This is a genomic window from Aminobacter sp. MDW-2 (genome assembly GCF_014250155.1).
GTDB lineage: Bacteria > Pseudomonadota > Alphaproteobacteria > Rhizobiales > Rhizobiaceae > Aminobacter > Aminobacter ciceronei.
This window is the reverse complement of the sequence record NZ_CP060197.1, coordinates 3,028,593-3,083,711: the sequence shown is the minus strand read 5'-3', so window position 1 is coordinate 3,083,711 and position 55,119 is coordinate 3,028,593. Positions and strand designations below refer to the sequence as shown.

Below are 55,119 nucleotides of genomic sequence, written 5' to 3'. Positions count from 1 at the left end.
CCAGTGTCGTCTCGGAGGTGTGCTGGATCTCAAGGCGCGGCAGCATGTTGAGCTGGACCGCCTGGCGCGTCAGCGAATAGGCGCCTGTTATGACCGCCTGGCTGGCAATGACGGTCGCGGCCGTCGCCAGCACCACCATCGGGATCAGCATCCAGCCTTCGTTCATCTCGAAGAACGGATGGCCGACGGTACCGTTGTGGCTGAGCACGAAAGCACCCTGACCGACATAGTTCAGCAGCAGGCACGGAAAGACGATGCACAGCCAGGCCAGAACGATCGGCCTGCGGCCGAAATGTCCGAGGTCGGCATAAAGCGCCTCGGCACCCGTCACCGCCAGGAAGATGGCGCCGATGGTGACGAACGACACTTCCGGCTGGTTGGTGAGGAAGTTGACGATGTAGATCGGATTGACCGCCCAGAGGATTTCCGGGTCGTCGAGGATATGGACGACTCCCGAATAGCCGATGGCGATGAACCAGACGAGCGTGATCGGACCGAAGACGATCGCCACGCCGCTGGTGCCGAAGCGCTGCACCGAAAACAGCGCTGCCAGGATTACTAGGGTCAGCGGCACCACGTAAGGCTGGAACGCCGGTGTCACGACATTCATGCCCTCGACTGCCGACAGCACCGAGATCGCCGGGGTGATCACCGCGTCGCCATAAAACAGCGAAGCACCGACCATGCCGAGCGCCAGGATGATGCCGGAGCGCTTGGGCAGGCTGCGCCGTGCCAGCGCCATCAGCGACAGCGTACCGCCCTCGCCCCGGTTGTGCGCCCGAAGCACGAACATGACATATTTGACGGTGACGATGATCGTCAGCGCCCAGATGATCAGCGAGAGCACGCCGAGGATGTCCTCGCGCGATGCCACCTGGCCACCAGCCGACGCCACCAGCGCCTCGCGGAAGGCGTAGATCGGACTGGTGCCGATGTCGCCGAAAACGACACCCAGCGCGCCGATGACGAGCAGTCTGATGTCGTGGGAAGGGCCGTCCGCCTGGACCGCCTGCCCGCTATTTGCCGCCTTGTCAGCGCCGGCATCGGTCATGAACGACTCTCCGTGAAGCCGCGGGGCTCTACGCTCGCTGTGTTGCAAAAGCAACAGTTGTTTTGCGACAGCTAATGTTGAGCTCATGCGGGCGACGCATGGCTCGCCTGGATATTACCACCCGCAAGCCTTGAGATAGCGCCTGATCGTGCCGGCCATGCCATGCTCCAGTGCATCGGCTGTCAGCCCATGGCCGATCGAAACTTCAGCCAAAGTGGGAATGTGTTTCATCAACTGCGGCAGGTTGTCGACGACGAGGTCGTGTCCCGCATTGACGGCGAGGCCCGCCGCCAGAGCCGCCTCGGCGGTTTTTGCCAGCTTTTCCAGTTCCCTGGCGGCCTTTGCCTTGTCATCGAAGCAAGCGCCATAGGGCCCGGTGAACAGCTCGATCCGGTCGGCACCGGTGTCGCGGGCGGCCGTCATTCCGGCCGGGTCCGCATCCGAGAAAAGTGAAACCCGGAAACCGCCCTTCTTGAGCCGCGCCACCACCGGCTTGAGCAGGCTCGCCTGTCCAGCGAAATCCCAGCCATGGTCGGAGGTTGCTTGCGACGGATCGTCCGGCACCAGCGTCACCTGCTCCGGCTGGTGCTTCTCGACCAGTTCGAGGAAATCTTCCGTCGGATAGCCCTCGATGTTGAATTCGGCCTTGGGAAACTCGTCGTCGATCAGCGCCCGGATTTCAGGCACGTCGGAAAAGCGGATATGGCGTTGGTCGGGGCGCGGATGCACGGTCAGTCCGTGTGCGCCGGCGGCGAGTGCGATGCGCCCCAGGCCGGTTACGCTCGGCCACGGCAGATCGCGGCGGTTGCGCAGCATAGCGATGGCATTGACGTTCACGGACAGCTTGGCAGGCATCGGCAACTCTCAGCAAAGGCGACACCCACGCCACCTATCACGGCTTGGTCGGGAACAGAGAGCGCTTTTATGTGTTCCAGTGACGATACGGGATGCATGACCCCGACAATCGGAATCGATTGTCGGAAAGGATCATGCACAGCTTGAAGCCGCATCGACGAGGACAACCCGATGAGCTCCATGGATGCTCCACCGCCCTTCCGGCGCATCGACACCGACAATGCGGAGGTCTTTGCCTTTGAGATCGTCGGCCATTTCACCCAGGCCGACATCGAAAACGCCTATGGCCTGCTCGATGCCGCCTATGAAGGCCATGACAAGATCGACGTCCTGCTGCGCGCGAGCGGATATGACGGGTTCGACTGGTCGGCCTTGTTCGATCCCATGACCTTCAGGGGCAAGTGGAAGGCATTGCATCACATCAGGCGCTATGCGCTCGTCGGTGGCCCTGTCTGGATGGGCCCGGTCGTCGGCCTGTTTGCGCCACTCACCTCGATCGAAACAAAACACTTCACCGATGCCGACGAAATCAAGGCGTGGGAATGGCTCGGCGCAAAGCCGGCCGACGCCGGCTAGGCTCTCATCGAGCGTGGCCTCAGATAGCGGACATTCTTGCGCAGGCGCCGCATCTGCTCGGCCATGATGGCCGACAGCGGCCACCTGATCTGAAACGACGACAGATGCGCTTTCCAGACCTCGTGATCGCCGCTCCAGTGGTCGTCATGATCGCCCTCAGGCGCTGCAAGAAGCAGGAAACGTCGCCCGGGACGCGCCTTTTCGATGAGACCGGAAATCTCGGCCATATCGCCCCCCGACACCGGACGGGCCAGTACGAACAATGTCGAGAGATCGTTGTTCAGCGCCATCCTGCTGACAGCGCACCAGATGTCATGGCCTTCGCGCGCCTTGGCATAGAGCGCGTCGAGCGTATTCTCGGCGATGTCTTTGGGAAACTCGTGCATGTGGCTGGTGCCGAAGCGCTTGTTGAAGACGACGCCATCGACGACATGGAGATCGTCCCGCTCGAACAAGCCGTTGAAGTCGCGCCTGATGTATTCGGCAACGGCTGGAACAGGCGTCACCTGCCAGTCGAACACACCCCGCCTCGAGATGCGCTCGCCGAAAATCTTCCGGATATGGAACTTTGCGCGGCAATTCGGGCCGAGACTGACGATCTGTTGAAAGACTGCCATGGACCAACAAAGGTTCGGTTGCCTGACCTGACAATCTGCCACGGACTGTGCAAACTGCAACCTTCACACACCTTGCCGCGGTCACACTCCGGTCATCGGCGCGCGCCACACAGCGATCATCATGCCAAACATCCGCATTATCGATTCGATCACTGACCCGGGCTCTGCCTCGCGTCCCAACGAAGACAGCGCCGGTGGCAATGCCAGCTGCGCCTTTGTCATCGACGGCGCCACCGGCCTCGGCGGCACCAGCATCGTCGGCCTGCACGGTTCGGATGCCGCCTGGCTCGCGCGTTTTGCCCAGAGCACCTTCGAGGAACTCGTCCGTAATGGCCGCAAGGTCGCCGAGGTCGTGCGCGAGCTCAACCAGCGCGCCGCCAATGTCGTGCACGAGGCGGCCCACGCCTTGCCGATCGAGGCCTGGAATCTGCCGATCGCGAGCTTCCAGATGGTTCATGTCGAAGGCGACCGGCTGGTCACGCACGGCCTGGGCGATTGCCGCCTGTTCCTGGTCGACGCCGATGGCAAGGTCGTCGAAACCTCTGCCATCAAGGCCGCCTACGCCAATGAGCGCGACGGCGCCCGGCGGGCGATTGCACAGTCTGGTGGATTCGCGACGCATCAGGCGCTCGCCGACGAGCCCGTTGTGCGCGACGAGTTGCGCCGCCGCCGCGCCGCTTACAACCAGCCTGGCGGATCGGTCTGGACCCTCGGCATCGAGCCCGCCGCCGCCGATCATCTCGCCTCCGAGCAGCTCGACGTTGCCCTGCCGGCCAGGGGCTTGCTGTGCTCCGACGGCTTCGCCGCCCTTGCCGACCAGTATGGCCGCTATGGCGTCTCCGACCTGGTCCGCGCCGCTGCCAGCACAGGCCTTGCCCCGCTCCTGCAGGAGCTTCGGCATATCGAACGGGTCGACGACCCCGACGGCCAGCAATTCCCGCGCTTCAAGATCTCGGACGACGCCACGGCAGTGCTGTTCGAGATCGTCGCCTGACGGCAAGCAAGGCGGCTCGGCTCACGTAAAGCCAACTGCGGCAAATTATTGCAGAACCGTCTCGATGCGCATCCTCGCGCTCGAGAACGCGCGCATCGGCGGGTTGCCAGCCGGCCCAATGCTCTAGCTGTCGAAGCTATGAAGGTTGTTCATTCGAGGAGGGACTGAGAAGCTGGGGTTGCGAAGCCAACCAACCTTCAGTGGAGCTCCCCGAATGAACGTCCATAAGAATGCGCGTCTGACGCCGTCAGGTCGAGTGCTTTTGGTGCAACGAATTGAACAGGGCTGGAGCGTGCGGCGTGCTGCCGGTTCGGCCGGGGTTTCGGAACGAACGGCTTATCGCTGGCTCGACCGCTACCGGGCCGGCGACCGGGTTCTGCACGATCGCAGTTCGGCTCCGCACCGCTGCCGGCATCGGCTGGCAGCCATGCAGGTGTCGCGGATCGAGCAGTTGCGGCGCCAGCGCATGACCGGGCCGGCAATTGCCCGGTCCTTGGGCCTGGCGCGCTCGACGGTAGGCTTGGTGCTGCGCCGGCTGGGACTGAACCGGCTGGCCTGGCTCGATCCCCGGCCCCCGGTGTTGCGCTACGAACGGCAGCGGCCGGGCGAACTGATCCATATCGACATCAAGACCTTGGGCCGTATCGACGGCGTTGGCCATCGGATCACGGGTCAGCACCAAGGCCATCATCGCGCCCGAGGCATCGGCTACGAACACCTGCATGTCGCCATCGACGATGCCTCGCGCCTCGCCTATGTCGAACTGCTGCCCAGCCTGGGCCGGGATGATGCCACCGGGTTCCTCAACCGGGCACTGGCCTGGTACGCCAGGCTAGGCGCCAGGGTTGAGCGGGTGATGACCGACAACGGCTCGGCGTATCGCTCCAAACTGTTCGCCCAGGCACTCCAAGGTGCCGGTGCCCGACACATCCGCACAAGGCCCTACACCCCGCGCACCAACGGCAAGGCCGAGCGCTTCATCCAGACTTCGCTGCGCGAATGGGCCTATGCCAGGCCATACGCCTCATCGAACGAACGCGCCAAGGCCATTCACCAATGGGCAGCCAACTACAACCTGGCACGCCCACACTCGGCCCTTGGAGGCATCAGCCCGTTCCAAAGACTGAACAACCTTCTTGGAAACGACATCTAGCGGACGATCGTCAGCCGTTCGGCCGCACGCGTGATCGCCGTGTAGAGCCAGCGCTGGCGCGTGTCCTTGAATGCCCAACTCTCGTCGAACAGCACGACATTGTTCCACTGCGAGCCTTGCGCCTTGTGCACCGTCAGCGCGTAACCGTAGTCGAAATCGTCGTAGCGCTTCTTGGTGCCCCACGGGATCTCCTCGTCGGGGCTCTCAAAAGTCTGTTTCAATAGCTTGATCTTGGCGACGCCACGGTCGGGATCGTCCTCCTCGGGCGCGACCAGCAGGTTAATGCCGGGCTTCACCGTCTCGCGCGACGAGGTCATCACCTTCCACAACGAGCCGTTGAGCAGACCCTTGGCCGGGTCGTTGCGCAGGCAGACAAGCTTGTCACCCGCCTGTGGGTATCCTGCCGTAAAACCCTTGAGCTCGCGCAGCCGCTGGTTGTAGCGCCGCCGTGTCCGGTTGGTACCGACAAGCACCTGGTCGGCATCGAGCACCAGATCCTGGGTGACGTCCTCCTTGCCGATCACCTGCGCCGTGCCATAGTCGCCGCGCATGAATTCACGGCCCTCGCGCACGTCAAGCGCCAGCCTCAGAATCGGGTTGTCGCGCGCCTGGCGATGGATTTCGGTCAGCAGGAAATCCGGCTCGTGTTCGGTGAAGAAACCACCGCCCGAAATCGGCGGCAACTGTGCCGGGTCGCCCAGGACGAGAACCGGCGTGCCGAAGGTCAGAAGGTCACGCCCGAGCTGCTCGTCGACCATAGAGCATTCGTCGATGACGACGAGCTTGGCCTTGGCGATCGGGCTCTGCCGGTTGAGCGAGAATGTCGGCGACATCGAGGTCTTGCCGGTCGCCTCGTCGGCAATCGCCTCCTCGCCCTTCGGCCGGTAGATCAGCGAATGGATGGTGCGCGCATTGGTGGCACCCTTCGAGCGCAGCACCTGCGCTGCCTTGCCGGTGAAGGCAGCGAACTGCACCTGGCCGTCAACATGCTCGGCGAAATAGCGCGCAAGCGTCGTCTTGCCAGTGCCGGCATAACCGAACAACCGGAATATCTGCGGCCTTCCGGACTTGAGCCAGCGCGCCACTGCCTGCAGCGCTTCGTCTTGCTGAGGTGAAAAATCCATCGTTTCGACTGACAGGATTCGGCGGCCAAGGGCAAGAGTTTGCGTTCCGAAGCGCCACATAAGCTGACAAGTTGGCCCAATAAGGTGCAGTCTTCCTCGGAAAGGGAACCCTCGCTCATCAGCCAACCGCGAGAAACCTGGCAAATTGTGATATCGTGGCGCGTGCATCTCCATGAAGGCGACTGACGTGACCAGAAGCCTGCAAATCAATGAGGCCAGCGCTTGGCCTGCCCTGCTGGTGGCGGCAGAGCGTGGCGACGTGGACGCCGCCAACGCGGAGCTTGCCGCCGGCGCCGACGTCAATCAATCGGACGACGACGGCTGGACGGCGCTTCACCTCTCAGCTCTCAATGCCCATGCCTCGGTAGTCGAAGCTTTGGTCGGGCATCCGGAAGTCGACGCGAACTGCAGGAACAGATGGAAAAGTACGCCGCTTAGCCTGGCCTCAGCCAAGGGCCACTACGCCTGTATTCTCGCCATCGTCGGGCACCCGCAAACGGACATCGACGCGAAGGCGGAATATTACGGCAGGACGGCCCTGATCGAAGCCGCGAAGAACGGCCATCTTGATGTCGTCAGGCTGCTTGTGGAGCGCGGCGCCGACGTCAACTCCACCGACAAGAGCGGACGAAACAACGCCCTCATCGACGCCATCAAGGGACGTCACTACGCGATCGCGGAGTATCTGCTGGCCACAGGCAAACTGAACTTCCTCAACAAGGACGTCAGGCTGAACGCCCTGATCTGGGCGGGAAGCGGGCACGACCACCCGTTCATCGAAAGGCTGGAAGCGGCGATCCGCAGGTTCTTCGACGGCGATTGAGCCGCTGTCACGCTCGGCTCGGGCCGGCAAGCGCATCAACGACAGCTCCCCAAATGAGCTCTTCGCGCCTACGAGATGACTTGTCCCGAGCCTGATCGGCTGGCCTGTCAATTTGCCCGGCTCTGCCATTGAGTTTCCATAAGGCTGCCTTTACGCCGCTCAGGATCGAAGAAAGCGCCTGCCTTGAAGACAGATCCAGAGCCCCTTGGAATCCGACCGCTGATCCCAGCCGACGCTTCCGCCGTGCGCGACCTCTATAATCACGCCGCCGACTTCGTCTTGCTGGAATCCGGCACGGAACCCACCGATCAGATGGTGGCGGACTTCTTCACCGACCATCCGCCCGGCAGCGATCTCGCGGCGTCTTGCAAACTTGGCATGTTCTTGCCCGGCGGAACGCTTGTCGCCATAGCCGACATGGCCTTCGGCTATCCTGAAACCGACGACGCCTATATCGGGCTGCTGTTGATCGATCAGAACTGCCGTGGTGTGGGCCTCGGTCGCACTTTCCTCGACCACCTGACCGCCACAGCACAGGCGCGCAACGGGACACGGCTTCTGATTGCCGTGCTTGACGAAAACACCAGCGGCCGCGCCTTCTGGGAGCGCGAAGGCTTTCGGCTGGTCCAGAGCATCCCGAACTTCAAGATCGGCCTGAAAACACATGTCGTGCACCGCATGTGGCGGCCACTCTAAGGCGTAGCTGCACTCAGCGAATGTGCGCTTTCCGGATCGTTCTCCAGCACGATCGGCTGGCCGTGCGGCGTGGCGTGCGCGGCCCGCGCCCATGCGGCGGCGACAGCATCGACCTCGTCATGGCCGGCAAGCCCCTTTTCCGCCAACAGCCTCTCAAGCGCCGCCAGCCAGCGCTCGTAATAGTCGCTTCCATCGGCTGCGGCCTGCGGCCGCTTAACCTCCGCCGACAGCCGCTCGGCCCACTCCGCCCAGCTGAACAGGCCGCGCTCGTGCAGCGCCACCACCATGGCAAAGGCCTCGGCCTGCCAGGGCTCGGCGAAAACAGGCACATCGGGCGCCCCTGTTCCTGCCGGAATCCCCGCCTCATGCCGGCTCAAGGTAGCTCTCCCAGGCGTCAATGCTGACTTCAAGCGCCGAATCCGCGCCCTCGCCCCACAATTCGCCGCCGGAAAACACCACGGTGTAGACCCGTTGCGGGTTTTCGCCCTGGCCGGGCGCGTTGCTGTCGGGGAAGACAAATCCGTCGCGCACCGCGTCGATCACCCCCTCTTTGCCGCGGGCATAACGCGGCAGGCGGGTGTGACCGGTCGGATGAAAATTCTTCGTCCGCACGCGCTGACCAAGCGAAAACCGCGCCGGCCCCTCCACCGGCCGATCGCAGGGTCCGCCTTTGGCAAGGGTCGCCGGCACATTTTCTGCTCTCAGCATCCGCTTGGGCGTCGCGGCCGGGTCGACCGCATCACCAGCTTTGAAATCATTCTCAGTGACAAAGTTGTGTCGCTTGAGCAGCGTTTCCAGCGCCTTGATCCAGATCTCGTAGTAGCTCGACGCATAATAGTCGGCCGGGTGCAGGCTCTCCCGCGCGTGCCGGCTCTCATCGATATTCCAGGCGCCCATGGCGCCCGCCGTCAGCGTGACGCCCAGCGCACGCTTTTCCCATTCGGCGTGGAAATAGGGCTCGTCCTTTTCCGGCGCGACAGGCCCGAAACCCATCTGCCCGCCGACATCATGCGGTCCGTTCATGCTGCCTCCCGCGCGAGCGCCGTGCCGATCATCGAATCCCGCGTCACCAGCTCAGCGAGCTTGTCTTCGCTCCAGCCGTCGGTATCTGCGGGTCGCTGCGGTACGACGAGATAGCGCAGCTCGGCGGTCGAATCCCAGACGCGAATCTTCTTGTTCGCCGCCAAGGTGAGCCCGAATTCCTGAAGCACACCACGCGGATCGATCACCGCCCGGCTGCGATAGGGCGGCGCCTTGTACCAGACCGGCGGCAGGCCCAGCACCGACCACGGGTAACAGGAGCACAAAGTACAGACGACGAGGTTGTGCGTCTCGGCAGTGTTGAACACCGCCTGCATATGCTCCCCCTGCCGCCCGCTATAGCCGAGCGAGGCGATAGCGGCAGTCGCGTCGCGCTTCAGCCAGTCGGCGAATTCGGGATCGGACCACGCCCTGGCCACGACGCGCGCACCGTTGCGCGGGCCGACCTTGGTCTCGTAGGTATCGACGATGACGTCGATCGCCTCGGGGTCGATCAGGCCCTTCCTCGTCAGGATGGTCTCCAGCGCCCGCACGCGGGCGGCCATTGGATCAAGCTCGTTGTCGTGATGGTGGTCGTGGTCATGATCGTGTGACATGGCAGGAGGCTAAGCGCCTGCACGGCGCCACGCAAGCATCCTCGCCTTGGGCCAGCCGACGTTTGCCGTGTCGCCCCGAAGCTCGCTATCGTCGCGCCATGCGGGTTCTGATTCTCGGCGGCAACGGCTTCATCGGTGCAGCGGTGGCAAGGTCGCTTGCCGCGCGCGGGCATTCGGTCGTTGCGCTGGCACGAGACACCGAAACTGCCGCCCGCCGCTATCCCGACTTCGACTGGGTCAAGGCCGACATTGCGCAGCTGTCTCAGCCCGCGGACTGGCGCCCGCTGCTTCAAGGCATTGATGCCGTGGTCAATTGCGCCGGCGCGCTGCAGGATGGTCCGCGCGACGATGTCGCTGCTGTCCAGTTTCGCGCCATGAACGCGCTTTACCAGGTCGCGGCGCCGCGCCTCATCGTCCAGATTTCGGCGCGTACCGACGACGTCGCCGCCGACACCCCCTTCTTCGCCACCAAGCGGCGGGCCGATGCTGCCCTCCGCGCCTCCGGCCTGGCCTTCGTCATCCTGCGCCCTGCCATCGTCATCGGCCGTGCGGCCCATGGCGGCTCGGCATTGCTGCGGGCACTGGCAGCCTCTCCGCTGATCACGCCGCTGATCTTCGGCGACAGCCACATGCAGTTCGTTGCGCTTGACGACGTCGCTTGTGCCGTCGTCGATGCCTTGTCAGGCTCAATCCCCGCGGGCACCGACCTCGACCTGGCAGCGCCCGAGACGATGACGCTCGCTGAAGCCGTCGCCCGCCACCGCCAATGGCTCGGCCTGCCGCCGGCACGCGTGCTTGCCCTTCCCGGCAGCTTCGCCGGCATTGCCTCCGGTGCTGCCGACCTGCTTGGCCGGCTCGGCTGGCGCTCGCCCCTGCGCTCGACAGCACTTGAGGTCGCGGCCGGCGGCATAAGCGGCCATGCGACCGGCTCCGGCCGCAAGCTCCACTCCCTCGACCAGACGCTTGCAGCAAATCCCGCCGGCGTTCAGGAATTGTGGTTCGCCCGGCTCTATCTGCTGAAGCCGCTGGTGCTCGGCACGCTTTGCCTGTTCTGGCTGCTCTCCGGTCTCGTCGCCCTGCTGCGTTTCGAGACCTCGGCGGCGCATCTTGCCGCTGCCGGCGCGCCAGTGGGATTTGCATATGCCATCACCCTGGTCACCAGCCTCGCCGACATCGCGCTCGGCCTGGGCGTTGCTATCCGCCGTTACGCCAAACCGGCCCTGATCGGCATGGTCGGACTATCTGTCGCCTATCTCGCCTCAGCCACGGTGCTTGTTTCAGGCCTCTGGGCTGATCCACTCGGTCCGCTGGTCAAGGTGCTGCCATCGATCGTGCTGGCGCTTGTGGCGCTTGCCATACTGGACGAGCGTTGAACCATGGAAGAAATCCTCCGTCTCGCCCACGTCCTTGGTGCCGCGGTGCTGTTCGGCACGGGAGCCGGCATCGCCTTTTTCATGGCCGTGGCCCACCGCACCCGCGATCCCGCGACCATCGCCCATGTCGCCGGCACGGTGGTCGTCGCCGACACGGTGTTCACCGCCACTGCGGTCATCCTGCAGCCGATCACTGGCGCCTGGCTCGCACACGAGGTCGGCTGGCCGCTGACAGAGAGCTGGATAGCCCTGTCGCTTGCGCTCTACGCCCTCACCGGTCTGTTCTGGTTGCCTGTGGTGTTCATCCAGATCAAGCTGCGCAACCTCGCGCGCGATGCCGCCGCCAGGGGCAAGCGCCTGCCCGACAGCTACTTCAGGCTCTACCGCCTCTGGTTCGCCTGCGGTTTCCCGGCCTTCTTCAGTGTCATCGCCATCTTCTGGCTGATGCTGACCCGGCCGGCGATCGAGCTGTTCTGACTATTTCAGCATCGGCCACAGCGTGGCTGCCAACAGCACGCCCATGGCGATGTTGAACCATTTCAGCCGCACCGGGTCAGCAAGGAAACCGCGCAGCGCCATGCCGAATCCGGCCCAGCACGACACGCTCGGCACGTTGACCACGGCAAAGGCGCCCGAAATGATCAGCACCGACAGGAACGGCGCTTCGGTGCTGGTGTAAAGCGCCATCGCGGTGACGGCCATCACCCAGGCCTTCGGGTTGATCCACTGGAAGGCGGACGCTTCGAGAAAGGTCATCGGCTGGCCCTTGCTTTCGCCATCCTTGCCGAGCGAGCGCGACATGGCGATGCGCCAGGCGAGATAGAGCAGATAGGCCCCGCCGGCGATCTTGAGCACCAGGTGCAGCGCCGGAAATGCCGTCAGCACCGCGCCCAGCCCGAAGCCGACGCCAAGCAGCAGCGACAGGAAACCGAAGCCAATGCCCAGCATATGCGGGATCGTGCGCACGAAACCAAAATTAACGCCCGAGGCCAAAAGCATGAAATTGTTCGGTCCCGGCGTGATCGAGGTCACGAACGCATAGACCAGCAGTGCAAGGAATGCGTCGTAGGTCATCGATCCCTCCCGTCGGGCAATTTTATGTCAGTATTACTGACCTTATTTGAAAGATTCGACAACGAACCAGCGACGCTCAAGCGCTAAGCCAGATGCATAAACGCCTCAATGGCTGCTGGCTCAATCGCCGCCACCACAGCCGCCACCGTCGCCATCTCCGGCGCTGGCACCGCCGCCGCAGCCACTGTCACCGGCTTTGGAGCGTCTCCGGCGTCGCTTTTCCGGCAGGAGCGAAATCGAGCCGATCACGCCGACCACGCAGAGCCCCACGGCCAGCGCACCGCCGATCAGCCCGGTGCTCCAGAGCAGTGAAACCGTAATCACGATCAGTGCCAAGGCGATCCCGAAGGTAATCTCCGCCGCAGGCAGGACTGCGGATCCGAGGCCAAGCGCCCCGGCAACAAGCGGCCGCGCAGCATCCACTCCAGCCACAAAGCCGCATCAGGGGTCTCGCCAAACTCCTCGGTCAGCAATTCGAGGGTCCTGGCATAGGCTTCGCGCAGCGGCCCCTGGCTCTCGTCCGCTCCTCTGCTCGGAAAATGATGCACCTCCTGCCCTAGCGTCTCGTCGCAGAAGCGTTTCCAGTAGTCCTTGGTGTAGATCAGATGCAGGTGCCAGACCTTGTCGACGTCGGGCGACGGGCTGAGCATGTCATCGGAAATGCAGACCATATAGATGAAGCGGCGGTACTGATCGATGGCCGCCTTCGTCCGCTCGGGCGTCCAGCCATTCTCCCGTGCCAGCCGCACCGAAAACGGAGCTTCGGCTTGCGGATCGTCGAAGTCGAAGCCGGCTATCTTGTTCCAGAGGTCGTTGTCGGTCAGGTCGTTCATCTTGAGGCCGCGAAGTTGAGCTTGAACGTCCGGACCCCACACTGCCCGGACGTTGCTGCAATCACCCTCAGCAACCGGAGGCTGCCAACGACTGGCCCCGCCACAACGATCGCTTGGCCAGGGCAGGTAGGGCGTCGGCCGGAACCGCGCCCTGCCCTCACATCCCCTGCGGGCCGCGGTTCATTGCCGCCACGCCGGTACGGCAGACCTCGACCAGGCCGAGCGGCTTCATGATGGCGATGAACTGCTCGATCTTCGATACCTTGCCGGTCAGTTCGAAGATGAAATGCTCGGTGTTGGCGTCGATCACCTTGGCGCGGAAGGCGTCGGCCAGGCGCAGCGCCTCGACGCGGGCGTCACCGGTGCCCGACACCTTGACCAGCGCCAGCTCGCGTTCCAATGCGCCGCCGGTGCCCAGTTCCTGCGCCGTAACCGTCAGGTCGACGACGCGGTGCACCGGCACGATGCGCTCGAGCTGGTGCTTGATCTGCTCGAGCACATGCGGCGTGCCGCGCGTGACGATGGTGATGCGCGACAGGTGCTTCTCATGTTCGGTTTCGGAGACAGTGAGGCTTTCGATGTTGTAGCCGCGGCCGGAAAACAGGCCGATGACCCGGGCAAGCACGCCCGGTTCGTTGTCGACCAGCACCGATAGCGTGTGGGTTTCCGGCTTCTCGGTTTCCTTGGCGATGAAATAGGCCGAACCGGTGGGCTGTAGCTGTGCGTTCATAAGATGAATCTCGATCTCAGGCGTTTGCGCCAACTCGTTGATTGTGCGGCCCTCCCCGAAGGCCGCACGCGGTCCGTCACACCAGTTCGCGGCCCTTGGCGTCGATGGCGTTGGCCACAGCCTCGTCGGTCGCCTCGTCCGGCAGCAGCATCTCGTTATGCGCCTTGCCCGACGGGATCATCGGGAAGCAGTTGGCGAGCGTTGCCACGCGGCAATCGAAGATCACCGCCTTCTTCACCGAGATCATCTCCTTGATCGCGTCGTCGAGCTCGTCGGGCTTGTCGCAACGAATGCCGTGGCCGCCATAGGCTTCCGCCAGCTTGACGAAGTCGGGCATCGCCTCGGTGTAGGAGTGCGACAGACGATTGCCGTGCAGCAGCTGTTGCCACTGGCGCACCATGCCCATGTAGGAATTGTTGAGGATGAACACCTTGATCGGCGCATTGTACTGAAGGGCGGCGCTCATCTCCTGGATGCACATCTGCACCGACGCGTCGCCGGCGATGTCGATGACAAGCGATTCAGGATGCGCGATCTGCACGCCGAGCGCGGCCGGCAGGCCGTAGCCCATCGTGCCCAGGCCGCCCGACGTCATCCAGCGGTTCGGCTTTTCGAAGCCGTAATGCTGGGCCGCCCACATCTGGTGCTGGCCGACCTCTGTCGTGATGTAGGTGTCGAGGTGCTTGGTGTTCTCGTAGAGCCGCTGGATCGCGTATTGCGGCATGATCACGTCGCTGTTGTGCTTGTATGCGTAGCTGTCGCGGGCGCGCCATTTGGCGATCTGCTCCCACCACGGATACAGCGTCTTCTTGTCCGCCTTGGCGGTCGCCCGCCACAGCCGCACCATGTCTTCCAGCACGCGGCCGACATCGCCCAGGATCGGCACGTCGGCACGCACGTTCTTGTTGATCGACGACGGGTCGATATCGATGTGGATCTTCTTCGAGTTCGGCGAGAACGCATTGAGGCGACCGGTGATGCGGTCGTCGAAACGCGCACCGATGCAGACCATGACGTCGCAGTCATGCATCGCCATGTTTGCTTCGTAGCTGCCGTGCATGCCCAGCATGCCGAGCCAGTTCTTGCCCGATGCCGGATAGGCGCCCAGGCCCATCAGCGTCGAGGTGATCGGGAAGCCGGTGAGATCGACCAGCTCGCGCAGCAGATGGCTGGCTTCCGCGCCGGAATTCACCACGCCGCCGCCGGAATAGATGATCGGCCGCTTGGCGGTGGCCATCAGGGCAACGGCTTCCTTGACCTTCTCCAGGTCACCCTGGACCTTGGGCTGGTAGGAGGTGCGCGGCGCAGTCTGCGGCGGTGTGTAGGTGCCCCGGGCAAACTGCACGTCCTTGGGGATGTCGACGACGACCGGGCCGGGACGGCCGGTGGTGGCGACATGGAAGGCCTCGTGCAGGATGCGGGCCAGTTCGTTGACGTCCTTCACCAGCCAGTTGTGCTTGGTGCACGGCCGGGTAATGCCGACGGTGTCGCATTCCTGGAAGGCGTCGGAGCCGATCAGCGAGGTCGGCACCTGGCCGGTGATGCAGACCAGCGGGATCGAATCCATCAGCGCGTCCTGCAGCGGCGTCACTGCATTGGTGGCGCCCGGCCCCGAGGTCACCAGCATCACCCCGGCCTTGCCGGTCGAGCGCGCATAACCTTCGGCGGCATGGCCCGCGCCTTGCTCGTGGCGCACCAATATATGCTGGACATCGTCCTGCTGGAACAGCTCGTCATAGATCGGAAGGACGGCGCCGCCGGGATAGCCGAAGAGGTGCTTGACGCCATTGTCCTTCAGCGCCTGCACCACCATCTCGGCGCCGGTCATTTCGCGTCGTCCGCTGTCACTATGTCCGCTCATCGGTCCGTCCCGTCTTTCCTTCGCCGTTTTTCGGCGGTTGCTGCTCGTTTAGTCCTGTTTCGGGCAATAAAAAAGGCCCCCGAGGGAGCCTTCACATTTGCGCATGGGGGGATTTCGCCCGGCGGTCACACCGCCTTGCCCACGCGCCTTCCTACTACGAGAATGAGTGTCTTGTTCATGGGCGCGGACGTTAGTGCGCGACACCGCGCCCTGTCAACCGGGCGGGACAACTTTTTCCGCAGCGTCACCCGCCCCCTCGGAAATTCCAATTCGACCGTTTCGTTTAACGATCGCTACACCATCAACCATCACCCCACCTTAACTGCGCAGCGCTATTCTCTTGGCCAGATTTGGGGGAATTACTGCGATGTACTTCGAACGTCAGGCCGAGGGCGGAGAAACCACCTCGCAAGAGCGGCGCGACCCGAAACAGGACGACGCCCGCATCCTTGGCCATGTCGTGCAGTGCGATGGTGCCCGCGCGGTCATCAGCGCCTATGCAGAGGGAGCCTCGGCCGCAGTCGGCCTGTGGACCGTCGGCCGCATGATCTGCATCAATCTCGGCGAAACCCGCACCATCGGCCTGGTCTATTCCATCGCCAAGTCCGACCGCTCGTGGAGCAGCGAAGGCGACAACCCCATCGAGGTTAATGTCGAGCTGATCGGAGAGGTTCGTGACGTGGGCACCGACAAGTACCCGGTGTTCGACCGCGGCATCACCGCCTATCCCTATATCGGCGCCATCGCCCATCGCATACGCAGCCGCGACCTGCAGGCGGTCTACGACCTTGCCGGACGCCGCACCGTCACCATCGGTCAGCTTTCCCAGGACGATGCTATCGACGCCTGTATCGCGATCGACGAGACCCTTGCCCGCCATTTCGCCGTCGTCGGCACGACAGGCGTCGGCAAATCGACTGCCGTCTCGCTCCTGCTGCGCAAGGCGATTTCGGCACGGCCCGATTTGCGCGTCCTGATCATGGACCCGCACAACGAGTTCGCTGCATCGCTGCCGGAGCACTGCGTCAAGGTCGACACCAATTCGCTCGACCTGCCCTTCTGGCTGTTCCGCCTCGAGGAGTTCTCGGAAGTGCTGTTTCGCGGCCGCGAGACCGACGCCGACGAGATCGACGTGCTGCGCGACCTCATTCCCGTCGCCAAGAACCTCTACCGCAGTCCCCAAGGCGGCGCCTTCCTGCGCCGTGGCGTCGACGCGCTGACCGCGGACACGCCCGTGCCCTACCGCATCGCAGACCTGATCAAGCAGATCGACGAACGCATGGGCCTGCTCGAATCGAAGAACGAGCGCCCGATCCTGAAGTCGCTGCGCACCCGCATCGAGTCGGCGCTGGCCGATCCGCGCTACCGCTTCATGTTCCATTCCAGGCTGATCGAGGACACCATCCACGAGACCATCGGCAACATCTTCCGCGTGCCGACGCATGGCCGTCCGGTCACCTGCTTCGAAATGGCAGGCATGCCGTCGGAAGTCGTCAATTCGGTCTGTTCGGTGCTCGCCCGCCTCGCTTTCGACCTTGCGCTGTGGAGCGAAGGGCGCCTCAAGCTGCTGCTGCTGTGCGAAGAAGCCCATCGCTACATGCCCGCCGACCACAGGCTCGGCTTTGCGCCGACGCGCCACGCGCTGTCGCGCATCGCCAAGGAGGGCCGCAAATATGGCTGCTACCTCGGCGTCGTCACCCAGCGCCCGGGCGAACTTGACCCCACAATCCTGTCGCAATGCTCGACCGTTTTCGCCATGCGCCTCGCCAACGAACAGGACCAGGCGATCATCCGCTCGGCCATCGCCGATTCCTCCGCCTCGACACTCTCCTTCCTGTCGTCGATGGGCCAGCGTGAGGCCATCGCCTTTGGCGAAGGCGTCGCCACCACAATGCGCCTGAAGTTCGAAAAGCTTTCGGACGAACTTATCCCCGGCACCGGCAAGCGTGCCGCCGAGGCGCCGACGAGCAGCGGCGACGACGTCGATCTGGCCGCCGTCGTCGAGCGCCTGCGCAACGTGCCAAAACCGCAAGCAACGGCACTCGGCTTCGCCGAAGTCGTCGACGTCCAGCGCCAGGCAGGCGACAGCGACTACCGCAAACCGGCAGCGCCGAGGCCGCAGCCGGACGACGATTTCGATACCCGCTTCGGCCTGCGCCCCTCGACCTTCGGCGGCCGTCCGCCACAGGACTGAACGGGCTCAAGAATGGCTGTTCAAGTTCAGATTCCCGAACCGTCCAGCTGTTCCTCGTCATCGCCTTCCCAGGGCGTCGGCATTTCAGGGGAATTCTTGCTCAGATTGGCTGTAGGAAGCGGCATCCAGCATTTCAGTTCCGGATCAGCATAGCCGATGATGCAGCCCGGGTAGGAATCGCCGGCGCGCCAGCCTTCGATGCCGAATGCGTCGGGCCGGGCCCAGTAGGCCACGTCGACCTCCGCCGGTCCCTGTTCGGAAGGCCGCACGGTGACCAGAATCCGGCTGCCGTCCTTTGGCGCGCTCGCCATGTTCCGCCACCGGTCTGAATCGTCCATTCGTCGTCCTCCTCTGCCCTGATGCGGCCGCAGCCATTCAGACGGCGGCAGGATCAGTGTTGCGTCGTTCGACGAGGACGTCCAGCGGCAAGTTAGAGCCAAGGTCTATGGCAGATGAATTCCGTCGCCCTGGCGCAGTCGCCATCCGGCGCTGAGCCATGACATCTGCCGCCGCAGCCGCGACCATGAGAGCCGGCATACCGTGGAGAAAAGCGCATGGCCGAATGGACGCTTTCCGAATCGGTCTCGACCAGCGCCGGCCGTATCAGCGCCGGCCGCGCCGGCGATGGCCCCGACCTCGTGCTCGCGCATGGCTGGCCTTGGTCGTCCTTCTCCTGGCACCGGGTCATCCCTGATCTGGCGCGGCGATACCGGGTGCACTGGTACGACATGCCAGGCTACGGGCAATCGGACAAGGTCGCCACGCAGCGGACTTCGCTCGATGTCCAGGGTGAGATTTTCGCCGAGATGCTTGCCCACTGGCAACTCGTGCGCCCCTCGGTCATTGCCCACGACTTCGGTGGTGCCACCACCTTGCGAGCGCACCTTCTGCTTGGCTGCGACTACGACCGCTACGTCCTGATGAACGTTGTGGCGATGCGCCCCTGGGGCTCGGCATTCTTCGATCACATGGGCAAGCACGTCGAGGCCTTCCAGGGTCTGCCGACCCACATCCACCGGGCGCTTGTGGAGGCCTACATCAGGGGCGCCCTGGTCGGCACGGTCGCAGATGACGACATCCGCGGCCTGGTCGAGCCATGGCTAACGGACGACGGATCTGCCAGCTTTTACAGGCAGTTTGCCCAGGCCGACGAGCGTTACACGGCAGAGGTCGAGCCCCTGTTTGGAAATGTGCGCTGCCCGGTGCAGATCATCTGGGGAGAAGACGATCCCTGGATCCCGCTTGAGCGGGCGAAGGCCCTTCACGCGCTTATGCCGCAGGCAGGTTTCGAAACGATTCCCTATATTGGCCACATGCCACAGCTGGAAGCGCCCAAACGTTTCTTGGCCAGCCTGGAGGACTTTCTCTAACGGCTCCGCAGTGCCTATTGCTATCGGGGAATTCGTCAGGTCGTGCCGAATGGCGTGGGTTTCGAGAACCGGAGCGGAGCGGACACCAAGTCCGTGAGCACGGGAAGCGGAGAAAACCGCGTCAGGCGGCCGGCATCACGAATTCAGCGATAGGAATTCACGCGCAGACGCGGTTGCGGCCCTGCCGCTTGGCTTCGTAGAGTTGTTTGTCGGCGCGGCGATAGAACTCTTCGGCCGTTTCCTCGCGGTCCCACAAGGCGAGGCCGAAGCTCGAGGTGACGTTGAGGTGCGCGCCGCCAGCCTCGATCGCCATGCCGGCGATCGCCTTGCGCATGCGCTCGGCGAAGCGCTGCAGAAGCTCGATGTCCATGTTGGGCGCGACGATGGCGAATTCCTCGCCGCCCAGCCGCGCCACCACGTCGTGATATCTCGTCATGCTCTTGAGGCACTTGGCGACAGAGCGCAGAACCTCGTCGCCGGCGTCGTGCCCATAGGTGTCGTTGACCTGCTTGAAGTGGTCGAGATCAAGGATCATCAGCCCGACAGGCCTGTCGATGCGGCCAAACTCGCCGAGATATTCCCGCAATGCATCGTCGAAATAGCGCCGGTTCTGCATGCCTGTCAGACCGTCGGTGAGTGCCGCCTGTTCAAGCGTGCGCGACCGCTCGCTCAGCGACGCCGTCATCTGGCGCAGCTCGCCGCCTTCCTTCACCTGCGTGCGGATCTGCGGAAAAATGAAGAACACGCCGTAGACAAGCGTACCGCTCAAAAGCAGTGCGATCATGAACAGCAGCCGCTCGACGGCCTCGACGCTCTGCACCCAGCCGGGCGTGTAAAGCGCCTCCGCGGCCCCCTGCACCTGGCCCCAGGCGTAGAAAATCCCCAGCGCTGCCGACAAAATCAGCGCACTGAAGATGAAAAACGCGGTTTCAGCCCGGTGAAAGCGCATGATGATCCTAGTGGAACCCCTGCGCGGGTTATGTCATGGCTGCGCCTTACGGACGGTTAATCCCTGCCGCCACTTCCGATGCATCGGCGCCTCCGGACGTCCGTCCGGCCTCGCCGCCGATGCGTTGCCACTCCGGCCCGAACTGGTTGCGGAACCACGTCGATTGCCGCTTCGAATATTGGCGCGTGGCGATCTTGGCACGTTCGATCGCCTCGTCGAAGCTCATCTCGCCGGCTATGGCCGCCGCCAGTTCGCGCACACCGATCGCCTTCATCGCCGGCAATTCGGGCGCAAGCCGCATCGCCATGATTTCCTTGACCTCGTCCAGCGCGCCGCCCTCGATCATCCTGTCGAAACGCTGGTCGATGCGCTTGATCAGAAGGTCCCGTTCCGGCGCGATGACGATGAAGCGCGCCGTGGCGAAGTCGATCAGCGGATGGCCCTTGTCGGCCTGCCATTTCAGGATCGAGCGGCCCGACGCCTCCAGCACCTCCAGCGCGCGCACGATCCGCTGGCCGTCGCTGGCTTTCAGCCGCATCGCCACCTCGCTGTCGACGTGCATCAGCACGCGATGCAGCCGCGGCGCGCCTTCCTCGTTGAGACGCCAGCGCCAGCGATCCCTGATCTCGGCTGGGATTTCGGGCATCTCCGAAATACCCTCGGCGAGCCCCCGAAAATAAAGCCCGGTGCCGCCGACGAACACAGGCGGCTTTTCGGCAAACAGTCCGCTGTCGGCCAGCACGGCGACGTCGCGCAGCCAGTTGCCGGTCGAATAGGCTGTCGCCGGCGAGACATGGCCGTAGAGGAAGTGGCGCACGCGTGTCAGATCGTCGGCGCTCGGGCGCGCCGTCAGCACGTCGAGCACGCCATAGACCTGCATCGAATCGGCATTGACGATGACGCCGCCGTCACGCTCGGCGAGTTCGAGCGCCAACGCCGACTTGCCGCTGGCGGTCGGCCCGGCTATCAGGGTCGCGTTCTTGATGCGCCCCTCGCTAGTCCCGGAATTTTTGATGCCGCTGATCGCCACGCTGATTTCCCATCCGGACCGCGCTCTGCTGGCTCCGTCCCTTGCCGATAAGGCCTCTCGCGCCCTGGGCGCAAGCGCCATTGTGTGGCTGGCCGAGGCCGTTGCCTGCGACGTCGCCCTGCCAGCGGGACTTTCGGCCGACGATGCCCTTGCGTCGCTTGCCGCCGCCCTCTCCGGCGAAGCCATCGATTTTGCCATCCAGGATAACGCGACACGTAGGAAAAAGATCCTCATCGCCGACATGGATTCGACGATGATCGACCAGGAATGCATCGACGAGCTCGCCGACGAGATCGGCGTCAAGGATCGTGTCGCCGACATCACCGCGCGCTCGATGAATGGCGAGATCGCCTTCGAGCCGGCGCTGCGCGAGCGTGTCGCGCTGCTTGCCGGTCTCGACGCCGCAGTCATCGACCGCATCATCGACACCAGGCTGACACTCACCTCCGGCGGCAAGACGCTGGTCGCCACCATGAAGGCGCATGGTGCCTATACCGCCCTCGTCTCCGGCGGCTTCGACGTCTTCACCTCGCGCATCGCCGCCAAGCTCGGCTTCGACGAAAACCGCGCCAACCACCTGATCGAGGCCGACGGCAAGCTCACCGGAAAGGTTTCCGAGCCGATCCTCGGCCGCGCCGCCAAGGCCGCTGCGCTCAACGAGATTTCTACCCGCCTCAGCCTCACCCCGACCGACGCGATGGCCGTCGGTGATGGCGCCAACGATCTCGACATGATCCGCCTCGCCGGCTCGGGCGTTGCTCTTCATGCCAAGCCGTCGGTGGCCGCCCAAGCCAAGATCCGCATCGACAATTCCGATCTTACCGCCCTGCTCTACCTCCAGGGCTACAGCGCGCGCGAATTCGCGCGATGAAGGAGATTCGTACTGAGCGTTTGATCCTGCGCAACTGGGAAGAGCGCGACCGTGCCCTCTTCCACCGCATCAACTCCGACGACTTGGTGATGGAGTTCTTCGGCATGCGCCGCAGCCGCGCAGAGAGCGACGGGTTGCTGGACAAGCTGCGCGCCGGCATCGACAGCGACGGCTTTGGCTTCGCCGCCGCCGAAATTGCCGGAACAGGCGAATGCATCGGCTTCGTCGGCCTGCTGCGCACCGACCTCGAACCGTTCATCCCCAAGGGCACGCTCGAAATCGGCTGGCGTCTTGCACCAGAGTTCTGGGGCAAGGGCTATGTCACCGAGGCGGCGGATGCCTGGCTCGATTTTGCTTTCGAGGCGATCGGCGACGATGAAGTCGTCTCGTTCGCCGTCTGGAACAATAATCGCTCGACGGCGGTCATGCAGCGCCTCGGAATGCGGGCGGAGCCGTCGCGCAATTTCGACCACCCGCGCGTTCCCGACGCCCATCCAGAGCTCAAGCGCCACGTCTTCTACAGCCTCAAGCGGAACCAGTGGCAAGAACGGAAAAAGGCGGCCAACTAGCCGCCTTTTCCTTGTCTTTCAGGGGTTTGCCTGAATCTCCTGACTCAATCCATCCGGATCGTCACGAAGCGCAGTTCACCCGTCTTGGACGCCAGCATCAGCAGCGCGTTCTTGCGACCCTGCTCCTTGAGCGCGGCGATCCGGTCGGTCACTTCCTTCGGCGTCGACACCGATTCCTGAGCGATCTCGGTGATCACCTCGCCGGCGACGATTCCGCGCTCTGCGGCAGCTGAATCCTTGGCAACGGCAGTGACCACCGCGCCTGACACCTCGGCAGCGATGCCGAACTTGGCACGCGCGTCGCTGTCGAGTTCGCCGATGGTCATGCCGAGCACGCTTGCCGTGGCGACCTCGGCACCCTTGTCGGCGCCCTCTTCCGGCTTGGCGGCCTCGCCTTCAGCCAGCTTCTCGCCGTCCTCGAGCCGACCGAGCGTCACCTTGACGGTCTGCTCGACGCCCTTGCGCACGATCACCACGTCAACGGCCTTGCCGACGGGGCTTTCGGCGACGACGCGCGGCAGGTCGCGCATTTCGACGACGTCCCTGCCGTCGAACTTGATCACCACGTCGCCGGGCAGGATCTGGCCCTTGTCGACCGGTCCGCCCTTGATGATGCCGGCAATCAGCGCGCCCTTGGCGGTGGCCATGCCCAGGCTCTCGGCAATGTCGTCGGTGACAGGCTGGATGCGCACGCCGAGCCAGCCGCGACGGGTTTCGCCGAACTCGGCGAGTTGGTTGACAACGCCGACCGCGATCTCGGCCGGGATCGAGAAACCAATGCCGATCGAACCGCCCGAGGGCGAGATGATCGCCGTGTTGATGCCGATGACCTCGCCATCCATGTTGAACAGCGGCCCGCCCGAATTGCCGCGGTTGATCGCAGCGTCGGTCTGGATGAAGTCGTCATAGGGGCCGGAATTGATGTCGCGGTTACGCGCCGAAATGATGCCGACGGTGACCGTGCCGCCAAGCCCGAACGGGTTGCCGATCGCCATCACCCAGTCGCCGATGCGCATCTTGTCGGAATCGCCGAACTTCACTGCGGTCAGCTTCTTGGCCTTCGGGTCGATCTTCAGCACCGCAATGTCGGTCTTGGTGTCGGTGCCGACCAGCTCGGCCTTCAGCTTCGAGCCGTCGGAGAAATTGACCTCGATCTCGTCGGCGTCGGCGATGACGTGGTTGTTGGTGACGACGATGCCCTTTTCGGCATCGATGACGAAGCCGGAGCCGAGCGACTGCACCTTCTGCGAGCCGCCATTGTTCTGGCCTTCGCGGTTCTTGAAGAACTCGTCGAAGAAATCCTGGAACGGCGAGCCCTCGGGAAGCTGCGGCATCGGAACCGCGTTCTCGTCCTCACCGCCCTCGCTGCCCTTGACGGTCTGCGACGTCGAGATGTTGACAACCGCGCCCAGCAGGCCCTCGGCGAGGTTGGCGACCGACTCCGGTCCTTGCGCCAGCGCCGGCGTCACGAAGGACGGGGCGACGGAGGCGCCGATCATCAGCGCCGTGGTGGCGGCCAGAGAGGCCTTTCGCATGGCGCGCAAAAGGGGCGTGGAAATCATAGGGAAGCCTCCCGGGGCTGTCATGGCATAGATCGCGCCCGGGCCGTCCGGACGCGAAGCGTCATGATGGAAACAAATAAGGCCTGTTTGCGACCATTGCTACGGGCACGGGATAAATCGTCCGTTATCCCCTGACGAGCCAGACGATGCCGACGCCCATGGCAAGGGCGGCAAGGCCGACTGTCCGGAGCACTGCCTCGGGCATTTCGGCCGCCTGCGCGGCCATCCTCTTGGCCGCGGCTGGAAAGCCGCCATAGACCAGGCCCTCGATGACGAGGACCAGGCCGATGGCGACGATGAAGTCCCGCACTGCTTAGTTGCTGGCGGCGGGAGCGGCAGCACCGGCGGCAGGCGCCGGCGCAGCCTTTGCGGCACCGCCCTCGGGGCCGCGGAAGTAGCGGAAGAACTCCGATTCCGGCGACAGCACCATGGTCGTGCCATCGGCATTCAGGGCCGTGCCGTAGGCGCTCATCGACCGGTAGAAGTCGAAGAACTCGGGATCGCGGTTGTAGGCGTCGGCAAACACCGCCGAGCGTTCAGCTTCGCCTTCACCGCGCAGGATTTCCGATTCCTTCTGCGCCTCGGCGACGATCTCGACCACTTCGCGGTCGGCGCGGGCGCGGATGCGCTGCGCAGCTTCCCGGCCGCGGGCCCTCAGCCTTTCGGCCTCGGCCAGACGTTCGGCCTTCATGCGGTCGAAGGTCTGCTGCGACACTTCCTGGGTGAGATCCGTACGGCGAATGCGGACGTCCTGGATTTCCAGGCCGAGCGACGTGGCGTCAGGCTGCAGCTGGTCGCGGACCTCGCGCATCATCGCCGCGCGCTCTTCCGAGAGCGCGGATTCGAAACCACGCACACCGTAGACCCGGCGCAGGGCCGCGTCGAAGCGGGTGCGCAGGCGCTGCTCGGCCAGTTCCACGCTGCCCGACACCGTCGAGCGGAACTTGCGGGCGTCGTTGATGCGATAGGCGATGAAAGCATCGACGTCGTAGAACTTGCCGCCAGAAACCTGGACGCGGATGTCGTCGAGGTCGAGGCGCAGCACGCGGTCCTCGATGACCTGCACGTTGTCGGCCTCGAACATCGAGAACGGCGCCTTGAAGTAGATGCCCGGCTCGGTCTTGACGTCGACGATCTCGCCGAAGCGCAGCACGATGGCCTGCTGGCGTTCGTTGACGACGAAGATCGACGACCAGATCAGGAACAGGATGATAGCGGCGAGAACGCCGATGATGGGAAGACGATTGGACATTAGTTGCCTCCCGCCGCCGGAGCGCGCTTCTGCAATTCAGGCAGCGGCAGATAGGGCACAACGCCCTGGCCGTTGCCTTGCTCGACGATCACCTTGCTCGAGCCCTGAAGCACCTTTTCCATCGTTTCGAGATAGAGGCGCTGGCGGGTCACGTCGGGCGCCTTGGCATATTCGTCATAGACCGAGATGAAGCGCTGCGCCTCACCCTGGGCTTCTTGAACGACGCGGTTCTTGTAGGCGGCGGCGTCTTCGCGGATCTGCGCCGCCTCGCCTCGCGCCTGGCCGAGCTTCTGGTTCGAGTACTGGTTGGATTCCTCGACGAAGCGGTCTTCGTCCTGCTCGGCGCGCTGCACCTCGTCGAACGCGTCGGCCACTTCGCGCGGCGGTGCCGCGTCCTCGATCGAGATCGCGTTGACGGCAAGGCCGGCGCCATACTGGTCGAGGGTCGACTGGATGATGTCGCGCACGCCAGCGGCAATGCCCTGGCGGTCGTCGCGGAAGATGTCCTGCGCCGGACGGCGGCCGACGACTTCGCGCATCGCGCTCTCGGCAATCTGGCGAACCATGATGTCGGGCTCGGAAACCTTGAACAGATAGGCCTGGGGATCCGAAACCTGGTAGGCGACGGAGAACTTGACGTCGACGATGTTCTGGTCGCCCGAAAGCATCAGGCCGGAAGACGTGCTGCCGCGGACTTCGCCGATATTGACCAGCTTTTCAGCCGTGTTGACCTTCTCGACAGTCTCGATCGGCCACCAGTGGAAATGCAGGCCGGGCTGCGACAATTCCTGCTTGGGCTTGCCGAAACGCAGTTCAACCGCCAGTTCATCCGGCTGCACGGTGTAGACCGACTGAAACGCCAGGAAAGCGACAAGGCCAGCGCCGATAAGGCCGAACAGCACGCCGGTCGAGCCACCGCCACCGGGCAGCGCGCGCTTCAGCTTGTCCTGGCCCCGGCGAATGATGTCCTCGAGATCGGGAGGCGAACCTTGCGGCCCGCTTGGACGTGGTCCCTGCCCCCAGGGGCCGCCGCCGCCATTATTGCCGCCGCCGCCACCCCAAGGGCCACCGCCGCCGCCTCCACTTTGATTGTTCCAGGGCATGAATGTCCTTTCGACTACGAAACCATGGCAGCCACGCCTGAGACGGCCGCACAATTACTGACACCATCTATAGGGATGCGGGCAAGCGCTTTCAACGCGATGCCCTTGAAGTGCCTCGGATTCCACTACAAATGTATGAATTCACACCATCAATGCACGTCGTGGCGCTTTTCGTAAACGGTATAGCGTGTCGCATGGCTGTCTTTTTCGCCGGCGGCAAAATCTTCGGCGTGTGTAACCGCCCAGATCTCCGGATCGATATCGGGAAAGCGCGTGTCGCCGTCGGGAGACGCCATGACATGGGTAACATGCAGCCGGTCGGCGAGCGGCAGCGCCTGGCGGTAGATCTCGCCCCCACCGATGACGCAGATTTCGGTGACGCCAGGCATGCAGCGACCCTTGGCAGTGCCAAGCGTGATGGCGTCTTCCAGCGAATGCACCACCTCCGCACCCTCGGCGCGAAACGCCTTGTCACGGGTAACGATGATGTTCAGCCGTCCCGGCAGAGGGCGCTTGGGGAAACTCTCCCAGGTCTTGCGCCCCATGATGATCGGCTTGCCCATCGTGTCTGCTTTGAAGCGCTTGAGATCGCTCGACAGCCGCCACGGCAAGCCGCTGTCGCGGCCGATGACACCGTTTTCGGCTATCGCCACGTAGATCGCAACTTCCATCGGACGCCCTTCCCACCCAGGCGAATCTACGCCCGGTCGCTTATCGTGGGCTATCGTAGGGCTGCAGGATCAGAATTTCGATATCGCGCTCGGGATAAAAATCGGTGGCAGTCATCTCGAAGGTGGTCAACCCCACTTTCTTCACGCCAGCGCCACAGAAGCTGACAATGTTGGCTGGATCGCCCTTGTCGATGGTCAGCCTGAACTTGCCTATCGTGCCCAATGCCCAGTTGCCGCCCGTGGTGAGCACATAGGACAGCCAGGTTTCTGTATAGGGTGGGAAGCCGTCACCGGAATTCTTGGTCGCCTTCTCGACAGCGCGTTCAAAACTTTCGTCGAGGCAGTATTTGCGCTTGTAGTCGTCGTATTGCCCCTGAAACTTTCCGTCCGTGTAGAAGCTGACACCAGCCGTGCCGCCAACACTCGGCTTGTAGCTGTGCGCGACCTTCACCGGCTTGCCCGCCGGAAAGCTGGCCCTCCACCAATAAGTCGAGCGCAGCTGCCACAAAGGCTCGCGCACGCTCTTCATGCCCGAACCGTCGTCATACTCATTGAGTGTGATCAGCCCGCGGTTTTGCCAGTCGGCCGCCACTTCCGACGACAGCTTCTCCAACGCCTTCAACGTCGCGTCGCCGAACGGAAAATAAGGTACGCCGTTGGCGTCCAGCTCCTTGCCGATATCCAGCCCCACGGCAAAAGCCGAATGCTGCAACTCAGGCTTCACCTCCTGACCGTCGATCGATACCGAGAAGCCGAGGAAATTGTCGGACGCATCCACCGGAATGTCGACATTGGCGTAGGGACTGCCCTCGATGTCGGGCATCGGAAACGCCACCAGCGTCTCGACATCCTTGTCCGAATTGTTGCGGAACACGTAGTCGACCGTCACCTTCTCCGGGGAGATGAACAGATCCTCGCTTTCCATGGCGATCTGGTCGCTGCGACCGATGATCAACCCGCCGGCGCCAAGCTGCGCCGTCGTGTCGTTGGCGGATGCGAGAGCAGACATCGCCGACATGCCGGCAACGCTCAGGGCGATCAGTCCGTCACGGCGTGCCATCCGGTAGCCCTCACACCGCGATCGGCGCGCGGATGGTGGCGTCGGCGACGTAGTTCTCGAGTCTGAAATCCTCGAAGCGGAAGGCAAACAGGTCCTTCACCTCGGGATTGATCCACATCGTCGGCAGCGTCTTCGGGCTGCGCGTCAGTTGCTCGCGCGCCTGGTCGAAATGGTTGTGGTAGATGTGTGCGTCACCCAGCGTGTGGACGAAGTCGCCCGGTTTCAGCCCGGTCACCTGCGCCACCATCATCGTCAGCAGCGCATAGGACGCGATATTGAACGGCACGCCGAGGAAGATGTCGGCCGAGCGCTGGTAGAGTTGGCATGACAGTTTGCCGTCGGAAACATAGAACTGGAACAGGCAGTGGCACGGCGGCAGCGCCATGGCATCGACCTCTTCCGGGTTCCAGGCCGAGACGATCAGCCGGCGCGAATTGGGGTTCTTGCGGATCTGTTTGAGCAAAAGTGCGATCTGGTCGATCTCGTCGCCGTCGCGCGTCGGCCACGACCGCCACTGCTTGCCATAGACCGGGCCGAGATCGCCATTCTCGTCGGCCCATTCATCCCAGATCGATACCCCGTTGTCCTTGAGATACTTGATGTTGGTGTCGCCGGCGAGGAACCACAAAAGCTCGTGGATGATCGACTTCAGATGCAGCTTCTTGGTGGTGACAACAGGAAAGCCATGCCCCAGGTCGAACCGCATCTGATGGCCGAAGACCGAGCGTGTGCCGGTGCCGGTGCGGTCGCCACGGTCGCTGCCGTTTTCAAGGACATGGCTGAGAAGGTCGAGATACTGGCGCATGAAGGACGTCCGGTCGGATTGGCGAGATTCGCTGGCCGCAAGCGTAGCCCATTCCGCTGCCCCGGCAAACGCCGGGACACGCGGCTGGTCGCTCGTCCGATCCTATTTCAGCACGCCAGGCCAGTTCCTCTCAGCCTTTGCAATGTTGCCCTCGACATCCTGCCGCCACAACGAGCGAACGCTTTTGGAGTAGTTGAGGTAAAGCTTGTCGCCCACCACTGTCCAGGCATTCGGGTCTGAGGAAGCGGTTGCACCCTGGCTGACGGCATAGGCGCAATAGCCGCCATATTGCGGCAGGTATCGAGCCGGAGACCGCAGGAACGTCCCCCGGTTGGCGGCACTGGCGAAGCGATAGGTGATGCCGTCATGCACCGCGACGTGCGCAGGCAACCCCTTGGTCGCCTTGCCGGCGGTGAAATAAGCGACCACGTCATAGCCGCTCGCGCCGACACCGGGCGGTTTACCGGTGTAAACCATAGCCTGTTTCGCTCGCGCGACGCCCGGTCCGAGGGCCCCGCTCACGGCGAGCGGCAGAAACATTGCGGTCAGAATGAGACGGCGTCTGTCCATCGCCGGTTTCCCTCGACAAGCCACCGTTATCATAGCAGCCCGCGGCCCCATCTGCCGCGCGCCTCGCTACACAATCAGGTGATCCGGTCAGGGTCAGGCTAATGATTGGCCAGCAGATGGACTTGCCGGAAAGACAGCTCAGAGCGAACCGAGTTTGCCCAGTTCCTTGGCCACAAGGTAATAGAACGTCACGCGGTTCTTGGTGTTGTCGGCCGACATCGCCTTGCAGACCTTTTCCAGCGCGCCGTCCGCCTTCTTCGCATCCTCGACGCCGAGCTTCTTGGCAATCCAGCCGGCTTTTATGCGATCGAGTTCCTTGGGGTCGGTGCACGAGACAAGCGAAGAGTCGCGGTTCCGGAGCGCGATGCCCAGGTGCTTGACGATCTTGGTCACCACCTCTTCCTTGGCGCCGGCGTCGTACTTCTTCACGTCTGCAAGATAGTCGGTCATGTGAACTCCCCTCGTCGACGAATTGATCTCATCTCCCGCAGGGGCCCGGCTTAGACCGGTTCAGGTACTTCACGGGCATCCCCAGCGGGCCGAAGCTTCGGTTCGCGCATCACGCGAGTCAACCCTGCGTATTCGCGTGGCTTCATGAATCTGTTGCGAATGGCTGTTAGGACTTGCCGTTCCCACCTTCCATTTTGCAGCCGGCCTCCCTATATTGGGGTCGTCAGCTTGACTGACTATGGCGATAAACTGCCGATGAAATAAGCCATTCGGACCCGGGGGCGGTACCCGGCGCCTCCACCAAAAGTCGTCGCACAGTCGAACGACGATTTTTGCTGGGGGCGAAATAGGATCGACGAGGGTGTAAAGATCGGACTTTTGCCCGGCATTGTACCACCGTTATCGGGCTAAACTTGTAGTTGCAAACGACAACTATGCGGAAGCACGTCTCGCTGCTTAATGCAGTGCGATAGCTTCAAATTAAGCCCTAGAGGTTCGCACTTCTAGGCGGGGTTCGGAGGTACCTGGCAACAGAAACCTCCACTTCTCTCCCCCAAAATCTTCCAAGATCAAAATCTCCCAAGACATTGTCATCGCCGGCCAATGCCGGTTTGCCGTTGCCTGTTTTTTTGCCGGTGCGCCGCGCGTCCTGACGGGTGCCCGAGACGCGCTCCGGCCGCCCCCCGCAGCGCAGCGTCGGCCTGCCATGGCCGGTCCCGTTCCATCCGGAGACCTACATGCCTCGCAATTCCAACCGCTTCTTCGTGCTCACCGGCGGCCCCGGATCGGGCAAGACGACCTTGATCGAACGCCTTGCCGCAGCCGGCCACGCCACTTCGGTCGAAGCCGGTCGCAGCATCATCCGCGACCAGGCCGCAATATCCGGCACCGCCCTGCCCTGGCATGACCGCGCGCTGTTCGCCGAGCTCATGCTGTCATGGGAAATGCGCTCGCATACCATCGCCGAGGCTACGCCCGGCCCGGCGTTCTTCGATCGGGGCGTCCCTGATGTCATTGGTTATCTCAGGCTCGTCGGCCTGCCGGTACCGATCCATATCGAACAGGCGGCCCGGGAATTTCGCTACAACCGCAAGGTGTTCGTCCTGCCGCACTGGCCCGAGATCTTCACCCAGGACAACGAGCGCAGGCAGGACGAGGACGAGGCGCGGCGCACCCATGCCAGCATGGTCGCGACCTACGCTGCCTGCGGCTATGATCTTGTCGAGGTCCCCACGGCACCGGTCGAAGACCGTCTCGCTTTCATTCTCGAAAACGTCCGTCAGGCGTGACGAATCACGCCGCGTGCGGCAGTTGCAGCCCTTCGGCGAAGGTGCGGTTGCGGCCTGCCCGCTTGGCGGCATAGAGCACTTTGTCGGCGCGGCCGATGGCGTCCCAGAGGCCCTCTCCGGCATGCAGCTTGGCGATGCCGAAGCTGCATGTCACCGCGAAATCGCCGGGCATGCCGGCAAATCGCACATTCGCGATCTCCCGGCGCAGCGTCTCGACCAGGCCGAAGGCATCGTCCACCGGTGCATCCTTCAACACGATGACGAATTCCTCGCCGCCGGTGCGTGCCGCGATGTCGCCCGCCCTGAGTTTCGACTTGATGACCCTGGCAAGGCTCGACAGCACGACATCGCCGCCGGCATGGCCGAAGCTGTCGTTGATCGACTTGAATCGGTCGATGTCGCAGGCGACGATGCTCAACGGCTTGCCTACGCCCTTGGCGAACAGGCGCTGGGTCTTGCCCTGCAAGCCGCGGCGGTTGAGCAGCCCGGTCATAGCATCGCTGTCGCGCTCCGCCTTCAGCGCCAGAATGACGTCGGCACAGGCGACGACCACCAACGCAAGCCCCATCGCCACGCCCAGCACCGACATGGCAAACTGCGCCCAGACCCAGAAGGCGGACTGGAAGAAGGCATCGACATCGCGGCTCGGCACCGTACCGCCCGTCAGCAAGGTACGGCCGACAAAGGTCGCCCCCAGGCCCAGCAGCAGCCACAGCGTGCCCCGGTCGACGACATTGCCGAGCACGAGATGCCTGAGCTTCCACGCCCCGCTCAGCAAAATGCCGCCCATGCCGAAATTGAGGGCATAGACGCGGACGGCGAGATCGTTGTGGACGTAATAGAAGAAGGTCAGGATGGCGACGATGCCGCCGAACCACAGCGCTTGCTCGGCCCGTGCCATCGATTTGCCCGAGCGCATCAGCACGCCCTGCACAAGAAAGAGCGGCGCCGCCGAATAAAGCACCGCGCACGCAATGGTGTTGTAGCCGACGTCGGCCGGCCACAGCGCGAACTGGACGACGGTTGCGGCACTGATCGTCAGGAACGCCAGCGCAAACAGCAGCAAGTGCCTGTTTCGGCGATCGAGCAGCCAGATGCACAGGAACGTTGCCGCAAACAACAGCAACAGGACGGAAGGGATGAATTTCAAGATCTTTTGTCGCCTCGACGTCTCGGTTCTGCTTCCGGTGTCTTCGCAACGACTTACCGGCCGAGTGTAAACAAACGATATCGAGGCTTTGTGAGGCGACGGCGACAGCGCCTGACCTGCGTCACGATGATGTAAAACGAGGCCGGGTGGATGCCCGGCCTCGACAAAACTCACTCCGCTGGCGCGCCGACGGCCGTTTCGCGCCTGCGGCCGAGCGTCACCTGCGCCAGCGCGAAGGCGACGACGGCGGAGATGGTGATGCCGAACACCATCGGCAGCGGCGTTCCGTCGAAGAAGAGGCCAGCCACCGCCATGGCGACGGCGCCGGTGGCAAAGTGCAGCGTGCCCATCAGTGCGGATGCCGTTCCGGCGATTTCGCCATGCTCTTCCATCGCCAGCACCGAGGTCGTCGGGATCACGAGACCGAGGAAGCCGTAGCCGATGAACAGAAGCACGGCCAGTACGTCGAGGCGGTCGACGCCTGCGGAAAACACCGCCAGCAGAATGACCATCATCGTGGCGTAGCCGACCACTGCCACCCGCACCACCCGGTGCAGGCCGAAGCGCTCGGTCAGCAAGCCGGTCAGCTGCGACATGCCGATGAAGGCTACCGCGTTGATCGAGAAGAACACGCTGTAGACCGACGGCGACAGGCCGTAATGGTCGATCAGAATGAAGGACGAATTGGCGAGATAGACGAAGAAGCTGGCAATGCCGAAGCCGCCGATGAAGGTCAGGCCGAGGAAGTTGCGGTCGCCGAGCAGGAAGCGGTAGCCGCTGAGCGCGCTGCCGACCGAGCTTTCGGCGCGATGCTCGACGGGGCGCGTTTCCTTGAGCGACGTCGACAACAGCACGATGGCAAGTACTGCAGCAGCAGTCACCACCCAGAATACGGCGCGCCAGCCAAAGCCTTCGATGACAAGCGAACCGGTCAGCGGCGCAAGGATAGGCGACACCGAAAACACCAGCATCAGCAATGACATGAGCCGCGCCGCTTCGGTGCCGGTATGCAGGTCACGCACGATGGCGCGCGGCACCACCATGCCGGCAGAGGCACCCAGGCCCTGGATGACGCGGAAGAAGATCAACCATTCGATATTGGGCGCAAGCGCCGCCCCAAGGCCGCCAATGGCAAACAGCACCAGGCCGATATAGAGCGGCGCCTTGCGGCCTATCATGTCGGAGATCGGGCCGACGACGATCTGCGCCAGACCCATGGCCAGGAAGAAGACAAGCAGGCTCATCTGCACGGCGGCGGTGCCGGCGTTGAGATCGGCGCCGATCGTCGGCAGAGCGGGAAGATACATGTCGATGGCGAACGGGCCGATGGCCGACAAAAGGCCGAGCACGACCGCTACGCGGAGAAATTGGGGTGTCATGATGTGGTTCTTTCGGATCGGGTTTCCGCCGTGAAGCCACGGCGACGTGTAATCCAAGGACGTTTGGCAACATGAGATTCCGACTCCTCCCGAACCGGCATCTCGCCATTGCGTCCAGTTTTTTAGACAGACTTGTCCAAAACGTCAATCACCTGTATATAAAAATTCCATGACACCTGCCATCGCTCCTGACATTGCGGTCAGCCGCAGCCACACCGCCAAGCGGCTCTCGATCCTCGACGCCGCTGCACGCGTCTTCTGCCGCGAGGGCTTCGCCGGCGCCAACATCGACCTCATCGCCGCCGAGGCCGGCGTGTCGCGCCAGACGGTCTACAACCACCATGGCGACAAGGAGAACCTGCTCGTCGCGGTAGTCCGGGAAATCACCGAACGCATCAACGCTGGTGTGTTCGAAACTCTGGCCACCTTCCCCGACAAGCCGATCGACCTCGAGGCCGAGCTCGTCGAGTTCGCCGTGCGGCTCAACCAGAACTGCATGTGCAACCGCGACGGCAAATTCCTGCGCAAGCTGCTGCAGACCGAAGGCGAGCGTTATCCCGAATTGTTTGCCGGCTGGCGTGAACATGGCCCGGCCAAGACCTGGGCGGCCCTTGCCGCGCGATTCGCCCGCCTCGCTTTGTCAGGCTGGCTCGATCTTGACGATCCCGATGTCGCAGCGCGCCAGTTCCTGGCGCTGGTCAATGCCGATCTGCAGATGGCGCTGATCTTCGGCGACACCGTCTCGGAAGAACAACTGCGCACAGCAGCAAGCAATGCCGTGCGCTGTTTCCTGCGCGCCTACGGCAAGCCGCGCCCGGTCTGATTCCTAGGGAATGGACGGCCGTCCGGACCTGCGGCAGGCATCGTGGCGCCTGCTCGAATCCCAAACATTCCATACCGCATTATATCCGGTTTACGCCGGCCAAAAGCTTGATTACAGGTAGGGAGACGATTCAATCGGACCCGCATCTACATATGGCCGAAGACCAGATCCGCTACGACATTCTCGCCCAGGAGGCACTGCGTGGGGTCATGCGCAAGGTCCTGGCGGAAGTCGCGCGCACCGGCCTGCCGGGCAACCACCATTTCTTCATCACCTTCATGACCGGCGCGCCGGGCGTGCGCATCTCCTCGCGCCTGCATGAACGTTATCCCGAACAGATGACGATCGTCATCCAGTTCCAGTATTGGGACCTCAAGGTCACCGACACCGGCTTCGAGGTCGGCCTGTCCTTCTCGGATGTTCCGGAGAAGCTCGAAATCCCCTTCTCTGCCGTGCGCGGCTTCTACGATCCCTCGGTCAACTTCGAACTCGAATTCGAGGTCAAGGCCGAAGCAGCTGCAGCCCCCGAAGAGGTTGCCGCCAAGCCGGAGCCGATCGCGGTGGTCAAGCCTGCCGAGCGCAAGCCTGCGACCAAAAAGAAAGCCGACGCGACTGAGAAGGAAGCCGTCGAAGAGCCCGCTCACGGCAAGGGCGCGGATGTCGTATCGCTCGACGCGTTCCGCAAGAAGTAGCCAGGACGAGGTCGCATGGCCGACATCGTCAATCTTCGCCAGTTCAAGAAACAGAAGGCGCGGGCCGAGCGCGAGACGCTTGCCGACCGCAACCGCGCCCTGCACGGTCGCACCAAGGCCGAAAAACAGCGCGACCAACTGACCTCGGAGCGCGCCGACAAATTCGTCGACGACCATCGCCGCGAGCGCGATCCAGAGAAATCCGACCGGTGAGCCTGGTCGAAAAGCGCTCGGTGACGATCCGCGGCCACCGCACCAGCTATTCGCTCGAAAAGCCGTTCTACGACGACCTCTTGGCCATATCGGCGGCGCGCGACATGACGCTGGCCGCCCTCGTCGCCGAAGTCGACACCCAGCGCCCGCGCGAGGCAAACCTTTCCTCCGCGCTCAGGCTGTTCGTGCTGGAGCAAGCCAAGCGCGGCGTGAGACAGACCTGAGGCGCGTCGTCTCCATCCGCCTCGATCCCGATGTCATTGCCCAGTCAAAGGCCACTGCCAAAGGCTGGAGCACAGGCATCAACGAGGTTCTGAAAAGGCAGAGGGCGGGCTGGCGCGACAGCGCCACCACATCGGGCCAGCATCGCCTGCCTATTGGCTCTGCAGCGACTTGAAGAAATCGTCGAGACTGAGCGGTTCGAGCTTTTTCTTCACCGGCGCATCGGCGGGTGGCGCCGGCACGGCGTCGACTGGCGCATCCATTGGCCGGACTTCCGGCAACGGCGCCCGCTCGATCTCAGCCGCTGGTTTGGGCTTGGCAGCCTCAGCCTCGCGCCTCGCCTTCTGCTCGGCCTCGTGCCGCAACTTTTCTTCCGCTGCCTGGCGTGCCTTCTCAGCTTCCTGGCGCGCCGTTTCCCTGTCCGCCTCGGCTTTGGCCTTCGCGGCGGCTTCCGCGGCGCGTTTTTCTTCTTCGGCGCGCAAGCGTTCCGCTTCCGCCTTTGCCTTGGCTTCCTCTTCGGCTTTCAGCCTTTCGGCCTCGGCTTTCGCCTTGGCCTCTTCCTCGGCCCGGATCCGGGCCTCCTCGGCAAGCCGCGCCTCTTCGGCGATACGCTCGCGCTCGGCCTGGAGTGCTGCGAAATACCGCGTCTCGCGTCGTAGCCGCTGCTTTTCCAGCAACACCGCCTGCATCGCCTCGACGCGGGCCTGTTCCTTTTCCAGGGCGCGCTGGGTCAGGAACTGCGCCATCGGCGCGCTGTCGAACAGCTTGACCGTCGCACCCGGCTCGCCGTCGATCTGGAAGTTCATCGCCGGCTCCGAGCCGACCAGCTGCTCCTTGCCGGGCGCGTATGTGATCGAGCCATTGGCCGAGATCACACCGGCGTTGAGGTCGGTGCGCAAATCGGCGTTCAGCATCGCAGCCGGGTTTTTCAACGTCAGTGGCGGCGCCCGCAGGATGCCGCCGGCAACGGTAAACGCGATGTCGGCCTTCCCGGCGGCAAAACTGCCCTCGCCGGCCAGGTCAGGCGCGAATTCTGCGACGCGCGCCGCATTGATATCTCGGCCAAGCGCGTCGGCCTTGGCGATCAGCGCGGCAAACGCGTCGGGGTTGAAGCCGGGCAGGACGAGCCCGTCAATATCGGCCGTGCCCGACCCGGCCAGCGAGGCGACAAGGCCCTCGACCGATTTGCCGCTGCCTGAAAGCGTCGCCGAAAAATTGCCCTTGCCGCCGATATCGCTGGCCACCGGGACCGCAGCGACATCGGCGCCGTCGAGCTTCAACTGGCCCGACACGAAGGCCGTGCCATCGTTGTTCTTGAGTTCGACAAGTCCGCCAAGGTCGCCGCCATACAGCTTGGCCTTGATGTTGGACAGCCTGAGCGCCTGGCTGTCGATCTGCAACGCCAGCACCGCATCATTGGCGGTCGCCAGCGGTTCGGCCAAAAGTGTGCCGGCGATGATTTCGAGGTCGGCGCTGAAGGGCGCAATCGGTTTCGGCGCGAATGCCGCCGTAGGCCACCCGCCGTTGCCGCTTTCCAGCGCCGCGACGCCCAGGGTCATTTCGGCGAACGGCCGGAGATTCAGTTCGTCAAGCGTCAGCGAACCGCTGAGATGCGGCAGCCCCTCGTTCAGCTCGGCCTTGAGATTGCCGACCACCGCACCCTGGTTGACGGTGCCGTCGAGCCTGTCGAGCGCAAGAACGCCTTGGGCAAGGCTGGCATCTGCGGCGAGCTCCACCTCGGTGCCGGTGCCCATGCCCGGCAGGCTCACGCCCGAGGTCATCAGCCACGGCTCCAGGTCGGCAGCCTGCAGCGTCGCCCGGCCCGTCAGGCTGGGCATACCGTCGCGCACCGCCACCGTGCCGGTGAAGCCGGCCGAAGAATCGTCACCTTTGAGGCTTGCGGTCACGTCGAGGCCATTCTGCACGGCACCTTTCGCGGCAATGGCTAGCTCACCCGGGCCGGTCACGCCGAGCGGCAGCACCGGCAGGCCGGCCAGCGCCAGCAGGCTGGTCGCATCCTCGTTGCGGGCGGAGAATTCGAGCTTCAGCTGCGAGCTGGCAAGCGCGCTCGATATCGCCTGCGCCGACAGCGTCGCCAGAAGATCGGAGCCGCCGGCCTCGCCTTGCCCGCTGAGCGCAATGCTCGTCGTCTTGTCGCCATTGTCGACGGCACTGGCGACGAAGTCGATGCGCGCGTCAGCCAGCAGGCCGGGATAGGCCGCAGCACGGGTTGCCAGCTCGTTCAGCAGCCGGTTCTCGGGCGTCTGTTTAGCTGCCAGCGCGACCAGCGGCGCGAGGTCGACTGATATCACCGAGGCGTCGAGATTGCCGGTCGGCGCCTTGGGAAAATCCTTGATCCGCCCGGTGGCACTGAGCGAGGCGCCTGCCAGTCCGCCGACCGACAGCTTGTCGATTTCCAGCACGCCCTCGCGCAGCCTGAGCGCGGTATCGACGGTTTCGGCGCTGAGGCCGGCGAAATGCACCGGCCCGGCCTTCACCGCGAGATCGAGGTCGGCGTCGCTGAAGCGGTTGGCGCCCTGGTCGGTCACGAACAGCGAGGCAAAGGCGCGCAACCCGTCGAGATCGAGCTCGCCGCCGTCGAGCTTCATCGTCATCGACGCCCTGGCATCGTCGGGAAGCATGCTGTCCAGCTCGCCGGTGAACTTGGCTTTGCCGAGGATCAGCTCGACGGCATCGAATGTCTGCTGCTCGCGGGTCAGCCTCACCTTGGCCTTGAAGCCCGCCGCCGGCAGCTTGCGCACCGCCTCATCTACATCCTTGGCGACCCAGGCGGCGAAGCCCGAGGGCTGACCCACGGCCAAGAGCATCTGGCCGTCGAAGCCGAGCGTGTTTTCGGTGCGCAGGAAACCGTCGGCCTCGAGTCGCGTGCGGCCGGGCAAGGTCGCAGCCAGCGACTTCAGCACCCAGCCGCCTTCGCCCGGCTGCGCCGACATCTTGACGTCGCGCACCGTGGTGTCGCCGGCGACGACCGCGGGCAGGTCGACGTCGACGGTGCCGGGGATCGTCGGCCGCGGCAAGTCGACCAGTACCTTTTCAAGCGCCGTCAGCCGTTCGGAAACCGAAAAGCCGGTGCCGGTCTGATCACCCCCAACCGCTTCGTCGAAACGCACCTGGGCGCCATTGGCCGTAATGGTGAAATGCGGGTTGGCGCCGAGATCGACCTCGCCCGTGCCTTCGGCGGTATAGGGATCCTCAAGTGGCCCGCTTTCGAAGCGGAACTCCTCCACGCCCAGTCGGGCATGGTCGAGCGCGAACTTGCCCTTTACCCGAAAGCCGGGTTCAACTGGTTTGACTGGCGCCTTCGGCTTTTCGCCTTCGGCCGTGGCCACGGGCTCAGGCTGCGCCTCGATCACGGTGAAGCCGCCGGCATAGAGGGCCTTGCCCTTGTCCATCGAGGCATTGCCGTCGCCTTCGATGACCACGCCGTAGCGATCGGGCGTCGCGCGTATCCTGAGCCGCATCTGTCCAGCCGGATCGACGGAGCCGGTCGACACCGAAAGCTGGGTTTTCAGCCCGTCGACGCGCAGCGAACCGTCGACGCGCCACGGCCCGGCGAGCGACTTTGCCGAGACCTCGGTGTTGATCTCCGACAACAGGTGGTCGCGCCCGCTGGCGGCGCGGCGCAGCCGCACCTGTCCCTCGGTGATGGTCAGCTTTTCGATCGAGATCTGCTTGGCGTCGAACGGCGCAGACGGGCGGATCGCCCAATCGACGACGCCGTCGGCGGCGACATCGATGATCGCCTTCGGCCGCACCAGCCGCATGTCGTAGATCAGGAACTCGCCGCTCAGCAGCGGCGCGAGCTCCGCATCCATCGAAAACGTCTCGACGGTCATCGCATCGTTGCCGCCGGCCCCGCCACCGACGGTGACGTCCGAGAAGGTCACCGATGGAAACGGCAGGATGCGCGCCGTCACCTCTCCCTGCACCGCAACCTTGCGGCCAAGTATTGCGCTGGCCTCGCGCTCGAAATCGGCCTTGTAGCCCGACCAGTCGATGAAATACGGCCCCACCAGCGCCGCACACAGCGCCAGCACGAAAAGTCCACCGAATATGACAAACAGGCGTGCGAGCATTGCCTCTGGGCAAATCTTTCAGGCGACTAAGCGCAGGAGCGTGGTCATTTGGTGGCATGTTGGGCTGTGCGCTGCAGCACGTCAACGCCGCCCGGCAACCTGTCCCGTGAAAAACGGTCGCGCCGCGTCATCACGGCATTCGTCGCCGTCCCTGCAAGCGGACCAACGAAGACGCGGAGATTCAGGTCAGGCCGAGTCGAAAATGGTGGAGACCGAGAACCGGAACGGAGCGTACATTCGGGTACGCGAGTACCGGAAGCGCAGGTGTCCGGCATTTGCAGGCCGGCCCCACCTGAATCTCCGCTATTTTGAGTCGCGCTTGGCCTGGGCTACTGCCGCTGCCTTGCGCAGGCGCCCACGTTCCATCGGCCTGACCAGGCTCTTGGCCTTGGCGTTATCCACCGCCCGCATGCCGAGATGCGCCTGTCGGGTGTTGAAATCGGCGGCGCGGGCCGGCTTCTTTTCCTTGCTCAACGCCAGTGCGTGGCGCGCGTTCTCGACGAGATCGATGCGCGCCGCCAATTGCTGCCGCCGCTCATGTTCGCCGTTGAGCCGGCGCATGCTCATCGCCAGCACGCCGAGCTTTGCCTTGGTGCCGTGATCCTTGGTCGCCGGCTGCGCGCCTTTGGCGGCTGCCTTGCCGCGCATCTCGCGGCGCTTGCGGTTGGCTTCGCCCTGCGCCCGGTCGCGTCGTTCGCGCACCGCCTTCAGCAGGTCGCGCAGTTCGGCATCCGAGAGATCCTGCACCACCGGGTGGTGCGAGTTCTGCACCAGCTTCCACTCGTCTTCGCTGAGGGCTCGTTCTTCCTGCTTCCTGGAAACAGCCATCTTCTGGTCCTCGCCTGTCACAGTCCGGTTGCCCAAGACCTAGGCAACAAGACCTGGGCAACCCGGACTGTCCGCCCGAACCAAAGCGGGGTCAAGCCGGCTATGCCGGGCGGCGCATCCGGATCACCTCCTGCAACCGCCCGTCATCGTCGGCGTTGCGCCTCAGCGTTTCGACGAAGCCGAGCTTGCGGTAGAAGCCGACCGCCGTCTCGTTCTCGGCATAGACTTCCAGCTCGAGCGCGCCCTTCAGCGCCACGGCATGCAGCACAAGCGCCTTGCCGAGCCCATGGCCATGGGCTGCGGGATCGACGAACAGGCCGCCGATGAAGCCCTCGATCAGGCCGATGAAGCCGGCCGGCTCACCGTCGAGTTCGATCACCCAGTTCTCGGCCTGGGGCAGATAGATGTCGCGGACCCGCCCCTGCTGCTCCAGCAGGTCAGCCTCGGACATGAAGGGATGGCCGATGCGCGAAGCCTCGAGCCAGACGTGAGCCAGCCGATCGCGATCGGCGGCGCAATAGGCGCGGATCGTCGCGCCATGGGCGTGTATCATGGGAATATCCTCGGAATTTTGCGTATCAGAGAAAGACGCATAAGCGTCTGTATTGGCCTTTCGGCCTCATCGGCACTGGGGCCGACGCTTCAGCGATGGAAGTCTCTACGCATAAGATTCCTGGTTGGACGGCGCCGCAGTAGCAGCACCGCCCACGCCACGTCAATGCCCTGTCGATTGTTCCGCCGCGGGTAACACCTTGCCGGGATTGAGAATATTCTGCGGGTCGAGTGCGGCCTTGATCGTCCGCATCACCTGCACGCCATGGCCGTGCTCGCGCTCCATCAGACCCATCTTGCCCTGGCCTATGCCATGCTCGCCGGTCGAGGTGCCGTCCATCGAGATCGCCCGCTCGGCCAGCCTCTTGACGAATTCCTCCGCCCTGCCGATGTCGGCGGGGTCGTTCTGATCCATCAGCACCAGCGTGTGGAAATTGCCGTCACCGACATGGCCGACGATCGGTGCGATCAAGCCCAGCCGCGCTATGTCGGCCTCTGTCTCGGCGATACAATCGGCAAGGCGGGAGATCGGAACGCAGGCGTCCGTCGACAGGGCGCGTGCGCCCGGCCTGAGCGTCTGCGACGCCCAATAGGCATCATGGCGCGCCTTCCACAATTTCGCCCGCTCCTCGGCGACAGTGGTCCACAGGAACGGCCCGCCGCCATACTCCGTCGCAATCTCGCCAAAGCTCTCCGCCTGCTCGGCCACGCTGGCGTCGGAACCGTGAAATTCGAGAAACAGGCACGGGCTTTCGGGATAGTCGAGCTTGGAGTAATTCTTCATCGCCCGCATCTGCAGCGCGTTGACCAGCTCGATCCGCGCCACCGGAATGCCCATCTGGATCGTCGTGATGACGGCCTGGCATGCCGCTTCGACAGTCGGGAACGGGCAGACCCCGCCCGAGATCGCCTGCGGAATGCCCTGCAGCCTGAGCGTCACCTCGGTGATGATGCCGAGCGTGCCTTCCGAACCGACGAGAAGCCGCGTCAGGTCGTAGCCCGCCGAACTCTTGCGCGCCCGATGCGAGGTCACGACCTCGCTGCCATCGGCCATGACAGCCCTGAGCGACAGCACGTTCTCGCGCATCGTGCCATAGCGCACCGCGTTGGTGCCGGAGGCGCGGGTCGCCGCCATGCCGCCGAGGCTGGCGTTCGCCCCGGGATCGATCGGGAAAAACAGGCCAGTATCGCGCAGATAATTGTTCAGCGCCTCACGCGTCACACCCGCTTCGACGGTGCAGTCGAGATCGTCGGCATTGACCGACACCACCTTGTCCATACGCGAGATGTCGAGCGATATGCCGCCCGCCGGAGCGTTGACATGGCCTTCCAGCGAGGTGCCGGTGCCAAAGGCGATGACCGGCACGTGATGCGCGGCACAGACCCGCACGACGTCCTGCACGTCGGCTGTGCTTTCGGCGAACACCACGCCATCGGGCGCCTGGTTGGGCAGATAGGTGGTGGTGTGGCCATGCTGCTCGCGGATCGCCTGGCCGGTCTGGAAGCGCTCGCCGAACTGCTGCTTGAGGATGCCCAGCGCAGCCGCGATCCCCTCCTCGTTCCGCGCCATCGCCTTCAGGTCGCTCAGAGCCATGTTTTCCTCCGCGTTTGGAACAGCCTGGCGCCTTGCCGGCGCCTTATGCTGCGGTAATCTGCCAGCCCCGACAGTTTGTCCAGCACCACCGTGCATGACCCCGAAAATCGGGATTATCGGAAAGGATCATGCACAAACCTAAGTTTAACAGCGTCCTTTGCGCGTCCTGACGGACGCGCGGCGCTTTAAGGTCAAGAGGATCGTCCATGCCTGCACCGTTCGTCTCGAGCGTCATGGAGGTCGAGAAAGCCTGGCTCGACTACAACGGCCACATGAACATGGCCTATTACAACGTGCTGTTCGACCGCGGCGGTGAAGAAGCGCTCGACCTGCTTGGGCTGGGCGCGGCCTATGCCCGCGATCGCAAGCTCACCACCTACACCGCCGAGATCCATGTCTGTTACGTCAGGGAGTTGCATCTTGGCGACAAGGTCACCGCCACCTTCCACCTGCTCGACCACGACGAAAAGCGCTTCCGCGTCTACCAGGAACTGCACCATGTCGACGGCTGGCTGTCGGCGACGTCAGAGACGCTGTCGCTGCATGTCGACATGAACGGCCCGAAGGTCGCGCCCTTCCCTCAGGACATCATGGCGAGCCTCGACGCTATGCGCGCCGCCCATGCCGCCTTGCCGACGCCCGAGCGTGCCGGTCGCTCGATCGGCATCAAACGCAAGCCCGCATAGTGGCTTCAAGGCCACAGGCGATTAACCTTACCTGTTTATAACCTGCGCCACAGCCTGAGGTTCGTTGATCGCCCCTCGCTGCCCTCCGACAATCCCATGCAAGCGAAGTTGAGTCGCGGCGGCGGGCACCGGACGGCTTTGAGGCAAGGCATGCACACTGACATCGAAGCAACGGCCAACAAACTCGCCTGCGACCCTCGCATCAGCGACTATGATTTCTGGCGTTCGCTTCGCAACATCAACAACGAACTTTTTGAGATCGCCAACAACAACCGGCCGATCCCGATCGAAATGCTGCGCTGGCGCGTCATCCTGCGCCAGGCCCGCTCCAAGCGCGGCGTGGCCTGAGCCGGCCGAAAGGCGCGCCAGCCGCGCGCCTTCACCGCTTGCCTGATCAGGCAAGCTTCTCCTTGAAGAAGTTGACCGTTCGCCCCCAGGCCAGTTCCGCCGCCGCCTTGTCGTAGCGGGCTTCCGAGGTGTCGTTGTTGAAGGCGTGCTGGGCGCCGTCATAGACGAACAGTTGGAATTCCTTGCCGGCCTTCTCCAGTGCCGCCTTGTAGGCGTCTATGCCGGCGTTGATGCGGTCGTCCTTGCCGGCATAATGCAGCATCAGGGCTGCCTTGATCCTGGCGATATCGGCCTCGTCCTTCGGCTGGGAGCCATAATAGGCAACGCCGGCGGCCAGATCGGGCGCGTTGACGGCCAGCGCGTTGACGGTTCCACCGCCCCAGCAGAAGCCCATGGCGCCAACCTTGCCATTGCCGCTTTCATGGCCCTTCAGGAACGCCACCGTGGCGACGCCATTGGCCACTGTCTGCGCCGCATCGAGCTGGCCGAACATTTCGCGTGCCTTTTCTTCATCCGCCGGCGTGCCGCCGAGCGGCGACAGATAATCGGGCGCCAGCGCCACGAAGCCTTCGAGCGCGACCCGCCGCGCCACGTCGCGGATATGCGGGTTGAGGCCGCGGTTCTCATGAATGACGATGACAGTCGGCAGCTTGCCTGTGGCGTCGGCCGGCCGGACCAGATAGCCCTTCATTTCGCCGGCACCACCGGGATAGGTAATGTCCTCGGCCTTCAGCCGCTTGTCGTCGTCGGCGACGATCGCCGCCCGCGCCTGGTTGGTCGTAAGCAACGGCACGATCGCCGCCGCGGCAGCGCCTGAGCCGGCAAGCCTGGTCAGCTTCTCCATGAAGCCGCGCCGGTCGAGTGTCAGGTGGGTGTATTCGTCATAGGCGTCGATCATCGCCTGGGTAATGGCAGGTCGTGTCATTTCTCGCTCCCTGTCTGGTTCCGAGGCCGGGAGTTTAACGTATGCAAATGTAGTTGGTTTCACTGTTGCGTGATCGCCGCGGCCACGAAAAAAGCGCCCGCGCGAGGTCGGCGCGGGCGCTTCGACAAGCGCTCAGTCTTCGCTTTCCATGAAACGGATGCGGTTGCCGAACGGGTCGATCACCTGGCACTCCAGCCCCCAGTCCTGCCGCTCCAGGCCTGGGCGGTTGTACTTGTAGTTCTTGGCAATCAGCCCCTTCTGGAAGGCCTCGACGCCCTTCATGTAGCAGACAGCCGTCGCACCCGGGCTGGCGTCGCCCGAATGCTCCGACAGATGCAGCTTCAGGTCGCCGCGCGACACCTGGCAATAGAGCGGTGCGCCGGGGTGGAAGCGGTGCTCCCAGTCGAAAGTGCAGTCGAGGAATCGCTCGTAAAAGCCCCTCGCCTTGTCTTCGTCGAATATGCGGAAGATCGGCACCGGCTGGGTGAAACTCACCGCACCGCCTGTCGGCTCTTCCGCCTTCTCGAGCTTGCTCGACAGGATGTTCCAGGTCTCCACGCCGAATTGTCTGGCGACGATCTCGAGCGCCTCGCTGTGGCTGACTTCGAGGTTCTTCTGGGCAAGCGCCTCGCGCATGGCTTTCGCCATCGCCTTTGCGTCACGATAGGTTCGCATGATCTTCCGATCCTCTGGTTGTGGCGAGAAATCCCATCAGTGCCCGCATTGCCGATGCTCTCACCATCCCATGGGATCAGGTGACGGAAGCGTCCGATGTGTTCGCCATACCCCCGGAGGGCGCGGACTGCCGGCCACATCAAGCCGTCAGCCACGCTAGCAAAGCGCCTGCGGCAGGGTCAACACCGCTCGCTTTTCCCGGCAAAACCAGAACAAAACAGAGACACTTCTGGCCTTTCCGCCCCGAATCACTACATTCGGGGCAAATGTCAGACTTTCCGGACGACATGCCCTTTTTCGACGAGCCCGGCGGGATGCCGCCCCGGGCCGCCAGCACGCCTGCGCCCAGCGGTATCGCTGCGCGCGCCATGGCCGCGCGCCAGGCGCCGTCAGCGCCCGATTACCTCAACGGCCTGAACCCCGAGCAGCGCCAGGCTGTCGAGACCACCGAAGGCCCGGTTCTGGTGCTCGCCGGCGCCGGCACCGGCAAGACGCGTGTGCTCACCACCCGCATCGCCCATATCCTCAGCCAGGGCCGCGCCTACCCCAGCCAGATCCTCGCCGTCACCTTTACCAACAAGGCCGCGCGCGAGATGAAGCAGCGCATCGGCCACCTTGTCGGCGAAGCGGTCGAGGGCATGCCGTGGCTCGGCACCTTCCATTCGATCGGCGTCAAGATGCTGCGTCGCCATGCCGAACTGGCAGGGCTGCGCTCCGACTTCACCATCCTCGACACCGACGACGTCATCCGCCTGATTAAGCAGTTGATCCAGGCCGAGGGCCTCGACGACAAGCGCTGGCCGGCGCGCCAGTTCGCCATGATGATCGACGGCTGGAAGAACAAGGGCCTCGGTCCAGCCGAGATCCCCGAGGGCGACGCCCGCTCCTTTGCCAACGGCAAGGGCCGCGAGCTCTACAAGGCCTATCAGGACCGGCTGCAGACGCTGAACGCCTGCGACTTCGGCGACCTGTTGTGTCATCCGATCCGCATCTTCCGCGCCTACCCTGACGTGCTCAAGGAATACCACAAGCGCTTCAAATACATTCTGGTCGACGAGTACCAGGACACCAACACCGCGCAATATATGTGGCTGCGGCTCCTGGCCCAGGAAACGGGTGGTCCGGGGCAGAAGAATGTCTGCTGCGTCGGCGACGACGACCAGTCGATCTATGGCTGGCGCGGCGCCGAGGTCGACAACATCCTGCGCTTCGACAAGGATTTCCCCGGTGCCGTCGTCATCCGGCTCGAGCGCAACTACCGCTCGACCGCGCACATACTGGGTGCCGCCGCCCACCTCATCGCCCACAATGAGGGCCGTTTCGGCAAGACGCTGTTCACCGATCGCAACGATCCCGAAGACGGCAAGGTCAATGTCCATGCCGCCTGGGATTCCGAGGAGGAAGCCCGCGCCGTCGGTGAGACCATCGAACAGCTGCAGCGCCAGAAACACAATCTCAACGACATGGCGATCCTGGTGCGCGCCTCGTTCCAGATGCGCGAGTTCGAAGACCGCTTCGTCACGCTTGGCCTCAACTACCGCGTCATCGGCGGCCCGCGCTTCTACGAGCGCCAGGAAATCCGAGACGCCATGGCCTATTTCCGCGTCGTCGCCCAGGGTGCCGACGATCTCGCCTTCGAGCGCATCGTCAACGTGCCCAAGCGCGGCCTCGGCGAAGCTGCCATCCGCCAGGTCCACGATACCGCGCGCGCCCTTGGCGTGCCGATGCTGCAGGCAGCCGCCCAGCTCGCCGAGAGCGACGAACTCAAGCCCAAGCCTCGCGCCGCCCTGCGCGAAGTCGCGGCCAATTTCGAGCGCTGGCAGAAGGCGCTCGACAACACCCCGCATACTGAGCTCGCCGAGATCATTCTCGAAGAGAGCGGCTATACCGATATGTGGAAGAACGACCGCTCGGCCGAAGCGCCGGGCCGACTTGAAAACCTCAAGGAGCTGATCCGCTCCATGGAGGAATATGAGTCGCTGCGTTCCTTCCTTGAACATGTCGCCCTTGTCATGGACGCCGAGCAGGACGAGCAGCTCGACGCCGTCTCGATCATGACGCTGCATTCGGCCAAGGGCCTCGAATTCGAGACCGTCTTCCTGCCCGGCTGGGAGGAAGGCCTGTTCCCGCACCAGCGTGCCCTCGACGAAGGCGGCCGCTCGGGTCTCGAGGAGGAACGCCGCCTCGCCTATGTCGGCCTGACCCGCGCCAAGAAGAACCTGCATCTGTGGTTCGTCTCCAACCGCCGCATCCATGGCTTGTGGCAGTCGACGATTCCGTCGCGCTTCCTCGACGAACTGCCCGAGGCGCATGTCGAAGTGGCTGATGCCGGCAATTCCTATGGCGGCTATGGCGGCGGCCGCCAGAACCCCTACGGTGCCTCGCGTTTCGACAGCGTCGGTGAAAAGTCCTTCTCCAACACCTACGCCACGCCGGGCTGGCAGCGTGCCCAGCAGAACCGCACCGAAGCCACCGACCGCAACTGGGGTTCCCGCTCCGGTCATTCGGTCGAACGCATAGGCTATGGCGAGACCGATTCCGGCTTCGGCGCCGGCCGCGGCTCGGTCAAGGGCCGCACAATCGACGGCGAACTGGTCGCCAAGTCGGTCGCGACGGAGCCCTCGCGCTTCGAGGTCGGCGACCGCGTCTTCCACCAGAAATTTGGCAACGGCAACATCGCCAACATCGATGGCAACAAGCTCACCATCGACTTCGACAAGGCCGGCCAGAAGAAGGTACTGGACGGGTTCGTGAACCCAGTGTGAGGGCATTTGACAGACCCGGCGCCAGAGCCAACGTCCCGCCACACGGCGCTTGACCGCTGGTTCGAACGCATGCTCGGTGATCATGGACCACAAGGTTTCGGATCCGGCTGGTTTTCCGGTCTGCTGGGGCTTTTGTTGTCCCTCGGAAGTTTCTGTGCGGTCCTGGTGTTCCGGTTTCCGGAATGGTTGACCACGTCCGAACTGCGCAGCTCCTATCCGGTCGAGGTCATGCGCGGGCTGCTCGTACTCGCCATCATTGCCGGTTTCTTCTTCTCCGCTCTGAACATCCTGCTCAGGCCGTCGAAGAAGCTGGGCCTTGCCGGTATCGGTTTTGCCACGCTGGCCATCATTCTGGGTGGCACCGGCGTCAATGTCGATTACGACGGCGACGCGCCGATTCATGTCGGCTTGGACTGGCTGGTCCTCAATGTCGTGTTGTTGTCACTCGTCTTCGTGCCGTTGGAGCGCCTGTTTCCGCTGCGTCCCGAGCATGGAACGTTCCGTGCCGGCTGGACGACCGACGGGCTCTATTTCATCGTCAGTCACGTGCTGGTCGAGCTTTTGACCTTCTTCACACTGTTACCTGCGACGATTGTCTCCCAAGCCTGGCAGGCCGATACCATGAGTGCCCAGGTCAAGAGCATGCCACTCATTGCGCAAGTCCTGCTGATCATGCTCGTTGCCGACCTGACGCAGTACTGGGTACATCGCAGCTTTCACCGTATAGGTTTCGCCTGGCCGTTTCATGCCATCCATCATTCCTCGCGCGCGATGGACTGGCTGGCGGGTTCCAGGCTGCATGTGGTCGATATCGTCGTCACACGGGCACTCATTCTGGTGCCCGTGTTCCTGTTCGGCTTTTCCGAAGCCGCCCTCTACATCTGGCTGGCCATCGTGGCAGCACAAGCCACCTTCAACCACGTCAACATGCGCATACGGCTCGGCTGGCTGGAACAGCTGCTGGTCGCACCCCGTTTTCACCATTGGCACCATGCGGTCAGGCCGATCGACAAGAATTTCGCCGTGCATTTCCCCTGGATCGACAGGCTTTTTGGTACATTCTATCTGCCGGCCGATGCCTGGCCCGAAAATGTCGGCATCCATAACGACCCCATACCGGAAGAGTTCGGGCGCCAACTGCTCTGGCCATTTCACCGAAAGACGCGTTAATGCACCGCGCACCGCCGGCCCACGCCCTTTCCCACCGGACGCCGTGATCCAGGGCTTGGCAGGCAGTCGCCGGGTTTGACCCATTGGTATCGCTCCCGCAACAGGCGGCCGCAGCTGATTCACTTGCCAGGTCGACCTTCAACCCTCTGCACGAAATCTGCACGAAACTCCTGAATATCTCCTCGTTCCAGCCACCATACCCACCCGCTGCAACGGCATTGATGTCATATGCAAACGACATCGAGCCCCACGCACCGCACGCCCCGCCAGCTGCCCAAACGGCTGCTCACTGAAGCATGGTGGCTGGTTGATCCAGCGCCACCTCAGGCGATCACGCCCTTCCCTGGCACATATTGCAGCCCGGCAGGACTCCCCCGCAAGCTGGAGCGTAGGGCATGAACTTCCGCCATGCCCCGTCCACCATCTCCGCCAAGGTTGGCGCCGCATTGCTGCTGACCCTTGCAGCCGATTTTCTGCTGTTCCGGCAGCCGCTGGACATTTCGCTTTTCATCTTCGCCGCACTGGCTGCTGGTGCAATGATCGCATTTCATTCTCGGGGACCCCGTCCCCGCCCGCTCGCGCTCAAAATTGTGCTCGCCGCGCTCGCTCTCGCCCCGCTCGCCGAAAATGTCAGCCCGCTTTCGGTGACGGTCGCGACCCTTTGCCTGGCGGCCTTCGCTCTGTCGGTCTCGGCCCGCCTGCGATCCGGCCCGGTAAACTGCCTCAAGCGCATCGCCGGCTTTATCCTGACAATCCCCGGCCGGCTGCCATTCGACATCGCGCGGCTACGGAAACTGGCCGGACGCCGCAAGATCTGGCGCCTTGGCAGCCTTACCGCTTGGACGCTGGCTGTCGCTCTGGGCATGGTGTTCGTCGCGTTGTTCGGCATCGCCAATCCCGTCATCGGCTACTGGATGTCGCTGATCGACGTCCGGGCCATATTCAACCTTCTTGACGTCTGGCGGATTGCCTTCTGGCTCGTCGTGGCTGGCAGCGTCTGGAGCTTCCTCAGGCCAAGATTACCGCGTTGGCTACCCAAATGGCGCCTCTTCACACCGCGGCCGATCGCCGAAGCACAGGCAAACTTGGAACCGCCCGCCAGACTGCACCAGTCACTCTTCGGCAAGGCGGCGATCCTGCGCGCGCTTGTCGTGTTCAACCTTATCTTCGCGCTGCAGACCGTCCTCGACGGCGCTTATCTCTGGGGCGGGGTGGCATTGCCCGCTGGGCTCACCTATGCCGCCTATGCCCATCGCGGTGCCTACGCCCTCATCGTCACGGCACTCTTGGCGGCGATTTTCGTGCTGCTCGCACTGAGGCCGGGCAGCACGACCTCGGCCGATCGCCGCGTCCGCGCCCTGGTCTATCTCTGGTCGGCGCAGAACTTTGTCCTGGTCATCTCGTCCATCCTGCGGCTCGACCTCTACATCGACGCATATTCACTGACCTACTGGCGCGTTGCCGCCTTTGTCTGGATGGGACTGGTCGCTCTCGGCATCGTCCTGATCATGTCCCGCATCGCTCTCGACAAGTCGAACGAATGGCTTTTCGGTGCCAACATGCTGACGCTTTCTGCAGTTCTCTACGTCAGTTGCTTCATCAACTTCGCCGCAATCATCGCCCACTACAATGTCAGCCACAGCCGCGCGATGGATGGAGGATCGGAATTGGACTGGTATTATCTGCGCTCGCTTGGACCCCAGGCCATCCCGGCAATCGACGTGGTGCTGAACCGCATGGGTGATACCGGCGCGGTCGCGCGCACAAGCCTCGTCTCGCGCCACTATGAGGCGGATCGGTTTCGCGAGCAGTTGCAGAACTGGCGTGCCTGGAGTTTTCGGAACTTCCGGCTGGCAGCGTATCTCGACCAGCCTTCGCCTTTGCCTTCCGGCACAGAGCCGCAGTGACGACGATGCCGCGCCATATCCTCGTCGTCGACGACGACCCTCATATACGCGACGTGATCTGCTTTGCCCTCGACAAGGCCGGCATGGAGACCGAGCCGGTCGGCGACGGTATGGCAGCGCTGGCGCGCATAGAGCGCCGCATGCCCGACCTGGTCGTGCTCGATGTCGGCATGCCCGAGATGGACGGGCTGGAACTGTGCCGCAGGCTTCGGCGAACCTCCGACGCGCCCGTGTTGTTCCTGTCTGCCCGCGACGAGGAAATCGACCGCATCCTCGGGCTTGAGATGGGCGGCGACGACTATGTCACCAAGCCGTTCAGCCCGCGAGAGCTGGTGGCGCGCGTCAACGTCATCCTTCGCCGTGCACGGCCGGCTCCGGCAGAACTCGTCTCGGCAAGCCTCAGTCACGGCCTGATTGTGCTCGATCCTTTGCGGCGCGCGGTGAATTACGATGACCGAGACATCGACCTCACCGCGACCGAATTTACCATCATCAAGGCGCTGATGACGAAACCGATGCATGTCCTCAACCGCAGTCAGCTGATCGATGCCAGCCATGCCGCCAACATCCACGTCTCGGAGCGAACGGTCGACAGCCACATCCGCAACATCCGCGCGAAGTTCGCAACAGTGGGTTGCTCCAACGCGATCGAGACCGTCCATGGCATGGGCTTCCGCCTCGGGCGGTGCGGCGCGTGACTGAAAAATGGCGCCCGCCCCTCGGCCTCGTCGTGCTGGCCATCCTTGCCACCGTCATGACGCTACCGCTACTGGGGCTGTTCAGCTTCCAACTCTATCAGCAGCGCTTCGAACCGGCCACCGAGCCCGCCGTTCTATCGCATGGCGCGGTCGCCGCAGCGGCCCTTGTAACAGGCGTCACGCTGTTGATCGGCTTCGTCTTCATCCGCACCATCTCCCGTCCCATGCACGATCTGATGGAAAGAACCGCGCGCATCGCCGAGGGGCAAACGGACGCCCTCCAGCCACTTGCCCATCACGGCACGCGCGAGATGGCGGAGTTGTCCAAAGCCTTCCTCGACATGGCGCGCAAGCTGCAGATCCGCAACGAAACGATCCGCACCTTTGCCACCCACGTCTCGCATGAGCTGAAATCGCCGCTGACCGCGATCCAGGGCGCCGCCGAATTGCTGCGCGACGCCAGCGACGACATGGATCCGGCCACAAGAACGCGCTTCCTCGACAACATCGTCGCTGACACCGACAGGCTGAACCGCCTGGTTCGCCGCCTGATCGAACTGGCGCGCGCCGACAAGGCAGCGCTGCCAGGCCAGAGCACGTCGCTCACTGAGATTCTCGGCTATCTCGCTCCTGTCGAAGGTGTCGACCTGTCGATCTTGTCTGGCGCTGACATCCGCTTTGCCATGTCGGCTGAAAATGGCGCGGCCATCCTGTCCAATCTCGTCGACAACGCGCTGCGCCATGGCGCCGGCCGTTTCGTGCTGGAGGCCAGCAGCTTTGACGACACTGTCACCATAGCTGCCACCGACGATGGCTGCGGCATCTCGCCCAACAACCGCGCCCGCATCTTCGAGCCGTTCTTCACCACACGGCGTGAAACCGGCGGCACCGGCCTTGGCCTCGGCATCGTCTCGGCCTTGCTCAACGCCCATGACGGAACGATCCGGCTTGCCGGCGCCGACAAGGGCACCCGCTTCGAGATCAGGCTGCCGACGGCATAGGACTGCCACGATCAGCCTCTTGCCGGCAATCACGTCGGCGAGAGCCACCGCCGCGGCCGCCACTTATCGGTTGCCGCCCCGCATGCGCAGGAATAACATCAGGTTTGCGCTAATTGTGGATCGCAGGGAGGCGAAGACGATGCGCAGATATATCGATTGCCGTGAATTCCCGAGCGAAATGAAGTGCACCGTGGCGATCGCAGCCGACAACGAGGACGAACTGGTCAACGCTGCCGTCCAGCATGCTGTCGCCGTCCATGGCGAGCATGACACACCGGATTTCCGCGCGGAGGTCAGGAAAGCCATCCATATAGGCTCGCCGCCGGCCTGATTTGATGCTCGTGACATATTGCCGGTGCTGATGCAGGGCTCAGCAACGCATCGCGAGTGGTGATGCCCTGTCCTACTGCCGGCGCACAGGCTCGCCGCTGCGCATTGCCTTCAGCCGTTCGGCGGCCGACGCCGCCAGCTCGGCGTAGCGTTCCTCCAGAGCCTCGGCGGCAACCAGCACCTCCGGCTCGAAGTCATTGGCCTCGAGCACTTGCCTCAGCTTTTCGACAAATTCGGCCTGCTGTTCGAGCGCGGCAAACAGCTTCTTGACCTGGTCGCGGCTGATGTCGGGATTGGCGAGCGTCGCCGGAACCTCGCGCGCCATCTCGGCGCCGGTCTCGGCCTGCTCTCTGAGGATATCCAGCCAGTCAGTCACGCCACGCCATACCCTACCCGCCACAATCTTGTTCCGGACCGCGGCAATCGTCAACCGCCCGGGAGCAGCGGAGGACAGTACTTTCACGCCTGCAGCAGGAATTGCGCGCGGTGGTTTTTGTTCCCAAATCCCAAGCGCCTGCATGAAGACGCTGCAGCATAGGCAGCGCCAGGCATGCGAGGCGCAGGGACTTCTTCGTCTGCGAGGAGACGCAGCACTCACCCCTTCGCTTTCGCTCGGACATCATGCCGTTTGGCCGCTTGCTCGCATTTCTTGCGGATTTCCTCGACCTCGGTTTCGGTCAGATGCTCGATGCCGATGAAATGGTTGTGGCCGGTGCTGACCCGGATCAGCTCGTCGAGCTTGGCCTGAATCGCAGCACCGTCGCGGTTCTGGGTGTTCTGGATCAGGAACACCATCAGGAAGGTGATGATGGTCGTGCCGGTGTTGATCACCAACTGCCAGGTGTCGGAAAAGCCGAACACCGGACCTGATACCGCCCAGGCCAACACGACAACGCAGCAGCCGAGAAAGGTCAGTGGCAGGCCGGCGGCGTAGGCTACCTTATTGGCGATCTTGGTGAAAATCTTCTCGAACATGGCCACATCCCTTCGGTGCGAAGGAAACAACCGTGCCCCGCTTCGGGTTCCGCAGCCGGCGCTTAGGCCTGCCTCGCTTCCCAGCGGTCGAGAAAGGCCTCGATCGGCAGGCTCTGCATGTCGGGGATCGCCTCGAACAGTCTTTCGCGCGGCCAATCCCACCAGGCCAGCGCCTCGATGCGGGCGATAACCTCGACGGGGAACCGCATCTTCAGCCTCTTTGCGGGCACGCCGGCAAAAACCTCGAACGGCGCGACGTCGCGCGTCACCACGGAATTCGCCCCGACCACCGCACCATTGCCAATGCTCACACCGGGCATGATCACCGCACCATGTCCGACCCACACATCGTGTCCGATAATCACTGGCTTAGCCCTGCGACGCTCGCGGAAATCGTTGTCGACGCCGAGATAGCGGAAATACTCGTTCGGCCGGTAGCTCAGCTTGTGCGTGGTCAGCCGCTCCATCGGATGCTCTAGCGCGTTGATGCGCGTATTGGCGGCGATCGAGCAGAACTTGCCGATCGTGGTGTAGATCGCCTCGGCGTGGCGCTCGAAATAGGAGTAGTCGCCGACCACCACCTCGCGCAACACGACGCGCTCGCCGACGATCACATGGCGGCCAAGCCGGCAGCCTTTCAGCTCCGACGTCGGGTGGATTCGCGGTTCGTCATCCTTGAAGCGAAGGTCTGCTTGATCGTCCATGACGCGGATGTACGCCCGCGCCACACTGCCCGCAAGCTATTGCGGCTTGCCCTTGGCCCAGACGACGTTCTGGCCATAGAGCGGCACCGTGGTCATCGACATCTTGGCCGAGCCGTCCTGCACTTGGCGCGAATGGGCGAGATAGATCAGTGTCTCGTTTTTCTGGTCGTAGATGCGGTTCACCACCTGCTCCTTCCAGATCAGGCTGATGCCCTGTTTGAAGACCTCCTCGCCCTCCTGGTC

General features: G+C 63.6%; 61 protein-coding genes and 1 other RNA gene (2 of these 62 running past the window's edge). 26 read left to right on the top strand and 36 right to left on the bottom strand.

The window, feature by feature from the left end; all coding sequences use genetic code 11:
• Both H5P29_RS15070 and H5P29_RS15065 read right to left on the bottom strand, forming a co-directional pair.
• Positions 1-1,051, bottom strand: partial view of a potassium transporter Kup gene (locus tag H5P29_RS15070; RefSeq protein WP_154383860.1) — the 5' portion only. It extends 866 nt beyond the left edge of the window; only the first 1,051 of its 1,917 coding nucleotides appear in the window; the start codon lies at positions 1,049-1,051; the stop codon falls past the left edge of the window.
• A gap of 114 nt (positions 1,052-1,165) precedes the next feature.
• Positions 1,166-1,906, bottom strand: a complete 741-nt coding sequence (locus H5P29_RS15065) for a pyridoxine 5'-phosphate synthase (RefSeq protein ID WP_154383859.1) — start codon at positions 1,904-1,906, stop codon at positions 1,166-1,168.
• A 171-nt stretch (positions 1,907-2,077) separates the two neighbouring features.
• Here H5P29_RS15065 and H5P29_RS15060 point away from each other — a divergent pair, with 171 nt between their 5' ends.
• Positions 2,078-2,482 (top strand): STAS/SEC14 domain-containing protein, encoded by a 405-nt coding sequence (locus H5P29_RS15060; RefSeq protein ID WP_182573494.1) that lies wholly within the window; start codon positions 2,078-2,080, stop codon positions 2,480-2,482.
• On the opposite strand, the gene H5P29_RS15055 is transcribed toward H5P29_RS15060, so the two are convergent.
• The gene (locus H5P29_RS15055; protein WP_154383858.1) at positions 2,479-3,099 is read right to left on the bottom strand and encodes a hypothetical protein; all 621 of its coding nucleotides are present in this window, start codon (positions 3,097-3,099) and stop codon (positions 2,479-2,481) included. The genes H5P29_RS15060 and H5P29_RS15055 overlap by 4 nt on opposite strands.
• Positions 3,100-3,220: 121 nt before the next feature.
• On the opposite strand from H5P29_RS15055, the gene H5P29_RS15050 reads away from it, so the two are divergent.
• Entirely contained in the window at positions 3,221-4,093 is an 873-nt protein-coding gene (locus H5P29_RS15050) for a protein phosphatase 2C domain-containing protein (RefSeq protein ID WP_154383857.1), read from the top strand.
• A gap of 214 nt (positions 4,094-4,307) precedes the next feature.
• Positions 4,308-5,246 carry an IS481 family transposase gene (locus tag H5P29_RS15045; protein ID WP_185910102.1) on the top strand — a complete coding sequence of 313 codons (939 nt, stop codon included), beginning with the start codon at positions 4,308-4,310 and terminating at the stop codon, positions 5,244-5,246.
• On the opposite strand, the gene H5P29_RS15040 is transcribed toward H5P29_RS15045, so the two are convergent.
• On the bottom strand, positions 5,243-6,370 hold the full coding sequence (locus tag H5P29_RS15040; protein WP_154386649.1) for an ATP-dependent RecD-like DNA helicase: 1,128 nt from the start codon (positions 6,368-6,370) through the stop codon (positions 5,243-5,245). The two genes, H5P29_RS15045 and H5P29_RS15040, sit on opposite strands and share 4 nt — an antisense overlap.
• Before the next feature lie 172 nt (positions 6,371-6,542).
• Here H5P29_RS15040 and H5P29_RS15035 point away from each other — a divergent pair, with 172 nt between their 5' ends.
• Entirely contained in the window at positions 6,543-7,193 is a 651-nt protein-coding gene (locus H5P29_RS15035) for an ankyrin repeat domain-containing protein (protein ID WP_154386650.1), read from the top strand.
• 183 nt (positions 7,194-7,376) lie between these two features.
• Entirely contained in the window at positions 7,377-7,889 is a 513-nt protein-coding gene (locus H5P29_RS15030; RefSeq protein ID WP_185910101.1) for a GNAT family N-acetyltransferase, read from the top strand.
• On the opposite strand, the gene H5P29_RS15025 is transcribed toward H5P29_RS15030, so the two are convergent.
• The 3 genes from H5P29_RS15025 to nthA are packed head-to-tail and all read right to left on the bottom strand — an operon-like array spanning position 7,886 to position 9,526.
• On the bottom strand, positions 7,886-8,266 hold the full coding sequence (locus H5P29_RS15025; RefSeq protein WP_154386652.1) for a nitrile hydratase accessory protein: 381 nt from the start codon (positions 8,264-8,266) through the stop codon (positions 7,886-7,888). The two genes, H5P29_RS15030 and H5P29_RS15025, sit on opposite strands and share 4 nt — an antisense overlap.
• A complete protein-coding gene (gene nthB, locus H5P29_RS15020) occupies positions 8,253-8,912 on the bottom strand; it encodes a nitrile hydratase subunit beta (RefSeq protein WP_154386653.1) in 660 nt (219 codons plus the stop codon). The genes H5P29_RS15025 and nthB overlap by 14 nt, the downstream gene beginning before the upstream one ends.
• On the bottom strand, positions 8,909-9,526 hold the full coding sequence (nthA, locus tag H5P29_RS15015; protein WP_067960562.1) for a nitrile hydratase subunit alpha: 618 nt from the start codon (positions 9,524-9,526) through the stop codon (positions 8,909-8,911). Before nthA ends, nthB begins: the two co-directional genes overlap by 4 nt.
• A 98-nt stretch (positions 9,527-9,624) precedes the next feature.
• Between nthA and H5P29_RS15010 the strand changes: the two genes are divergently transcribed.
• Positions 9,625-10,899 (top strand): SDR family oxidoreductase, encoded by a 1,275-nt coding sequence (locus H5P29_RS15010; RefSeq protein WP_154386654.1) that lies wholly within the window; start codon positions 9,625-9,627, stop codon positions 10,897-10,899.
• Between the two features lie 3 nt (positions 10,900-10,902).
• On the top strand, positions 10,903-11,376 hold the full coding sequence (locus H5P29_RS15005; protein WP_154386655.1) for a DUF2269 domain-containing protein: 474 nt from the start codon (positions 10,903-10,905) through the stop codon (positions 11,374-11,376).
• Here the strand turns inward: H5P29_RS15005 and H5P29_RS15000 are convergent, their stop codons facing one another.
• The 5 genes from H5P29_RS15000 to H5P29_RS14980 all read right to left on the bottom strand — a co-directional run bounded on the left by H5P29_RS15000 (position 11,377) and on the right by H5P29_RS14980 (position 15,364).
• Positions 11,377-11,973, bottom strand: a complete 597-nt coding sequence (locus H5P29_RS15000) for a LysE family translocator (protein ID WP_067960553.1) — start codon at positions 11,971-11,973, stop codon at positions 11,377-11,379.
• 120 nt (positions 11,974-12,093) lie between these two features.
• Entirely contained in the window at positions 12,094-12,309 is a 216-nt protein-coding gene (locus tag H5P29_RS14995) for a hypothetical protein (protein WP_210252528.1), read from the bottom strand.
• The gene (locus tag H5P29_RS14990; RefSeq protein ID WP_154386656.1) at positions 12,300-12,806 is read right to left on the bottom strand and encodes a hypothetical protein; all 507 of its coding nucleotides are present in this window, start codon (positions 12,804-12,806) and stop codon (positions 12,300-12,302) included. Before H5P29_RS14990 ends, H5P29_RS14995 begins: the two co-directional genes overlap by 10 nt.
• 157 nt (positions 12,807-12,963) lie before the next feature.
• Positions 12,964-13,536, bottom strand: a complete 573-nt coding sequence (ilvN, locus tag H5P29_RS14985; protein WP_067960547.1) for an acetolactate synthase small subunit — start codon at positions 13,534-13,536, stop codon at positions 12,964-12,966.
• Between the two features lie 76 nt (positions 13,537-13,612).
• Entirely contained in the window at positions 13,613-15,364 is a 1,752-nt protein-coding gene (locus H5P29_RS14980) for an acetolactate synthase 3 large subunit (RefSeq protein WP_067960544.1), read from the bottom strand.
• Between the two features lie 400 nt (positions 15,365-15,764).
• On the opposite strand from H5P29_RS14980, the gene H5P29_RS14975 reads away from it, so the two are divergent.
• Positions 15,765-17,591: an ATP-binding protein gene (locus H5P29_RS14975; RefSeq protein WP_067960541.1), complete on the top strand. Its 1,827-nt coding sequence runs from the start codon at positions 15,765-15,767 to the stop codon at positions 17,589-17,591.
• Between the two features lie 26 nt (positions 17,592-17,617).
• Here the strand turns inward: H5P29_RS14975 and H5P29_RS14970 are convergent, their stop codons facing one another.
• Positions 17,618-17,929 (bottom strand): hypothetical protein, encoded by a 312-nt coding sequence (locus H5P29_RS14970; RefSeq protein ID WP_067960538.1) that lies wholly within the window; start codon positions 17,927-17,929, stop codon positions 17,618-17,620.
• 216 nt (positions 17,930-18,145) lie between these two features.
• Between H5P29_RS14970 and H5P29_RS14965 the strand changes: the two genes are divergently transcribed.
• Positions 18,146-18,961 (top strand): alpha/beta fold hydrolase, encoded by an 816-nt coding sequence (locus H5P29_RS14965; protein ID WP_154386657.1) that lies wholly within the window; start codon positions 18,146-18,148, stop codon positions 18,959-18,961.
• Positions 18,962-19,118: 157 nt separating this feature from the next.
• Here the strand turns inward: H5P29_RS14965 and H5P29_RS14960 are convergent, their stop codons facing one another.
• Together H5P29_RS14960 and miaA are read right to left on the bottom strand one after the other, a co-directional pair.
• The gene (locus H5P29_RS14960) at positions 19,119-19,910 is read right to left on the bottom strand and encodes a GGDEF domain-containing protein (protein WP_154386658.1); all 792 of its coding nucleotides are present in this window, start codon (positions 19,908-19,910) and stop codon (positions 19,119-19,121) included.
• A gap of 46 nt (positions 19,911-19,956) precedes the next feature.
• The gene (gene miaA, locus H5P29_RS14955) at positions 19,957-20,934 is read right to left on the bottom strand and encodes a tRNA (adenosine(37)-N6)-dimethylallyltransferase MiaA (protein ID WP_185910400.1); all 978 of its coding nucleotides are present in this window, start codon (positions 20,932-20,934) and stop codon (positions 19,957-19,959) included.
• Between miaA and serB the strand changes: the two genes are divergently transcribed.
• Positions 20,924-21,811: a phosphoserine phosphatase SerB gene (gene serB, locus H5P29_RS14950; protein ID WP_154386660.1), complete on the top strand. Its 888-nt coding sequence runs from the start codon at positions 20,924-20,926 to the stop codon at positions 21,809-21,811. The genes miaA and serB overlap by 11 nt on opposite strands.
• Positions 21,808-22,380, top strand: a complete 573-nt coding sequence (locus tag H5P29_RS14945) for a GNAT family N-acetyltransferase (RefSeq protein WP_154386661.1) — start codon at positions 21,808-21,810, stop codon at positions 22,378-22,380. Before serB ends, H5P29_RS14945 begins: the two co-directional genes overlap by 4 nt.
• A gap of 44 nt (positions 22,381-22,424) precedes the next feature.
• Here the strand turns inward: H5P29_RS14945 and H5P29_RS14940 are convergent, their stop codons facing one another.
• From H5P29_RS14940 to H5P29_RS14900, 9 genes are all read right to left on the bottom strand, one after another.
• Positions 22,425-23,942 carry a DegQ family serine endoprotease gene (locus H5P29_RS14940; RefSeq protein ID WP_067960527.1) on the bottom strand — a complete coding sequence of 506 codons (1,518 nt, stop codon included), beginning with the start codon at positions 23,940-23,942 and terminating at the stop codon, positions 22,425-22,427.
• 124 nt (positions 23,943-24,066) lie between these two features.
• The gene (locus H5P29_RS14935) at positions 24,067-24,252 is read right to left on the bottom strand and encodes a DUF2065 family protein (protein ID WP_067960524.1); all 186 of its coding nucleotides are present in this window, start codon (positions 24,250-24,252) and stop codon (positions 24,067-24,069) included.
• Positions 24,253-24,255: 3 nt separating this feature from the next.
• Positions 24,256-25,194: a protease modulator HflC gene (gene hflC, locus H5P29_RS14930; protein ID WP_067960521.1), complete on the bottom strand. Its 939-nt coding sequence runs from the start codon at positions 25,192-25,194 to the stop codon at positions 24,256-24,258.
• Positions 25,194-26,297, bottom strand: coding sequence for an FtsH protease activity modulator HflK (hflK, locus tag H5P29_RS14925; protein ID WP_067960518.1), 1,104 nt, complete (start codon positions 26,295-26,297; stop codon positions 25,194-25,196). The genes hflC and hflK overlap by 1 nt, the downstream gene beginning before the upstream one ends.
• 149 nt (positions 26,298-26,446) lie before the next feature.
• On the bottom strand, positions 26,447-26,968 hold the full coding sequence (locus H5P29_RS14920; protein ID WP_154386662.1) for a dihydrofolate reductase: 522 nt from the start codon (positions 26,966-26,968) through the stop codon (positions 26,447-26,449).
• A 40-nt stretch (positions 26,969-27,008) separates the two neighbouring features.
• Complete coding sequence (locus H5P29_RS14915) at positions 27,009-28,028, bottom strand: DUF4424 domain-containing protein (RefSeq protein ID WP_246670864.1); 1,020 nt, start codon at positions 28,026-28,028, stop codon at positions 27,009-27,011.
• Between the two features lie 10 nt (positions 28,029-28,038).
• Entirely contained in the window at positions 28,039-28,833 is a 795-nt protein-coding gene (locus H5P29_RS14910) for a thymidylate synthase (protein ID WP_067960510.1), read from the bottom strand.
• A gap of 102 nt (positions 28,834-28,935) precedes the next feature.
• Positions 28,936-29,403 (bottom strand): YHS domain-containing (seleno)protein, encoded by a 468-nt coding sequence (locus tag H5P29_RS14905; protein WP_154386663.1) that lies wholly within the window; start codon positions 29,401-29,403, stop codon positions 28,936-28,938.
• A gap of 138 nt (positions 29,404-29,541) precedes the next feature.
• Positions 29,542-29,853, bottom strand: coding sequence for a DUF2853 family protein (locus tag H5P29_RS14900; protein WP_067960504.1), 312 nt, complete (start codon positions 29,851-29,853; stop codon positions 29,542-29,544).
• Positions 29,854-30,036: 183 nt separating this feature from the next.
• Between H5P29_RS14900 and ssrA the strand changes: the two genes are divergently transcribed.
• Positions 30,037-30,398: a transfer-messenger RNA gene (gene ssrA / locus H5P29_RS14895) on the top strand.
• Positions 30,399-30,590: 192 nt separating this feature from the next.
• Positions 30,591-31,142 carry an AAA family ATPase gene (locus tag H5P29_RS14890; RefSeq protein WP_154386664.1) on the top strand — a complete coding sequence of 184 codons (552 nt, stop codon included), beginning with the start codon at positions 30,591-30,593 and terminating at the stop codon, positions 31,140-31,142.
• A 4-nt stretch (positions 31,143-31,146) separates the two neighbouring features.
• Here the strand turns inward: H5P29_RS14890 and H5P29_RS14885 are convergent, their stop codons facing one another.
• Together H5P29_RS14885 and H5P29_RS14880 are read right to left on the bottom strand one after the other, a co-directional pair.
• Positions 31,147-32,292, bottom strand: coding sequence for a diguanylate cyclase (locus H5P29_RS14885; protein WP_154386665.1), 1,146 nt, complete (start codon positions 32,290-32,292; stop codon positions 31,147-31,149).
• Positions 32,293-32,462: 170 nt separating this feature from the next.
• The gene (locus tag H5P29_RS14880; RefSeq protein WP_067966336.1) at positions 32,463-33,671 is read right to left on the bottom strand and encodes a multidrug effflux MFS transporter; all 1,209 of its coding nucleotides are present in this window, start codon (positions 33,669-33,671) and stop codon (positions 32,463-32,465) included.
• A gap of 169 nt (positions 33,672-33,840) precedes the next feature.
• Between H5P29_RS14880 and H5P29_RS14875 the strand changes: the two genes are divergently transcribed.
• From H5P29_RS14875 to H5P29_RS14855, 5 genes are all read left to right on the top strand, one after another.
• Entirely contained in the window at positions 33,841-34,494 is a 654-nt protein-coding gene (locus H5P29_RS14875; RefSeq protein WP_154386666.1) for a TetR/AcrR family transcriptional regulator, read from the top strand.
• A 152-nt stretch (positions 34,495-34,646) separates the two neighbouring features.
• Positions 34,647-35,186: an SspB family protein gene (locus H5P29_RS14870; protein WP_067960496.1), complete on the top strand. Its 540-nt coding sequence runs from the start codon at positions 34,647-34,649 to the stop codon at positions 35,184-35,186.
• A 15-nt stretch (positions 35,187-35,201) separates the two neighbouring features.
• On the top strand, positions 35,202-35,399 hold the full coding sequence (locus H5P29_RS14865) for a DUF4169 family protein (protein WP_154386667.1): 198 nt from the start codon (positions 35,202-35,204) through the stop codon (positions 35,397-35,399).
• Complete coding sequence (locus H5P29_RS14860; protein ID WP_067960490.1) at positions 35,396-35,623, top strand: ribbon-helix-helix domain-containing protein; 228 nt, start codon at positions 35,396-35,398, stop codon at positions 35,621-35,623. The genes H5P29_RS14865 and H5P29_RS14860 overlap by 4 nt, the downstream gene beginning before the upstream one ends.
• Positions 35,620-35,796 carry a BrnA antitoxin family protein gene (locus tag H5P29_RS14855; RefSeq protein ID WP_169808380.1) on the top strand — a complete coding sequence of 59 codons (177 nt, stop codon included), beginning with the start codon at positions 35,620-35,622 and terminating at the stop codon, positions 35,794-35,796. The genes H5P29_RS14860 and H5P29_RS14855 overlap by 4 nt, the downstream gene beginning before the upstream one ends.
• Here H5P29_RS14855 and H5P29_RS14850 read toward each other — a convergent pair.
• The 4 genes from H5P29_RS14850 to H5P29_RS14835 all read right to left on the bottom strand — a co-directional run bounded on the left by H5P29_RS14850 (position 35,774) and on the right by H5P29_RS14835 (position 42,692).
• Entirely contained in the window at positions 35,774-39,718 is a 3,945-nt protein-coding gene (locus H5P29_RS14850) for an AsmA family protein (RefSeq protein WP_067960486.1), read from the bottom strand. The two genes, H5P29_RS14855 and H5P29_RS14850, sit on opposite strands and share 23 nt — an antisense overlap.
• A 303-nt stretch (positions 39,719-40,021) precedes the next feature.
• Positions 40,022-40,546 (bottom strand): hypothetical protein, encoded by a 525-nt coding sequence (locus H5P29_RS14845; protein ID WP_067966334.1) that lies wholly within the window; start codon positions 40,544-40,546, stop codon positions 40,022-40,024.
• Between the two features lie 100 nt (positions 40,547-40,646).
• Entirely contained in the window at positions 40,647-41,099 is a 453-nt protein-coding gene (locus tag H5P29_RS14840) for a GNAT family N-acetyltransferase (protein WP_067960483.1), read from the bottom strand.
• Between the two features lie 162 nt (positions 41,100-41,261).
• Positions 41,262-42,692 (bottom strand): FAD-binding oxidoreductase, encoded by a 1,431-nt coding sequence (locus tag H5P29_RS14835; protein ID WP_154386668.1) that lies wholly within the window; start codon positions 42,690-42,692, stop codon positions 41,262-41,264.
• A 206-nt stretch (positions 42,693-42,898) separates the two neighbouring features.
• On the opposite strand from H5P29_RS14835, the gene H5P29_RS14830 reads away from it, so the two are divergent.
• On the top strand, positions 42,899-43,378 hold the full coding sequence (locus H5P29_RS14830) for a thioesterase family protein (RefSeq protein ID WP_067960478.1): 480 nt from the start codon (positions 42,899-42,901) through the stop codon (positions 43,376-43,378).
• 150 nt (positions 43,379-43,528) lie between these two features.
• A complete protein-coding gene (locus H5P29_RS14825) occupies positions 43,529-43,726 on the top strand; it encodes a hypothetical protein (RefSeq protein ID WP_067960475.1) in 198 nt (65 codons plus the stop codon).
• Positions 43,727-43,772: 46 nt separating this feature from the next.
• Here the strand turns inward: H5P29_RS14825 and H5P29_RS14820 are convergent, their stop codons facing one another.
• Both H5P29_RS14820 and H5P29_RS14815 read right to left on the bottom strand, forming a co-directional pair.
• Positions 43,773-44,651, bottom strand: coding sequence for a dienelactone hydrolase family protein (locus H5P29_RS14820; protein WP_154386669.1), 879 nt, complete (start codon positions 44,649-44,651; stop codon positions 43,773-43,775).
• Between the two features lie 132 nt (positions 44,652-44,783).
• Entirely contained in the window at positions 44,784-45,326 is a 543-nt protein-coding gene (locus H5P29_RS14815) for a glyoxalase superfamily protein (RefSeq protein ID WP_154386670.1), read from the bottom strand.
• A gap of 266 nt (positions 45,327-45,592) precedes the next feature.
• Between H5P29_RS14815 and H5P29_RS14810 the strand changes: the two genes are divergently transcribed.
• The 6 genes from H5P29_RS14810 to H5P29_RS14785 all read left to right on the top strand — a co-directional run bounded on the left by H5P29_RS14810 (position 45,593) and on the right by H5P29_RS14785 (position 53,198).
• Positions 45,593-48,091 carry an ATP-dependent helicase gene (locus H5P29_RS14810; protein ID WP_154386671.1) on the top strand — a complete coding sequence of 833 codons (2,499 nt, stop codon included), beginning with the start codon at positions 45,593-45,595 and terminating at the stop codon, positions 48,089-48,091.
• Between the two features lie 135 nt (positions 48,092-48,226).
• Positions 48,227-49,261: a sterol desaturase family protein gene (locus tag H5P29_RS14805; RefSeq protein WP_169808329.1), complete on the top strand. Its 1,035-nt coding sequence runs from the start codon at positions 48,227-48,229 to the stop codon at positions 49,259-49,261.
• Positions 49,262-49,656: 395 nt separating this feature from the next.
• Positions 49,657-51,168 (top strand): DUF4173 domain-containing protein, encoded by a 1,512-nt coding sequence (locus tag H5P29_RS14800; protein ID WP_154386672.1) that lies wholly within the window; start codon positions 49,657-49,659, stop codon positions 51,166-51,168.
• 5 nt (positions 51,169-51,173) lie between these two features.
• Positions 51,174-51,866, top strand: a complete 693-nt coding sequence (locus H5P29_RS14795; protein ID WP_154386705.1) for a response regulator transcription factor — start codon at positions 51,174-51,176, stop codon at positions 51,864-51,866.
• Positions 51,863-52,867, top strand: a complete 1,005-nt coding sequence (locus tag H5P29_RS14790) for a HAMP domain-containing sensor histidine kinase (RefSeq protein WP_246786985.1) — start codon at positions 51,863-51,865, stop codon at positions 52,865-52,867. The genes H5P29_RS14795 and H5P29_RS14790 overlap by 4 nt, the downstream gene beginning before the upstream one ends.
• Positions 52,868-53,006: 139 nt before the next feature.
• Positions 53,007-53,198 carry a DUF1059 domain-containing protein gene (locus tag H5P29_RS14785; protein ID WP_154386673.1) on the top strand — a complete coding sequence of 64 codons (192 nt, stop codon included), beginning with the start codon at positions 53,007-53,009 and terminating at the stop codon, positions 53,196-53,198.
• Between the two features lie 72 nt (positions 53,199-53,270).
• On the opposite strand, the gene H5P29_RS14780 is transcribed toward H5P29_RS14785, so the two are convergent.
• The 4 genes from H5P29_RS14780 to H5P29_RS14765 form a co-directional block, all read right to left on the bottom strand.
• Positions 53,271-53,573: a hypothetical protein gene (locus H5P29_RS14780; RefSeq protein ID WP_182575655.1), complete on the bottom strand. Its 303-nt coding sequence runs from the start codon at positions 53,571-53,573 to the stop codon at positions 53,271-53,273.
• 218 nt (positions 53,574-53,791) lie between these two features.
• Entirely contained in the window at positions 53,792-54,172 is a 381-nt protein-coding gene (locus tag H5P29_RS14775) for a low affinity iron permease family protein (RefSeq protein WP_154386674.1), read from the bottom strand.
• A gap of 62 nt (positions 54,173-54,234) precedes the next feature.
• Complete coding sequence (locus H5P29_RS14770; protein ID WP_154386675.1) at positions 54,235-54,876, bottom strand: DapH/DapD/GlmU-related protein; 642 nt, start codon at positions 54,874-54,876, stop codon at positions 54,235-54,237.
• Between the two features lie 36 nt (positions 54,877-54,912).
• Positions 54,913-55,119 carry the 3' portion of a CreA family protein gene (locus tag H5P29_RS14765; protein WP_154386676.1) on the bottom strand. Its footprint extends 282 nt past the window's final position, so the window shows 207 of its 489 coding nt (coding positions 283-489); the start codon falls outside the window, past its right edge; it ends in the stop codon at positions 54,913-54,915.

Coding starts and splice junctions, on each gene's coding strand:
- H5P29_RS15065 (WP_154383859.1), bottom strand. CDS start 1,906: ATGCCTGCCAAGCTGTCCGTGAACGTCAATGCCATCGCTATGCTGCGC.
- H5P29_RS15060 (WP_182573494.1), top strand. CDS start 2,078: ATGAGCTCCATGGATGCTCCACCGCCCTTCCGGCGCATCGACACCGAC.
- H5P29_RS15055 (WP_154383858.1), bottom strand. CDS start 3,099: ATGGCAGTCTTTCAACAGATCGTCAGTCTCGGCCCGAATTGCCGCGCA.
- H5P29_RS15050 (WP_154383857.1), top strand. CDS start 3,221: ATGCCAAACATCCGCATTATCGATTCGATCACTGACCCGGGCTCTGCC.
- H5P29_RS15045 (WP_185910102.1), top strand. CDS start 4,308: ATGAACGTCCATAAGAATGCGCGTCTGACGCCGTCAGGTCGAGTGCTT.
- H5P29_RS15040 (WP_154386649.1), bottom strand. CDS start 6,370: ATGGATTTTTCACCTCAGCAAGACGAAGCGCTGCAGGCAGTGGCGCGC.
- H5P29_RS15035 (WP_154386650.1), top strand. CDS start 6,543: ATGAAGGCGACTGACGTGACCAGAAGCCTGCAAATCAATGAGGCCAGC.
- nthB (WP_154386653.1), bottom strand. CDS start 8,912: ATGAACGGACCGCATGATGTCGGCGGGCAGATGGGTTTCGGGCCTGTC.
- nthA (WP_067960562.1), bottom strand. CDS start 9,526: ATGTCACACGATCATGACCACGACCACCATCACGACAACGAGCTTGAT.
- H5P29_RS15010 (WP_154386654.1), top strand. CDS start 9,625: ATGCGGGTTCTGATTCTCGGCGGCAACGGCTTCATCGGTGCAGCGGTG.
- H5P29_RS15005 (WP_154386655.1), top strand. CDS start 10,903: ATGGAAGAAATCCTCCGTCTCGCCCACGTCCTTGGTGCCGCGGTGCTG.
- H5P29_RS15000 (WP_067960553.1), bottom strand. CDS start 11,973: ATGACCTACGACGCATTCCTTGCACTGCTGGTCTATGCGTTCGTGACC.
- H5P29_RS14990 (WP_154386656.1), bottom strand. CDS start 12,806: ATGAACGACCTGACCGACAACGACCTCTGGAACAAGATAGCCGGCTTC.
- ilvN (WP_067960547.1), bottom strand. CDS start 13,536: ATGAACGCACAGCTACAGCCCACCGGTTCGGCCTATTTCATCGCCAAG.
- H5P29_RS14980 (WP_067960544.1), bottom strand. CDS start 15,364: ATGACCGGCGCCGAGATGGTGGTGCAGGCGCTGAAGGACAATGGCGTC.
- H5P29_RS14975 (WP_067960541.1), top strand. CDS start 15,765: ATGTACTTCGAACGTCAGGCCGAGGGCGGAGAAACCACCTCGCAAGAG.
- H5P29_RS14970 (WP_067960538.1), bottom strand. CDS start 17,929: ATGGACGATTCAGACCGGTGGCGGAACATGGCGAGCGCGCCAAAGGAC.
- H5P29_RS14965 (WP_154386657.1), top strand. CDS start 18,146: ATGGCCGAATGGACGCTTTCCGAATCGGTCTCGACCAGCGCCGGCCGT.
- H5P29_RS14960 (WP_154386658.1), bottom strand. CDS start 19,910: ATGCGCTTTCACCGGGCTGAAACCGCGTTTTTCATCTTCAGTGCGCTG.
- serB (WP_154386660.1), top strand. CDS start 20,924: ATGCCGCTGATCGCCACGCTGATTTCCCATCCGGACCGCGCTCTGCTG.
- H5P29_RS14945 (WP_154386661.1), top strand. CDS start 21,808: ATGAAGGAGATTCGTACTGAGCGTTTGATCCTGCGCAACTGGGAAGAG.
- H5P29_RS14940 (WP_067960527.1), bottom strand. CDS start 23,942: ATGATTTCCACGCCCCTTTTGCGCGCCATGCGAAAGGCCTCTCTGGCC.
- hflC (WP_067960521.1), bottom strand. CDS start 25,194: ATGTCCAATCGTCTTCCCATCATCGGCGTTCTCGCCGCTATCATCCTG.
- hflK (WP_067960518.1), bottom strand. CDS start 26,297: ATGCCCTGGAACAATCAAAGTGGAGGCGGCGGCGGTGGCCCTTGGGGT.
- H5P29_RS14920 (WP_154386662.1), bottom strand. CDS start 26,968: ATGGAAGTTGCGATCTACGTGGCGATAGCCGAAAACGGTGTCATCGGC.
- H5P29_RS14915 (WP_246670864.1), bottom strand. CDS start 28,028: ATGGCACGCCGTGACGGACTGATCGCCCTGAGCGTTGCCGGCATGTCG.
- H5P29_RS14910 (WP_067960510.1), bottom strand. CDS start 28,833: ATGCGCCAGTATCTCGACCTTCTCAGCCATGTCCTTGAAAACGGCAGC.
- H5P29_RS14905 (WP_154386663.1), bottom strand. CDS start 29,403: ATGGACAGACGCCGTCTCATTCTGACCGCAATGTTTCTGCCGCTCGCC.
- H5P29_RS14900 (WP_067960504.1), bottom strand. CDS start 29,853: ATGACCGACTATCTTGCAGACGTGAAGAAGTACGACGCCGGCGCCAAG.
- H5P29_RS14890 (WP_154386664.1), top strand. CDS start 30,591: ATGCCTCGCAATTCCAACCGCTTCTTCGTGCTCACCGGCGGCCCCGGA.
- H5P29_RS14880 (WP_067966336.1), bottom strand. CDS start 33,671: ATGACACCCCAATTTCTCCGCGTAGCGGTCGTGCTCGGCCTTTTGTCG.
- H5P29_RS14875 (WP_154386666.1), top strand. CDS start 33,841: ATGACACCTGCCATCGCTCCTGACATTGCGGTCAGCCGCAGCCACACC.
- H5P29_RS14870 (WP_067960496.1), top strand. CDS start 34,647: ATGGCCGAAGACCAGATCCGCTACGACATTCTCGCCCAGGAGGCACTG.
- H5P29_RS14865 (WP_154386667.1), top strand. CDS start 35,202: ATGGCCGACATCGTCAATCTTCGCCAGTTCAAGAAACAGAAGGCGCGG.
- H5P29_RS14850 (WP_067960486.1), bottom strand. CDS start 39,718: ATGCTCGCACGCCTGTTTGTCATATTCGGTGGACTTTTCGTGCTGGCG.
- H5P29_RS14845 (WP_067966334.1), bottom strand. CDS start 40,546: ATGGCTGTTTCCAGGAAGCAGGAAGAACGAGCCCTCAGCGAAGACGAG.
- H5P29_RS14840 (WP_067960483.1), bottom strand. CDS start 41,099: ATGATACACGCCCATGGCGCGACGATCCGCGCCTATTGCGCCGCCGAT.
- H5P29_RS14835 (WP_154386668.1), bottom strand. CDS start 42,692: ATGGCTCTGAGCGACCTGAAGGCGATGGCGCGGAACGAGGAGGGGATC.
- H5P29_RS14830 (WP_067960478.1), top strand. CDS start 42,899: ATGCCTGCACCGTTCGTCTCGAGCGTCATGGAGGTCGAGAAAGCCTGG.
- H5P29_RS14825 (WP_067960475.1), top strand. CDS start 43,529: ATGCACACTGACATCGAAGCAACGGCCAACAAACTCGCCTGCGACCCT.
- H5P29_RS14820 (WP_154386669.1), bottom strand. CDS start 44,651: ATGACACGACCTGCCATTACCCAGGCGATGATCGACGCCTATGACGAA.
- H5P29_RS14815 (WP_154386670.1), bottom strand. CDS start 45,326: ATGCGAACCTATCGTGACGCAAAGGCGATGGCGAAAGCCATGCGCGAG.
- H5P29_RS14810 (WP_154386671.1), top strand. CDS start 45,593: ATGTCAGACTTTCCGGACGACATGCCCTTTTTCGACGAGCCCGGCGGG.
- H5P29_RS14800 (WP_154386672.1), top strand. CDS start 49,657: ATGAACTTCCGCCATGCCCCGTCCACCATCTCCGCCAAGGTTGGCGCC.
- H5P29_RS14795 (WP_154386705.1), top strand. CDS start 51,174: ATGCCGCGCCATATCCTCGTCGTCGACGACGACCCTCATATACGCGAC.
- H5P29_RS14785 (WP_154386673.1), top strand. CDS start 53,007: ATGCGCAGATATATCGATTGCCGTGAATTCCCGAGCGAAATGAAGTGC.
- H5P29_RS14775 (WP_154386674.1), bottom strand. CDS start 54,172: ATGTTCGAGAAGATTTTCACCAAGATCGCCAATAAGGTAGCCTACGCC.
- H5P29_RS14770 (WP_154386675.1), bottom strand. CDS start 54,876: ATGGACGATCAAGCAGACCTTCGCTTCAAGGATGACGAACCGCGAATC.